Here is a 57,671-nt window from a genome sequence, read left to right on the forward strand (position 1 = left end):
CCCCGGCGGCGCCGACGGCCGGCCGCCGCCGCGCCGCGATGGCCCTCCGCCGCGCCGCGATCCGTCCAATTTCGGCCCACGCATCGTCGTGCTGGCGGCTGACGGCGTCACACCTCTGGCCGGCCGGCGCGAGACGTTGGACCGCCCCGGCCAGACCCGCGCCGTCAAGCTCAACGGCCAGACTTTGGCCGTGCTGCGCCTGGCCGAGCGGGCCGGCCCGGCCGAGGGCGTGGACGCAAGCTTCCTGCGCCGCCAGTACATTGGCTTGGGCGCCGTCGCCGTCGGCGTCATGGCGGTTGCCCTGGTGCTGGCGCGGCTGCTCGCGGTGCGCTGGGCGCGCCCGCTGGCCGAGGCCCAGGTGGCCGCGCGGCGTATCGCGGCGGGTGAGTTCGGCGTGCGCCTGCCCGTGCCGCGCGACGGCGGTGGGGCCAGCGAGATCGCGGGCCTGCAGGGCGACATCAACGGCATGGCCGAGGCGCTGCAGCGGCTGGAGACCAGCCGCCAGCGCTGGATCGCCGAGTTGTCCCACGAGCTGCGCACGCCACTGGCGGTGCTGCGCGGCGAGGTCGAGGCGCTGGTGGACGGCATCCGCCCGCTGGATCAGGCGGCGCTCGCCTCGCTGCAGGAGGAGATCAAGCGCCTGTCCCGCCTCGTCGAGGATTTCCATCTGCTGGCGACGTCGGAGCTGCGCTCCCTGCCTTGCGAGTTCGAGCCGGTGGCGCCGGCCGCGCTGCTGCAGGCCGCCATCGAGCGCATCGCGCCGCGGGCCAAGGCGCGCGGCCTGGTCATCGAGGCGCCTGTGCCCCCGGTGCTGCCCGCCGCGCATTGGGACGCCGTGCGCATCTCCCAGCTGCTGGCCAATCTGCTGGAGAACAGCCTGCGCTACACCGAGGCGCCGGGACTGCTGCAGATTTCGGCGCGCCCGCTGGGGGCGTCCCTCGAGATCCGCCTGGAGGACACGCCGCCGGGTGTGCCCGAGGCCGAGCTGGACCGGCTCTTCGACCCGCTCTACCGCGTCGACCCCTCACGCAGCCGCGCCTTCGGGGGCTCGGGCCTTGGGCTGGCCATCGCGCGCGCCATCGCGCAGGCCCATGGCGGTCGGCTGCGCGCCGAAGCCTCGTCGCTGGGCGGGCTGGCCATGGTGCTGACGCTGCCGCTCAAACCCGAGGGGAGGAATGCATGAGTGACCTCATCCTCATCGTCGAAGACGAGCCCAAGCTCGCGGCGCTGGTGCGCGACTATCTGCAGGCGGCGGGCTTTCGCAGCGAATGGCTGGCCGATGGCCGCCAGGCCCTGGAGCGGCTCAAGACCGGACCGATGCCGGCGGCCGTGCTGCTCGACGTCATGCTGCCGGGCCTCGACGGCCTGGAGGTCTGCCGCGCCGTGCGCGCCTTCAGCGACGTGCCCATCCTCATCAACAGCGCCCGCGTCGAGGAGCTGGACCGGCTGCTGGGCCTGGAACTGGGCGCGGACGACTATGTCTGCAAACCCTTCAGTCCGCGGGAGCTGGTCGCCCGGGTGAAGGCCCTGCTGCGCCGCGCCCAGGGGCGGCTCGCGCCCGCCACGTTGGTGCCGGCGGGCGGTGGCTTTGCGGTGGACGAGGGCGGCCAGCGCATCGTCTGGCGAGAGCAGGCGCTGGCGCTGACGCCGGTGGAGTTCCGCCTGCTGCGCCAGTTGCTGCAGCACCCTGGGCGGGTGTTCGAGCGGGCCCAGTTGCTGGACCTCATCCACGAGGACTTCCGCGACGTGTCCGACCGCGTCGTCGACAGCCACATCAAGAACATCCGCCGCAAGCTCGCGGCGCTGGGCCCGGCCCAGGAATGCATCACCTCGGTGTATGGCGTCGGCTACCGGCTGGATCTGGCCTGACGGCGCCTCGTTGCTTTTGGGCAACTCGCCAAGGGTGGTCCACCCGAGGCTGAAAGGAGGGGCACTGCCTGGGTGCGCGGCTGCTTCATCATGGGTCTTTCAAGCCCCATTCCGGGTAAACCAGACTGCGGTCGCAATTGAATCCGGTTCCAGATTCGGATATCGTTGACAGCGTTGTCTATTTGAATTGATCCGCAGATCGATGGGTCTCAGGCCTGAAAGCTGAGATCGCTACCAGGGCTCGTCCCGATGGTTGTGCATCCGCGCACGATTCGCAGTCCGGCGACCCCGGAAAGAGCCGTCTTTGCAGGTGTTGTTGATTGCGCACATGGCGCCATCAACTCTCGTAAACCCCAGCAGTCGTGGGGAGGCCAAAACGTACAGTACGCCGGCGCCTGCAAAGGGCATCCTCTTTTTTTGGGGGATGTTGGTAACGCTACCAGGCGCTGACATCAGCGGGCCATAAAGTCGTCATCAATCGGCTGCAAGAGCCGGCCTAAGCAAGTAAGGAGACAAATGAAACACCCCCAGATTTCCAAGGCCCGTCGGGCGCCCCAATTCGCGCAACGGCTCAAGCCGGTGGCATGGGCCTCGTCGATCGCGCTGCTGACCGGCGCAGCGGCTGTGCAAGCCCAGCAAACCGGTGCCACAGCCGCCCCTGCCGCGCAGTCCCTGGAGACCGTCGTCATCACGGGCATTCGCAAGTCGCTAGACAGCGCTGTCACGCTCAAACGCGATAACCGCGGTCTGGTCGACGGCATCGTTGCTGAAGACATCGGCAAGTTCCCTGACACCAACCTCGCCGAGTCGATGCAGCGTATCGCCGGCGTGTCCATCGACCGCAATATGAGCGGTGAAGGCTCGCAAGTCACCGTTCGCGGTGTCGGCCCCGCATTCAACATGGTGCTGCTGAACGGCCGGCAGATGCCGACCTCCAACGGTGCCGGTCGCGCCTTCGACTTTGCCAACCTGTCCTCCGACGCAGTTTCCGCGCTGGAGGTGTACAAGACCGCGCGTGCCTCGTCCCCGACGGGCGGCATCGGCGCCACCATCAACGTCAAGACGGCCCGCCCGCTGGATGTGCGCGAAACCATCGCCAGCATCGGCATCAAGGCCAACTATGACCAGTCGATCGGCCGCCTGCCGGGCGAGATTGCGGGCTCGAAGGTCACGCCAGAGGTCTCCGGCATCTACAGCACGACCTTCGGGGACCGCACGGTCGGCATCTCGATCAGCGGCAACTACTCGAAGCGCAACTCGGGCTCGAACAACGCGTTCACCGGCAACGGTTGGCAAACCGAGCCCGTCACCAGCGGTACGGCAGGCACCGCCTACGGGGGTGTTCCGGCCAGCAACCTGAGCAACTTCCCGACCAGCGGCAACTACGTCACGCACACGAATGACGTGCGTTACCGCGTGACCGATCTGGAGCGCGAGCGCTGGAACGGTCAGGCCGTCCTGCAGTTTGCCCCGACGAAGGACCTGAAGTTCACGCTGGACCACACGATTGCCATCAACGCGACCAAGCAGAACGCCGTTGAGAACTCCTCCTGGTTCGGCCCCTCGTTCTCGGGCCCGTTGAATGGCCAGCCGCCCACGACGTTCTCCGCGACGAGCAAGGTCTACGACCCGATCATCCAGACGGCCACGTGGGACGGCACGCACGACTACGCGATGTACGTTGCCCAGCAGGCGATCAAGACCAAGCTGAACTCCACCGGTTTCAATGCTGCATGGAAGGTCAGTGAAAAGCTGAACTTTGATTTAGACGCTCATAAGTCGACGTCCCGGACGAATCCGGACAGCCCTTATGGCGATACCAACGTCATTGACCTGGCACTGTTCAACCAGGGCAACACGACGATGTTCTACGACCAGAAGTTCCCGGTCATGCAGTCGCCCGGCTTGAAGTACGACGCCAACAAGACCACCGTCACGGGTTCTCAGTTCACGAACAACATTTCGTACCAGGACGTCGACCAGGTCCAGGTCAGCGGCACCTACAAGCTGAGCACCGATGACAAGCTGCTGGCGGGTCTTGGTTTCACCAAGCTGAAGAACCGCTCGGCCGGCTCGAACAACTTCCACGGCGACTGGGGTGGCATCGGCCCGCAAGGCTCGTTCAAAGACATGACCGTGGCCCAGTACAACATCGCCAGCTTCTACGGCCAGATTCCCGGCAGCGGCGACTCGCGCCAGTTCCCCACGTTCTACGTGCCGAACTTCGACCAACTGCGCGCGCAGGCCGTCAAGAACGCGCAGACGTATCGTCCGACGTCGCTCCCGCCGGGCAATCCGCTGAGCGCGGCAGAGGCAGACGCCTACTTCAAGCCGTATACCGACTTCACCAACGGCAACGATTGGCGCACCACCGAAAAGTCCACCGCGGCCTATGGCCAGTGGGACCACTCGTTCGACACGTCCATCCCGATGAACCTGTCGGTCGGTCTGCGCTATGAGCAGACGAAGATCACGTCCTCGTCACAAGTCACCTCCTACAACGGCACCACCTGGTATGCGGAAAACGAGGTGAGGCTCGATGGCGCAACCACGACCTTCGGTACCAAGGACGGCAAGTACAGCTATTGGCTGCCCAGCATTGACTGGGATGCCGACCTGACGTCCGACATCAAGGTGCGTGCGAGCTACGGCGTGAACATCGGTCGCCCGGACTTCGGCAGCATGCTGGGCGGTGTCGCTCTGAACGCGAACTCGGGCCGCTACAACATCCACGGCGCCGGTTCGACCGGTGACCCGGCACTGAAGCCGCTCAAGTCCAAGAACTTGGACCTGTCCGCCGAGTACTACTACGCCAAGTCGTCGTATGTGGCAGCGGGCGCCTTCTACAAGAAGGTGACCGACTTCTTCACCACGAAGACGGTTCAGCAAACGTTCGCCGGCCTGAACCAGCCTGCCAGCGGCACGTATTTCGACGCCGCCCGGGCGGCGGGTATTCCTGCTGACAGTCCCAAGCTGCTGCGCAACTACATCTTCCAGCACTACAACGGCCAGCCGGGCGTCACGGTCACCGATGCCAGCGACCCGACCTTCCTGAAGGGCAACATTGCGGGCACGATCCCCGGCGCCCAGCCGCTGATCTTTGACATCACGACGCCGTCGAATGCCGGTGGCGACAACATCAAGGGCCTGGAGTTCAACTTCCAGCACATGTTCGCCAGCAGTGGCTTCGGTGTTTCGGGCAACTACACCAAGGTCCGCAGCGGCTTGAAGTACCGCAACGACGCTTCAAGCACCGATGTGCAGTCGCCTCTGGTGGGTGTCAGCGATTCCGCCAACCTGGTGGGCTTCTTCGAAAACGAGGTGTGGTCGATTCGTGCCGCCTACAACTGGCGCGATTCGTTCCTCTTGGGTAACGACAACGGCAACAACCCGCGGTACACCGAGGCCTTTGGTCAGGTGGACGCGTCCATCGGCTACAAGATTGGCAAGAACCTGACCCTGCAGGCCGACTTGCTGAACTTGAACGATGGCTACATCCGCACCCATGGCCGCAGCAAGAACGAGATCATCTCCGCCATCCAGACGGGCCGCCGTTACCTGGTCGGTGCTCGCTATCGCTTCTGAGCGATGAGCACCGCCGCCCGGTAAACGCCCCTCGGGGCCGTTCGCCGGGCGACCCAGATTGGCCGAGGCGGGCGCGCAACGCCCACCTCGGCCAAATTTCCTTTCAGAATTCCTCGGCCTTTGCGGCGTGCCCGGCACCCGCACGGCCATACTTTGCGGGATGAGTTCCGAGGTGACGAGAGCCGTTCGACGTATCGTGGTGCTGGGGGGAGGCTCGGCCGGTTGGTTGACGGCTGCGACCCTGGCGGCGGAACTGGGCGGTGACGGCCCCGACGCGCTGCAGATCACGCTCATCGAATCCCCCGACGTGCCCTCCATCGGCGTGGGCGAAGGCACCTGGCCGACGATGCGCGCCACGCTGCACCGCATCGGCCTCAGCGAGGTCGACCTGGTTCGCGAATGCGACGCGTCGTTCAAGCAGGGCTCCCGTTTCGACGGCTGGCTGCATGGCGGCGCGGGTGACCGCTACTACCACCCCTTCACGCTGCCGCACCGGCACGGCGACGTCGATCTCGCCGGCGCCTGGTTGCAGGGCGGGCGTGAGCAGGGTTTTGCCGAAAGCGTCGGCGCTCAGCCGCATCTGTGCGACGCCCACCTCGCGCCCAAGCAGACGACGACGCCGGACTTCGATGGCGTCATGAACTATGGCTACCACTTCGACGCGGTCAAGCTCGGTCTGCTGCTGCGGCGACATGCGACGACCGTGCTCGGCGTGCGCCACGTCGTCGATCATTTCACTGAAGTGCGCTCGCACGAGAACGGCGACATCGCCGCGCTCGCCACCCGCGAGCATGGCGACCTGGCAGGCGATCTCTTCATCGATTGCTCGGGCCTGGCCTGCCTGCTGCTGGGCCAGCACTACGGCGTTGGCTTGCGCTCCGAACAAGGCGTGCTGTTCAACGACAGCGCGCTGGCCATCCAGGTGCCGCATGCCGACGCGCAGGCACCGCTGGCGTCAGCGACCATCGCCACCGCCCACGCTGAAGGCTGGACCTGGGACATCGGCCTGCCCACGCGACGGGGTATCGGCCTGGTCTATTCAAGCAGCCACACCGACGACGCGGCCGCGGAGCGTGCGCTGTCGGGCTATCTGGAGCGCTGTGGGCTGGCACAGGCCGGTGCCGCGCTGCGCCGGATCCGCTTCAGCCCGGGTTATCGCGAGCACTTCTGGCACCGCAACTGCGTCGCTGTCGGCCTGGCCGCCGGCTTCATCGAGCCACTGGAGGCGTCGGCGCTGGCGCTGGTCGAACTGTCGGCCGCTTTCATCCGCGACGAGATGCCGACCCACCGGGCCGACATGGACCTCGTCGCCCGGCGTTTCAACGATGCGTTTGCCTACCGCTGGGCCCGCATCATCGACTTCCTGAAGCTGCACTATGTGCTGAGCCGCCGCGACGACGCCGACTACTGGCGCGAGCACCGTGCGCTGGCCACGCAGCCCGACTCGCTGCGCGAGTTGTTGCAGCTCTGGCGACATCGCGCGCCGTCGCGCAACGACTTCTACCGCGTGGAGGAAGTCTTTCCCGCAGCCAGCTACCAGTACGTGCTCTACGGCATGCAATTCAAGCCCGCGTCCCGCGCGCTGCGCCCGGACCGGCTGTCCGCGGCCCAGTCCTGCATGAAGGACGTGACGACAATCACCCGGCGGTTGCTGGGCGGCCTGCCCCGCCACCGCGACCTCATCCAACACATCCGCGCGCACGGCATGCCGCTGGCCGCCTGACCCACCGACGAGACCCCATGCTGCAAATCCTCAACAACGTCCAGCACAAGGACCTGCGCGTCATTACCCAGCGTGGCGCGCAATGGGGCGACGACATCATGTCGGCGCCCGTGACCGTGGACGAATTCCGCAAGCTCCAGGCGCATTACCCCATCGTCTTCCAGCCGGATGACAAGGGCGGCTTCGCGCCGGCGGTGCTGTTCGGCCTGCAGGAGGGCGAGAACCTGTTCCTGAACGGCGAGGGCTGGGACGCTGACTACCTGCCGCTGTCCGTGCAACGTCTGCCTTTCTCCATCGGCATTGCCGAAGACGAAATGCGCATGATGGTCGACATGGACAGCAAGCGCATCAGCCACGGTGCCGAGGGCGAAGCCGTCTTCCTGCCGCAGGGTGGCACGACTGATCTGACCGAGAACGCGAACTCCGTGCTGCGCACGCTGCATGAGGGCCTAGAGGCCACGACCGACTTCATCCAGACGCTGATGAAGTACGAACTGCTCGAGTCCTTCGTGCTCGACGTGGAGCGCCCTGACGGCTCGCATGGTCAGCTGGCGGGCTACTACATCATCCAGGAGGAGCGCCTCGCCGCGTTGGACGCCAGCACCGTCGGCCTGCTGCACCAGGCCGACTACCTGCAGCCCATCTACATGGCCATCGCTTCGCTGTCCAACTTCACAAAGCTGATCAAGCGCCACCTCGCACGCGAGGTGTGAGCAGGATGTCGGAGCGCAGTGATGTGAGCGCCGAGGCGATCCCGGCAGACGTGCTCCAGTCCACCCAGCCCGTGCTGATGCGCGGCTTGGTCGAGCGCTGGCCGCTGGTGCAGGCCGCGCAGCGGTCCGACGCCGACTTTTGCGACTACCTGCGGCGCTTCGGCGCCAGCACACGCCTGGCCCTCTGGCGCGGTGCGCCGGAGATCGGCGGGCGCTTCTTCTACAACGACGAGTTCAGCGGCTTCAACTTCCAGCACGAGGTCCACACCTTTGGCGCGCTGCTGGACGAACTGCTTGCCGGCACGCCCGATGCGCTCTACCTCGGCTCGACGGAGATCGACAGGGCCTTTCCCGGCCTGCGCCAGCACAACGACCTGCCCGCCCTCGCCGGCCTGCAACCGCACGTCAGTCTGTGGCTCGGCAACCGCATGCAGGTGGCCACGCATTTCGACCTGCCGGACAACATGGCCTGTGTCGTCGCGGGCCGGCGCCGCTTCACGCTGTTCCCGCCCGAGCAGGTGGCCAACCTCTACATCGGCCCATTGGACCTGACGCCCGCCGGCCAGCCGATCAGCCTCGTCGATCACGCGCGTCCCGACCTCGACCGCTTTCCGCGTTACGCGCAAGCGCTGGAGCATGCGCAAACCTTCGAATTGCTGCCAGGCGATGCGCTCTTCATCCCCAGCCAGTGGTGGCATGGCGTGGAGTCGCTGGAACCCATCAGCGCGCTCGTCAACTTCTGGTGGCGGCAGTCCCCGGCCTTCATGGACGAGCCGATCAACACGCTGTTGATGGCCCTGCTATCGCTGCGCGACCTGCCGCCGGCCCAGCGCGATACCTGGCGCGCGCTGTTCAACCACTACGTCTTCGACGCCGATGAACAGACGGCCGCCCACATCCCGCCCGCTGCGCGCGGCATCCTCGCGCCGATGACCGACAACAGCGCGCGTCAGCTGCGCTCGATGCTGCAGAACCGACTCAAACGATGAGCTCTTCCACGACCATGACCACCGCTCCAAAACCCATCCGTCGCGTCGTCATCGCCGGCGGCGGCACTGCTGGCTGGATGGTGGCCGCGGGCCTGTCCAAATGCCTGGGCAAGCATTACGACATCCGCCTCGTCGAGTCCGAGGAGATCGGCACGGTCGGCGTCGGCGAGGCCACGATCCCGACGCTGCACATCCTGCACGAGATCCTGGACCTGGACGAGCGCGAGTTCATCCAGGCCACGCAGGCCACGTTCAAACTCGGCATCAGCTTCGAGAACTGGCGCAACGTCGGCGAGAACTACTTCCACTCCTTCGGCAAGACCGGCAAGGGTCACTGGACGGCCGGCTTCCACCATTTCTGGTTGGAAGGCCGCAAGCGTGGCCTGGCGAGCGACTACGGCGACTACTGCCTGGAGCTGCGCGCCGGGCTGGACAACCGCTTCGCGACGCTGCCCGACAACGGCATCAACTACGCCTATCACTTCGACGCGACGCTCTACGGCCAGTACCTGCGCCGCTTCTCCGAAGCGCTGGGCGTGCAGCGCATCGAAGGCAAGATCGCCAAGGTCCACACCGACGCTGCCAGCGGCGACATCACCGGCCTGCAACTCGATGGCGGCGCGCTGATCGAAGGCGACTTCTTCATCGACTGCACCGGCATGCGTGCGTTGCTCATCGGCGAGACGCTGGGCGTGCCCTACGAGAGCTGGTCGCACTGGCTGCCCTGCGACAGCGCGCTGGCTGTGCAGACCACGCTGGTCGGCGAGCCGGTGCCCTACACCCGCGCCATCGCCCACCCCTGGGGCTGGCAGTGGCGCATCCCGCTGCAGCACCGCGTCGGCAACGGCGTCGTGTTCAGCAGCAAGCACATCAGCGACGACGAAGCCAAGGCCGCGCTGCTCGCCAACGTGCAGGGCGAGGTGTTGCGCCCGCCGCGCGTCATCAAGTTCACACCGGGCCAGCGCCAGCAGGTCTGGAAGAAGAACTGCGTCGCCATTGGCCTGGCCAGCGGCTTCCTGGAGCCGATTGAATCCACCAGCATCCACCTGATCCAGAAGGGCCTGACCCGCCTCGTCGAACTCTTCCCGACCGACGGCGTCCGCCAGAGCGATATCGACGAGTACAACCGGCAGACGCAGGAGGCGATCGAGATCGTCCGCGACTTCATCATCCTGCACTACCACGTCAACAACCGCACGGACTCGGCCTTCTGGCGTGACTGTCGCGAGATGGATGTGCCGCCGCTGCTCAAGCACCGCATCCAGCATTTCCGCGACACCGCCCGCATCATGCTGAACCAGGGCGAGCTGTTCGCCGAGAACTCCTGGGTGCAGGTCATGATGGGGCAGGGCATCACGCCTGCCAGCCACCACCCCATCACTCGCAACATGGACAACCGCAACCTCGCGGAGTTCCTCGGCGACATCCGCAAGGATGTGGCGCGCACGCTGATGAAGTTGCCCAAGCACCAGCAGTTCATCGACGGCTTCTGCCCCGCACCCAAGCTCGACCTGGTCACGAACAAGCCTGTCGTCGGCCCCGAGCTGCGCATCAACCCCAACGCTCGTCTGGAGACGGTGCAGCTGTCCAACGGCGCGACGGTCTACGTGGTCGACGACTTCGCGCAAGACCCCGAGGCCCTCCTGGCGCTCGCCCAGGCCCAGGCCGGCCAGTTCGAGGCGCCCGCCGGCCATCCCTATCCCGGCCCGCAGCTGGCACTGCCGGACGGCATCGCCGGCGCACTGGGGGGCTATTTCGAACAGCACCTGCGCCCCCGGCTGGGTGCCGGCCCGGGGCTGGGCATGTTCGGCCGCTTCTCGCGTGTCACCCAGGACGCCACGACGCTGGACCCGCGCCAGCGCATCTGCCACCGCGACGACTCCGCCATCGGGCCGGGCGAGGTGATCTCGGCATCCGTGCACTACCTGTTCAAGGACGAGCAACTGGGGGGCACCGTGTTCTTCCGTTCGCTGATGTCCGACGCGGAGACGCGCCAGTTCATGCGCGACTCCAACACGCTGAACGGCAGCGCCTTCAGCGACAAGTACGGCATCGCGCCTGGCTACATGACCGAGAGCAACCGTTACTTCGAGGTCATCGGCCGGGTGCCGGCCAAGTGGAACCGTGCCATCTTCTACAGCGGCAGCATCTTCCATACCGGCGACATCAACTGGCCCGCTGCCAAGGCCGGCTACCAGACCGGCATGGGCCGCCTCACCATCAACGCCTTCTTCAAGAGCCGCCAGCCTGCCTAGCCGCCAGTTCGGCATCCAGCGCCAGGGAGCGCTGCGCGGCCGGGCGGGACCGCAGGCGCGCCGCGTAGGCCTCCACGGCCGGCGTCGCCGGCATCATCTTGAAGGCCAGCATGTCGGCGAGCGCATTGCCCCATAGAAAGTCGGCCACCGTCAGGCGCTCGCCCAGCCACCAGGTCCGGCCGTCCTCCAGTTGCTGTTGCACCAGGCGCACGACGCTGTCGAAGTCGCCATAGGGCGACCAGGACGGCTGGCAGTCCTCGCGCTTGAGGGCCCGGTCCGTCATCGCCGGTTCGAAGCAGGAGCCGTAGAACACCATCCAGCGCAGGAAGCTGCCGCGCAACGGGTCGCCCACCGGCGGCGCCAGGCCGCGCTCGGGATAGAGCTCGGCCAGGTAGAGGTAGACGGCGGCCTGTTCGGTGATGAGCACGCCCTCGTGCAGCAGGGCCGGCACCTTGCCCATGGCGTTGACGGCGAGGTAGGCGGGTTCGCGCTGCTGCTTCCTGGTCAGGTCGAGCACCTGCAGTTCGTGTTCGGCCTGCAGCTCCTCGACGAGGATGCGCACGCCGGCGGAGCGGCTGTTGGGGGCGTGGAAGAGGGTGACGAAGCGGCTCATGGCGATGTGGGATGGAGTGAAGGAGGCGCCGTTGTAGGCTGCGGCCCCTGCCGCCGTCTTGGAAAAACACGCATGACCGCCACCACCCCGTTGCGCGCCGTGACCAGCCGGGCCAAGGGCGTCGTCGACCCGGCCACCGCGCAGCGCAAGTTCCGCCTCGCCCGCTACGAGCCAGCGCCCGACCTCGCGCCCTTCCTGGACTACCACTGGATCGTCGAATGGGATCTGCGCGGCCAGCCCGACTTCGTGCAGCGCACCTTGCCCTACCCGGTCGTCAATATCGTCTTCGACGCCGAGCTGACGGCCATCTTCGGCGTCGTCAGCGGTTCCTATGAGCACCGGCTCACAGGCGCCAACCGCGGCCTGGGCCTGCGCTTTCGGCCCGGCGGCTTTCGCGGCCTGCTCGGGCGCCCGCTGCACACCCTCACCGACATCCACCTGCCGCTGTCGGCCGTGCTGCCCGTGGATGACGCCCAGGCCGAGCACGCCGTGCTGAGCCAGCCGGATGACGCCGGCATGATCGCCGCCGCTGAAGCCCTGCTGCGCCCGCTGCTCGGCGAGCCTGACCCCAAGGTGGACCGGCTCAACGCCATCCTGGCCCTGGCCCAGAACGACACCACGCTGACCCGCGTGGACGCACTGGCCGAGCACGCGGGTGTGGGCATGCGCACTCTGCAGGCCTGGTTCAGCGACTATGTCGGCGTCAGCCCCAAATGGGTCATCCGCCGCTACCGCCTGCACGAGGCGGCCGACCAGCTCGCCAGCGGCGCCGAGCTGGACCTGGCCGACCTCGCCCAGCGCCTGGGCTATTACGACCAGGCCCATCTGACCCGCGACTTCAGCCGCCTCGTCGGCAAGCCACCCCAGGCCTACCGCAGCCCGCCTCGATAATCGCCAGATGACCACTTCCATCACCATCGCCACGCGCGAAAGCCGGCTGGCGCTGTGGCAGGCCGAGCACGTGCAGGCCCGCCTCGTCGGCGAACTCGGCATCCAGGCCGCGCTGCTCGGCATGACGACGCGCGGCGACCAGATCCTCGATCGCACGCTGTCCAAGATCGGCGGCAAGGGCCTGTTCGTGAAGGAGCTGGAGACGGCCCTGGCCGAGGGCCGCGCCCAGTTGGCCGTGCATTCTTTGAAGGACGTGCCGATGGAGTTGCCCGAAGGCTTCACGCTGGCCGCCGTGCTTGAGCGCGAGGACCCGCGCGACGCCTTCGTCTCCAACGACTACGCCTCGCTGGCCGAGCTGCCCGAGGGCGCGGTGGTCGGCAGTTCCAGCCTGCGCCGCGTGACCCAGCTGCTCAGCCTGCGGCCCGACCTGCGCGTCGAGCCGCTGCGCGGCAACCTCGACACGCGGCTGCGCAAGCTCGACGAAGGCGGCTATCACGCCATCGTGCTGGCCGCGGCCGGCCTGAAGCGCCTGGGCCTGGCGAACCGTGTGCGCCGGCTGTTCGAGATCGACGAGATGCTGCCTTGCGCAGGGCAGGGCGCCCTCGGCCTGGAGATCCGTGCCGATGACACCGCGCTGAACGAGGCGCTGGCGAAGCTGATCCACCTGCCGACGCTGCTGGCCTGCGAAGCCGAGCGCGCCGTGTCGCGCGCGCTGGGCGGCAGCTGCAGCCTGCCGCTGGCGGCCCACGCCCACTGGCAGGGCGCGACGCTGCGCCTGGACGCGGCGCTGGGCCATGCCGAGACCCACACCGAGCCGCTGCTGCGTGCGAGCGTCGCCGGCGATGTGACGGCGGTGGAGGCCGCGCGTGCTCTGGGCCAGCAGGCCGCGGCGCGCCTGCGCGAGCTGGGTGCGGGCTCCTACCTGCCTGGATGACGACGCTCATCGTCACTCGCCCCAGGCCGCAGTGCGCGGCCTGGCTGGCGCGCTTGTCCGAACTGGGCGTTCAAGCGGTGGCCCTGCCCCTCATCGAGATCCTGCCGGCGCGCGATCCGGCACCGGTCGTCGAGGCCTGGGGCCGCCTGCCCGATGTGGACCTCGTCGTCTTCGTCAGCCCCAATGCCGTCGAGCAATTCTTCGGCCACGCGGACCGACTCTGGCCCGCCCACACGTTGGCTGCCTGCGTGGGTCCGGGCAGTGCCCAGGCGTTGATCGAGCGCGGCGTGCCGGACGACCAGATCGTCCAGCCGGCCGCCGACGCCGCCAGCCTGGACTCCGAACACCTCTGGCAACAACTGTCACCCCGGCGCGATTGGGCCGGCGCCCGCGTGCTGCTGCTGCGTGGTGACGGGGGCCGGGAATGGCTGGCCGAGAGGCTGACGGCCGAAGGCGCGCAGGTCGAGGCGGTGACGACTTACCACCGCGCTGGGCCTCGCTTCGACGCAGCCGAGCAGTCCTTGCTGGACGCCATCCGTGCAGAGCCCACAGCCTTTGTGTGGCTGTTCAGCAGCGCCGAGGCCGTCGGCCATCTTCACGGCGCGGGCCTGACCGGCCAGCGCGCCATCGCCACCCATGCCCGCATCGCCGAAGCGGCCCGGGCCGCCGGTTTCGACCCTGTGGTTTTGGCGCGACCGGCCCCTGAAGCGGTGACTCAGGCCCTGAAAGGCCTCTGACAGAATCCATCGCACTGTGAGTGAGCCGATTTCCGTTGTCGCCGCGGCCGAACCCGCCGCCCCGCCGTCCCCTGTCGCCCCTGCATTGCCGGCCTGGTTGCCCTGGTTGCTGGCCCTGCTGAGCGCCGCCGTGCTGCTTTGCGTGGCGCTCGCCTGGCAAAGCCTGTCACGCCAGCAGTCCCTGGAGCAGGAACTGGTGCGCCGCCAGGAAGCCAGCCAGGCCCAGGCCACCGAGGCGCGGCTGGCAGCCAAGCAGTCGGCCGAACTGGTGCGCGACACGGCCGCCAAGGTTTCCCTGCTGGATGCCCGCCTGGCCGAAGTGGCGCTGCAGCGCGGGCAGCTGGAGGAGCTGATCCAGTCCATGTCGCGCTCGCGCGACGAGAACGTCGTCGGCGACATCGAGGCCGCCATCCGCGTGGCTCTGCAGCAGACCCAGATCACCGGCAGCGCCGAACCCCTGGTGGCCACGCTGAAGCAGGCCGACGAACGCCTGCTGCGCTACAAGCAGCCGCGCATGGAGGGCGTGCGCCGCGCCGTCGCGCGCGACCTGGACCGCGTCAAGGCGGTCGCCGTCGTCGATGTGTCCACGCTGACCATCAAGCTCGACGAAGTGGTGCGCATGGCCGACGAGCTGCCGCTGGTGTCGGGCAACGAGGCCGCACCCAAGCAACGTGACGATCGCAACGGCGATGCCGCCAAGGAACGCGAGCGGGCGCTGAAGCTGCAACGCGAACAGGCCGCCGCCGCGGCCGACGGCAAGGTCTCGCTGTGGTGGTGGCAGGCTTCCCAGCAGCTTTCCAGCTGGACCGGTCTGGTCTGGGGCGAGGCCCGCACGCTGCTGCGCGTGACCCGCATCGATCACCCCGAGGCGGCGCTGATCTCGCCCGACCAGAGCTTCTTCCTGCGCGAGAACCTCAAGCTGCGATTGCTCAACGCGCGCCTGGCGCTGCTGAGCCGCCAGTTCGACACCGCCCAGTCCGATCTGCGTGACAGCCAGGAAATGCTGAGCCGCTACTTCGATACCCGCTCGCGCAAGGTGGCCGGCGTGGCCGAGCTGCTGCGCCAGGTGTCGGGCCAGGCGCGCCAGGTCAGCGTGCCCAGACCCGATGACACCTTGGCCGCACTGACCGCTGCAGCCGCGGGGCGCTGATCATGCGCTTGGTCATCTGGCTGGTCCTGCTTTTCGTCGTCGCCGTGGTTGCGGCGCTGACCCTGGGCAGCAATGACGGTCTTGCCAGCTTCTACTGGGCCGGCTGGCGCGTCGACATCTCTCTCAACCTCTTCCTGCTGCTGCTGGTCGCCAGCTGCTTTGCCCTCGTCACGGCCATCCAGGCCATCGAGGCGCTGACGACCCTGCCCAAGCGCGCCCGCGAATGGCGCCTGGCCCAGCGCGAGCGCAGCGCCCAGCTGGCCCTGCGCGAGGCCCTGGTCGAGCTCTTCGGCGCGCGCTTCAGCCGCGCCCAGAAGGCGGCGCAGAAGGCACTCAACATCCAGTCCGCGACGCCCGAGCTGGCGGCGGACCAGTCCTTCATGGCCCTGGCCCATCTGCTGGCCGCGGCGAGCGCCCACCGTCTGCAGGACCGCCGCCATCGCGACGAGCAACTGGCCCGCGCCCTCGACCTGGCCCACCGCACCGGCGGCGCGCGCGCGCAGGAAGACGGTGCCCGCCTGTTGGCCGCCGAATGGGCCCTGGATGACCGCGACGCCACGCGTGCGCTCAGCGTGCTCGGCGAGCTCGCCCCCGGCGTTGCCCGCCGCACCCAGGCCCTGCGCCTGCGTCTGCAGGCCTCGCGCCTGGCCCGGCAGCCGCTGGATGCGCTGCGCACCGCGCGCCTGCTCGCCAAGCACCAGGCCTTTTCCAAGGTGGCGGCCCAGGGCCTGCTGCGCTCGCTGGCCTTCGAAGCCCTCGATGGCGCGCGTGACGTCGACCAGCTCCGTTCGGTCTGGCAGCAACTCGACCCGGCGGATCGTCGCGACCCGCTGGTCGCCGCCCGCGCCGCCCAGTGCTCGGGCCAGTTGGGCGCGCCGGATGACGGCCGTGGCTGGCTGCGGCCCTTCTTCGACGACCTGGCCGAACTCCAGTCCGATGACCGCACCGCCCTCGCCAACGCCCTGGTGCCGGTGCTGGCCGGCTGCGGCCCCGACTGGCTGCAGCGCCTGGAGTCTGCCCAGTCGCGCTTTCCGCGCGAGCGAGCCCTGGCCTATGCGCTGGGCCATGCGCTGGCCGAGCGCCAACTCTGGGGCAAGGCGCGCCTGATGCTCGAGGCCGCCGCCGATGACGTGACGATGGCCGGCCCGGCACGCCGGCGCAGCTGGCTGGCGCTCGCCGCGCTGGCCGAACAGGAAGGCGACGAAAGCCGCCGCGCGCGCTGCTTCGAAGCCGCCGCGCGCCTGCCATGAGGCGCGCCACGGAAACTATTTCGAAAAAAATGCCGAAGTCTTGCCGGACCCCTGAAAATCTGGCTATACTGTGAGGCTTCAGCGGCTGTAGCTCAGTTGGATAGAGTACTTGGCTACGAACCAAGGGGTCGTGGGTTCGAATCCTGCCAGCCGCACCAAAAACAAGAAGAAATGGAAACGCCTCGGAGCTTGCTCCGAGGCGTTTTTCTTTGTGCCTCGCAATTACCGCTTGAAGCGCGGCGCCGCCGCGGGTTGCCAGTGGCCGTCCTCGGCTTGAACAAAGCTGCCGCGGGCCTGGGCATGCGGATGCAAGGGCGCTTCGGCCAGTGTCAGCACTGGCGCAAAGCAGACGTTCGTGCCCTCCAGCACCGCTGACCATTCGTCGCGCGTCTTGTCGCGGATGCGCGCCGCGACGCGCTCGCGCAGCGCTGGCCATTGCCTGCGGTCGTGCTGGGCCTTGGGGTCGACGTCGTCCAGGTCCAGGCGTTGCAGCAACTCGGCATAGAACTGCGGCTCCAACGCACCGAGAGACACGAAGCGGCCGTCGGCGCATTCGAAGCAGTCGTAGAAGGGCGAGCTGTGCAGGAAGAAGTTCTGCGCCGGCGTCTCGCTCCAGCGGCCCGCGGCGCGCAGCGAATGCAGCAGGCTGGACAGCAGGCCCACGCCGTCCACCATCGCCGCGTCGACGACCTGGCCGCGGCCGCTGCGCTGGGCCTCCCACAGCGCGACCATCAAGCCGAAGGCCAGGAACATCGCACCGCCGCTCATGTCGCCGATCAGCGTGGCGGGAATGCTGGGCGCCACGCCGTCACGCGTCGCAACCGACAGCACACCCGTCAGCGCCACGTAGTTGATGTCATGCCCCGCCGCCTGGGCCAGCGGGCCGGTCTGGCCCCAGCCGGTCACGCGGCCGTAGACCAGGCGCGGATGACCCGCCGCGAACACTTCCGGCCCGAGGCCCAGGCGCTCCATGACACCGGGGCGAAAGCCTTCGATCAGCGCATCGGCACTCTCGATCAGCGCACGTGCTTCGGCCAGGCCTTCGGCCGTCTTCAGGTCCAGGCAGACACGTCGCTTGCCGCGGTCCAGCGCCGTGCCCGTGTCCAGCACCGGGCCGCCCGGCCTGTCGATGACGATGACCTCGGCGCCGTGGTCGGCCAGCAGCATGCCGGCCAGCGGGCAGGGGCCGATGCCGGCCATTTCGATGACGGTGAGGCCGGCCAGTGGGCGATGGCTAGAGGAGGAGTCCATGGCGACAATGCTCGCATGAGCAAGGCCTTCACCAAGGAATCCGACGCGGCCGACGATGACGAGGACGGTCCCTCGCTGCCTGCCTTGCCAGCCGGCACGCGTAACTACCTGACGCCGGCCGGCTATGCGCGGCTGCGTGCGGAGTTCATGGAGTTGCTGGACGTGGAGCGGCCTCGCGTCGTGGAGGTCGTGTCCTGGGCGGCCAAGAACGGCGACCGCTCGGAGAACGGCGACTACCTCTACGGCAAGAAGCGGCTGCGCGAGATCGATCGCCGGCTGCGCTTCCTGACCAAGCGCCTGGACATCGCCGAAGTCGCCGACCCGAGCGTCCACTTCGGTTCCGAGCAGATCTTCTTCGGCGCGACGGTGACCTATGCCAACGCCAAGGGCGAGGAGAAGACCATCACGATCAAGGGCATCGACGAGTCCGACAGCCTGGCCGGCGAGGTCAGCTGGATCTCGCCGATTGCGCGCACGCTGCTGAAGGCACGCGTCGGCGACGAGCTCAACCTCGTCACGCCGGTGGGCGTCGAGAAGATCGAAGTCGTCGAGGTCAGCTACCCCGCGCCTTAGGCTTGAGCAGGTCGTCGACGCGGGCGCGCTCCTCCGCGGTCAGCTTGGTTGCAACGCTCGCGAGTGCCGCCTCGGCCTGCGGATGGCCGACTGTCTTGCACAGGCTGAGCCAGGCGTAGGCGGAGGGCAGGTCCCTGGGCCCGCCCTGGCCCTGGGCCAGCATGACGGCGAGGTTGAACATCGCCTCGGGCTGGCGGCGCTGGGCGGCCGCCTGGAAGAGCTGGCGGGCCGTCGCCAGGTTCTGCTCGACGACTTCGCCGCGGTAGAAGAAGGTTGCGAGCGCGTTCTGCGCATCGGCATGGCCCTTCAGTGCGGCGGCCTTGTAGAGCACGATGGCGCGCTCGGGCGCGGCTGGCACCCCTTCGCCCAGGTCGAGCATGCGCGCCGCGGCGTAGGTCGCCTCGACATGGCCGGCCTTCACCGCGGCGCTGTAGTAGGCGCCGGCGCGCGGCAGGTCCAGCGGCACGCCGTCCGGTTGTTTCGGCAGCTGATGCTGGTAGAGCTGGCCCAGCAGGTAGAGGGCAGGCACATGGCCCGCCTCGCCGGCGGCCTGCAGATAGGACAGCGCGCGCCTGGCATCGGGCGCCGTGCCGATGCCGCTGAGGTGGGCCTGGCCCAGCAGCGTGCCGGCGGGCTCGAAGCCATAGTCCAGTGCCTGCTTCCACCAGCGGTAGGCCTCGGCCGGGTTGCGCGCCGTGCCCTGGCCCGTCAGGTGGATGCGCGCCAGCAGCAATGAAGCCTCGACGCGGGTGTTGATGTTGTCGGGCTTCTGCGGGTCGAAGCGCAGGCGGTCGCCCACCGGGTCGTAGCGCGCGTCGATGACCTTGCGCAGCCATTCGATGGCCTTGGGCGTGCTGGCCGGCGTGCCCAGGCCCAGCAGGTGGATGCGGCCCAGCATCATGGCCGCCTCTTCGTAGCCGAGCTTGTTCCAGCCCTCTTCGAATTTGACACGAGCCTCGGTGAAGTTCCCGGCCTCGTAGGCGTCGAAGGCCTGGGTCAGCGACTTGTCCTTGCGCGCGATCCAGTTGCGGCCGGCGGCGAAGCGCCTGTCGGATTTGGAGCAAGCGGTGGAAGGCGCCATGGCGTCGGCGGTGCTGCCGGTGTCGCCGCTGCTGCCCTCCAGCGCGCTGCCGACGGTGGCCGTCTTGGCGTTGCCGTCGGGGCTGAGGTCGCTGAAGCGCTCGGCCTCGTTGGACGGGCTGTCCAGCAGGTTGAAGTCACGCATATAGGCCAGCGTGACCTCATCCTCGGCGGCCGAGTAGCCGCTCATGAATGCGCAGGACGACGCGAACTGGCGCGACAGCACCTTGCTCTTGGCGGCGGTGACGACCGAGGGGTCGACACCGCCGTTGCGCTGGCCCGTGACCTTGACGCCGTCCAGCGTGTTGGCGGGCGCGGCGTTCTGGGCCCAGGCCACCGGCATAGCCAGCGCCAGCAGCACCAGGCCGTGTACTGAGGGAGCGCGCATGCTCAGCGTGGGCTGCGGAGGGTCATGCCCACCATGTAGCGGCGGCCGTTGTAGCCGTCGCCATAGATGCTGGGAATGCCGTCGGCATAGTCCTGGTAGCCGCCGGTGCTGCTCTGGGTGCGCTCGCCGGTGAGGTTGCGCACGTCGGCGAACAGCTCCAGGCCGTTCTTGAAGCGATAAGAGACCTTGGCGTCGACGAAGGCGGTGCGGTTGCCGAAGATGGGCGCGCCCGGGTTGTAGGGCAGGCGCCAGCCGGTGGTGCCCACGGACGTGTAGTTGTTGACGCCGACGTTGGTCGACGTGTTCGGCGAGAAGGTGTAGTAGCGCGGGGCCACGACCTGCAGCGCCACGCGCGCCTGGAAGCCGCCGTCGTCGTACCAGAGCGAAGCGTTGTACGAGTACTTCGGCTCGTTGGCGACCGGCAGCACGTCACCGCTGATCAGGTCCAGCACCGGGGCCCCCTGGGTCGAGCGCACATAGCTGTAGTTGGCGTCCATGCCGGTGTAGCGCAGGAAGGACGGCAGGAAGGTGAAGGCCGTCTTCATGCCGAACTCGATGCCGCGGCGGGTCGCCGGCTGGGCGTTGTCCCACTGCGTGAAGCCGAACTCGATGTCCTTGAGCGGAATGCCGGACACGGGGTCGATGACGCTGCTGGTGGCGAACACCTTGGTGTTCTGGCGCACCGTGCCGATGGTGGGCGCGCCGATCAGGCCGCGCTGGCGGAAGATGCCGGCCGTGAACATGGTGTCGCGGTTGGCGTACCACTCGAGGGACAGGTTCTGGTTGACGTTGGTCTGCGGCTTGAGCTCGGGGTTGCCCATGGTGCCCGAGCAGCCCTGGTCGGCGGCGCTGCCGTCCGGGTCGTCCGGGTTGTCTTCGACGATCTCGCTGTAGGTGCAGGTGGTGCCCGAGGGCAGCAGCTTGGACACCGGCGGGCGGGCGATGGTCTTGCCGATGCTGTAGCGCAGCGCGACCTTTTCGGGCACCGGCCACAGGGCCAGGTTCAGCGAGGGCATGACGTCGGTGGACTTGCCCGAGATCGCTGTGTTCTGGCTGAAGGCGGTGGACACGAAGCCGGCCGCCGCCGTCGGGTTCAGCGGGTCGAAGCTGGACGTCTTGCGGATGGAGCGGAAGGTCATATAGCCCGTGCCGGCCACCTCGGTCTGCACGATGCGCACGCCGAAGTTGCCCGCCAGCTCCATGCCGAAGGGCAGGGCCCAGTCGGTGAAGGGCACGCGGTCCATCTCGAAGTCCGTCATCAGATAGGCGGCCTTGGACTTTTCGCTGAACTGGGTCACCGGCATGTCGTAGACCTTGCCGTCGCTGGCCGTGCAACTGCGGAAGCAATCCAGGCGCACCGGCACGCCGGCCAGCGCGAACAGCTTGTCGATGTCGATCTGGTTCCAGCCGTCGATCAGCGTCGACGGGCGGTCCTTGGAGCCGGCGTAGAACTGGCCGGCGGGGGCCAGCGTCATGGTCTGGCGGATCAGGTCTTCGTACTGCGCCCGCGTGATGGTGGTGGTACCCGCGGCCACACCGCCGATGCCGGTGTTGAGCTGGTTGTTGGGGGCATAGCCGTTGGCGGCGCAGGGCTGGCCGCCAGCGGCAAGCGAGCCGGGCGTGTTCTCGCAGCCGACGACGTTCCAGCGCGTGTTGACCTGGGGCATGTAGACGCCCGGCACGAAGCCGGCGGTGCCGTAGGTGCCGACCGGCTCCTTGATGGTGCCGCCCGCGCCGGCCCAGAAGTTGCCGCTGGTGTCGCGGTAGTTCAGGCCGCCCTTGATCGAGGTCAGGAAGGGGATCTTGTCGACCACGTTGTAGGCGAGGTCGAGCTTGCCGGTCTTCTCGGCGCTGTCGGTGTCGAAGGAGCGGATGACCTGCAGCAGCGTGTTGTTGGTGTACTGGGCCCGCTGCGCGGCGGTGTAGGCCGGCACCGAGAGCGGGTTGACGGCCGAGGCGGGGAAGGCCGCCGCGGCCACGGCCGGGTTCAGCTGCGCATAGGCCGGGAAGTTGAGCTGGTCGTTGGTGCTGCCGGCAGGCAGCGTGAAGGCCCACAGGCCGTTGGGCTGCAGCGCGTAGTTGCCGACGCCATAGAGGTAGCTGAACGCCGCGCGCCGGTCGTAGCGCAGGGCGGTCGACTTGGTCGTGCCGAGCAGGAACTGTGCGCTCAGGCGGCCGTCGCGGTATTCGCCGCCGCCCACCAAGGTCTTGGAGTCGGTGTCGATGCTGCTGAAGATGGTGTCGGTGCCGTAGGAGCCGTTGCCGGTGGAATAGCTCGTCACGTGGTGGGTCGAGTCCACCGTGTAGCCGGGCAGGATGTTGGTCGTGGCGCCCTGGATCAGCGGAGCGTTGTTGGCGCGGAAGGAGTAGGTGTTGGGCAGCACCGAGGCCGACAGCGTGTTGCCCGCGACGATGCCGCGCGTGTTGGCGGTGACGTTGTCGGTGAAGGCACCGTTGAACACCGGGCTGCTGCCCACGCCCAGGAAGCCGACGATGTCATCGACGTGGCGCTTGTTGGCGCTGAGCTTGGTGTAGAGGGTCAGCGCGTCGCTGACCTTGAAGTCGAGGCGGATGTCGCCGCCGGTGCGCCTGTCATCCTGGCTCTTGAAGTTGAAGCGGAAGCCCGCCGTCTGCGACGGCGTGTAGTCGTTCCACTGGTTCAGGCAGGTCAGCTGCTCGTTCTGGCGCTGGGTGTAGGCGGCCGTCCGGTTGGCGCTGACGATGGCGTTGGTCTGTGCCGTCGTCAGGTTGGGGAAGGTGGTGAAGCAGTCGGCCTTGCTCTGGGCCGCCGCCGACTTGGTCAGCAGCTCCATCGGCGTCGATGCGTTGAAGAAGCCGCCGGCCGTCAGCGGCGAGGCCAGCAGCGTGGCGGTGGCGGCCGGGTCGGTCTTGGACAGCGTGCTCGGGTTGAAGGTGAAGGTCTTCTCGGGCGAGTTGTCGAAGTCCCCCAGGCGCACCAGGCCCTGCTGGTTGTTGCTGCCGCCCTGGGTGACGCCGTGCTGCTCGTTCTGATAGCGCGACTTGTTCAGGTTGACGATGATGCCCAGCCGCTTGTCCAGGAACTTGTCGGCCAGCACCAGGTTGTAGTTGGGCGTGGTCTTCTTGTTCAGGTCGCTCTGCGTGCCGGCCGCGCGGAAGGAGTAGTAGGGCTTGTCGAAGTCCAGGCCGGTGCGGGTCGTGATGATGATGCCGCCGCCGAGCGAGCCTTCCGTCATCGCGGCCGTCGAGCCCTTGACGATGTCGACGCTCTTGATCAGGTCGGACGACAGCTCGCGGAACTCGGTGCCGCGGCCGTCGCCGCCGCCCAGCAGGTCGGTGCCGGCACCGGAGCGCACGCCCATGCCGTCCAGCTCGACCCGGGTCAGCTCGGCGCCGTTGCCGCGGATGGACACGTTCACGCCCTCGCCGAAGTCGCCGCGGTCCAGCGCCACGCCGGCGATGCGCGAGATGGCCTCGCCGATGTTGCGATCGGGGAAGGCGCCGACGTCCTCGGCCACGATGGAGTCCTGGGCCGTGGCCGCGTTCTTCTTGCGGTTGATGCTGGACTGCTGAGACTGGCGCGTGCCGACAACCAGCACGGTCTCGAGCTCCTGGGTCGGCGCGGCGGGCTTGCGCGCGGCCGGCTTGGCGTCGTCGGGCTTGGCGGCTGCGGCGTTGCCGCTTTCCTGGGCCATGGCGGCCTGTTGGGCCCACAGGGCCAGGGCCATGGAAACAGCGGTCGCCACCGCAGGCTTGCTGAATTTGTTCACTGTCTTCTCCGCGCTCCGGTGGGGTCCCGGGCTTGTTGTGGGTCAATCGCGTGGCCTACAAAAGTATGACTTTTTTACTTTTGCTGGCCGTGGCGCGACCTTAAGCAGCCGCCGTAACCGGGAGAAATTCGTTTTGGCCTGTTTGCTATCCCGAAAAGAAATACCGGGCCCAGAAACACTGGTTAACCCGGGGAAGCGAACAGAAACAGTCACGGCCGTGATTGGCCGCCAACGCTGTCAGCGACAGGGGCGCCCGCAAGCGCCCGGCGCGTTCAGGGCTTGACGCGCCAGACGCGCTGGACCGGCGCGGTGCGGCGCAGCACGCGCAGCACATCGGCGAGGTGCAGGCGGTCGCGCACGGCGATGAGCAGCGTCATCTCGGCTGTCTCGCGCAGTTGCGCCTCGTCGCTCATCGAGATGTGGGTGATGTCGGCCTCGGCCTGCGCCACGGCCTGGGCGACCTGGGCGAGCACGCCCTTGCCGTTGCGCATCAGCAGCGCGATGCCGGCCTCGAAGCTGCGCGTCAGCTCCTCCGCCCATTCGACCTGGATCCAGTGCTCGCTGTCGCGCTGGAACAGGCGGCGGCCGACGGCGCACTCGCAGGTGTGGACGATCAGGCCTTCGCCGCGGCCGAGGTAGCCGCGCACCTCGTCGCCGGGGATGGGGCGGCAGCAGCTGGCGAGCTGCACGGAGGCACCCTCGCTGCCGTCGATGGTGACGCTGCCCTGGTGGGAAGGCGCTTCGGTGAAGCGGCCCAGCGTCAGTGCCAGTGCATCGGGCTTCTGGCCCTGGTCGGCCATCAGGCGGGCCAGCTTCTTGGCGATGATGGTGGCGATCTTGCGGCCGGCGCCGATGTCGACCAGCAGCTGCTCGGTACTCGCGCTGCCTGCCCAGGCGGCCAGCTCATGCCAGATCGGCGCGGCCGCGTCATCCAGCTCCAGGCTGGGCAGGCCCAGGCCCTCGACGCGCATGGCCTGGGCCAGCATCTTCTCGCCCAGCTCGCGGGATTCCTCCTGCTCCAGGTCCTTCAGGTAATGGCGGATCTTGGAGCGGGCCCGGCCGGTGCGCACGAAGCTCAGCCAGGCCGGGTTGGGGCTGGCGCCGGGGGCGGTGATGATCTCGACGATGTCGCCGCTGCGCAGCTCGGCCCGCAGCGGCACGGCCTCGCCGTTGACCTGGGCCGCCACGCAGTGGTCGCCGACGTCGGAGTGGATGGCGTAGGCGAAGTCCACCGGCGTCGCGCCCTTGGGCAGGGCCATGATCTTGGACTTCGGCGTGAAGACGTAGATCGCGTCCGGGAACAGGTCGATCTTGACGTGCTCGAGGAACTCGTTGGCGTCGCGCGTCTCGTCCTGGATGTCGATGAGGCTTTGCAGCCAGCGCGCGTTGGCCTGCTGGGCCACCAGCGCCGAGGCCTGCTTGCCACGGCTCTTGTAGATCCAGTGCGCCGCCACGCCCTGTTCGGCGATCTGGTGCATGCCTTCGGTGCGCAGCTGGAACTCCAGCGGCGTGGCCAGCGGCCCCATCAACGTCGTGTGCAGGGACTGGTAGCCGTTGTCCTTGGGCGTGGCGATGTAGTCCTTGAAACGCCCGGCCTGCGGCTTGTAGAGCTGGTGCAGCACGCCCAGGGCCGTGTAGCACTGCAGCGGCTCCTCGGTCAGGATGCGAAAACCGAAGATGTCGCTGACCTGGGCGAAGGACAGGCCGCCCTTCTCGCGCATCTTCTTGTAGATGGAGTGGACGGTCTTCTCGCGGCCCTGCACCTCGACGCGCAGGCTGGCCTTGGCAAAGGCCGCGCGGATCTCGGCCTCGATGCGCGACACCAGGTCGCGCCGGTTGCCGCGCGCCTTGCCCACGGCCTTGCTGAGCGCCGCATAGCGCCAGGGGTGGAAATACTGGAAGGACAGGTCCTGCAGCTCGCGGAAGGTCTGGTTCAGGCCGAGGCGGTGCGCGATGGGCGCGTAGATGTCGAAGGTCTCGCGGGCGATGCGGCGCGCCTTGTGCGGCGCCATCGCGCCCATGGTGCGCATGTTGTGCAGGCGGTCGGCCAGCTTGATGAGGATGACGCGCAGGTCGCGCGCCATCGCCAGCAACATCTTGCGGAAGGACTCGGCCTGCGATTCCTCCTTGGTAGAGAACTGCAGCTTGTCCAGCTTGGTGAGGCCGTCGACGAGGTCGGCGGTCGTCGCGTCGAACTTCTCGATCAGCTCGGTCTTGGACACGCCGCAGTCCTCGACGACGTCATGCATCAACGCCGCCATCAGCGCCTGGGCGTCCAGCCGCCATTCGGCGCAGATGCCGGCGACGGCGATGGGGTGGGTGATGTAGGGCTCGCCGGTGGCGCGCTTCTGGCCCAGGTGGGCCTCGTCGGCGAACTTGTAGGCCTCGCGCACGCGCTTGACCTCCGCCTTGCTCAGATAGCCGAGTTTGGGGGCGAGAGCATCAAAGGAAGCGGCTTCCGCCTGCGTCGGCGGCGCCGGCTGGCGCAATCCAGGCAGCGTGAACCAGGCGGTGAGGGAACGTTGGGCCATATTGGCCCCGAATTTATACGAAGGTAAGAGGCCCCTCGTCCAAGGAGCCCCCTAGGTGACGGCGATGCATGCGGCATTGAGCCGCATGCACATCGCCCAAGCGGGCCGGCTAGAGAGCGGCCCGGCGCTCGGCCCGAAATGCAAACGGGCGCCCGAGGGCGCCCGTGTGGCAGTGAGGACGGTGCTTAGACCGGAACCTTGCGCAGCATCTCGATGCCGACTTCGCCAGCGGCGATTTCGCGCAGGGCGGTCACGCCGGGCTTGTTCTTGCTCTCGATGCGGGGGCTGTGGCCCTGGCTCAGCATGCGGGCGCGGTAGGTGGCGGCCAGCACGAGCTGGAAGCGGTTCGGGATCTTGGTCAGGCAGTCTTCGACGGTGATGCGGGCCATGGTGTTCCTTGAATGAAGCGGGATCAGGGCAGATCGAGCGCCTGAAAGACGGCAGAGCGGTTGCGCCGCTGAGCCAGGTATTTTAGCCGCTGCGCGTGGACGATGGATTTGAGGTCGAAAACGGCGGTGTCGAACACCGCGTTCACGACGACGAAATCGAAGTTCTGCGCCTGCGCCACCTCGAGACGCGCATTGGCCATGCGCTTGGCGATGACCTCGGGTTCGGTGTCGCCGCGGCGGTTCAGTCGCGACTGCAATTCGTCCCAGCTCGGCGGCAGGATGAAGATCAGCACGGCATAGGGAAACAGCTGCTTGATCTGCAGCGCGCCCTGGAAATCGATCTCGAGCACGACGTCGTCGCCATGCTGCATGCGCGCCTCGATGGCGGTACGCGAGGTGCCGTAGAGGTTGCCGTGGACCTCGGCCCATTCGAAGAATTCGCCGCGCTCGGCCATCCCCCGGAATTCCTCCGGCGTGATGAACCAGTACTCGCGGCCATGCTGTTCCTGGCCGCGCGGCGCGCGCGAGGTGTGGGAGATGGAGACGGCCAGCTTGGCATCCAGCTCCAGCAGCGCCTTCACAAGGCTGGATTTGCCCGCGCCGCTTGGAGCGGCGACGACGAAAAGATTGCCGGGATATTCCATGGATGTATTCGACGCTGGGGTGGGGCAAGGCTAAGTGCCTGTCGCCCGCGAAGTTTTTGCTACGACCCCACGATTGATCAAGCATGGACTTTAGCTTGCGGCCGTGCGCGACCCCCTCGGACGCGGTGGGCAGGTCCGGCATTTTTGGCATTCCAGCGCGCTTTTCGGGCCCCGATCCGGCAGTACTGTGGCGACTTGTCTGACGCGGCCGGAGGCTGGTCATCCTTATCTTGAGCCCGTCGTTAAGGCATGACGAGGTCCACACGATGCCACGCTATCAACGCTACGAGGTTCATCCCGACAACCCGCAAGCCCGGCTGCTGCAGGCAGCAGCCGACCGTTTACGGGCCGGTGCGGTGGCCGCGCTGCCGACGGCCGCCGGCTATCTGATGGCCTGCGGGCTCGATGACAAGGCCGCCGCCGCCCGACTGCTGCGGCGCGCCGACGAGCGCCAGCCCCTCATGCTGCTGTGCCGCGACCTCGCCCAGGCCGCCACCTATCTGCAAATCGACGATCGCGCCTTCCGGGCCATCCGGGATGCTGACGCCGGTTCCACCGCATTCCAGCTGCGCTGTACCCACCGCGTGCCGCGCCGGCTGGCCAGCGCAGCCGGCGGTGCTGGCCTGCTGTACTTCAGCGCCCATCCGGCCTGCCAGGGCCTGCTGGGCCATGTCGACGAAGCGCTGCTGGCCCTGCCGCCGCAGCCGGGGCTGGAGGTCGCGGATCTCGATGAGCTGTCCTCGGACGCCCGCGCCGTGCTGGATGTTGCGCTGGACGCCGGCACGATGGCCACGCTGCAGCGCCTGACCTGCGTGCGGCTGTTCGAGCCCTCGCGGCCGAGCCTGGCGCGCTGGCCTCTTGCTGCCGCCGGGCATGAGATGCAGCTGGCGGTTTGAGCTGAGGGGAGGCCCGCTGTGCGACAGTCGGCCGATCAGCCATGGATCAGCTTGCCAGCCCCGTCTTCGCGGGACGAGCGCCGGAGTTGGCGCAGCTCGACGATGCCTTCGACGCCTGCGTCGCTGGAACGTCGCGCGTCGTCCTGATCTCCGCCGAAGCCGGCGGCGGCAAGACACGGCTGCTGGCGGAATTCGCCCGCCGCATCGGCGATCGCGCCACGGTCATTTCAGGCGCCTGCACCGACCAGTCCGAATCCGGCCTGCCCTATGCGCCCTTCACGGCGGCCATTCGAAGCCTGGTGCGCGAGCGCAGCATCGGCGATGTTGTCGCCCTGATTGGAACCAGCAGCGCTGGTGACCTCGCCTGGCTGCTGCCCGAGTTCGGTGCGCCCCGGGCGTTGCCGGACGTGAGCATCGTGCGCTCCCGGCTCTTCGAGGTCGTGCGCCTTCTCACCGAGAAGTTGGCCCATGAGCGCCCCCTGGTCTGGGTGCTGGAGGATCTGCACTGGTCCGACGCCGGCACCCGCGACCTGCTGCGCTATCTCGCCACCAACATCACGGGCGTGCCCGTGCTGGTGCTGGGGTCGCATCGATCGGATGCCGTGCACCGCGACCATCCCCTGCGCACCGTGCTCGCCGAGCTGGGGCGGCTGCCGTCGGTCAAGGTCATGCGCCTGCCTCGATTGACGCGGTCCGAAGTGGCGGCACAGCTGGGCGGCATCCTGGGCCATGAGCCGGAAACCGCGACCCTGGGCGCCGTGTTCGCCCGCAGCGAAGGAAATCCGCTGTATGCGGAAGCGGTGGTGAGCGCGGAGGGCGGCGTTCGCGATCAGGTTTCCGAATCGCTCAACGAGCTGCTGCTGGTGGCGGTGCGCGCCCTGCCGGCGGGCACGCAGGCCGTCGTGCGCGCGGCCTCCCTGGGCGGCAGCGTGTTCCGGCCCGCCATCGTGGCGGCCGTGTCCGGGCTGTCCGAAGTCGACGTAGAGCAGTGCTTCCATCCGGCCCTGGCTGCCAACGTGCTCGTGAAGGAGGGTGACGGCTACGTGTTTCGACACCGCTTGATCCGGGAGGCCGTCGAGAGCGACATGCTGGTGGGCGAACGGCGCCGGCTTCACGGCGCCTACGCGCTGGCCATGGCCGCCCATCCCGCCCTGGCCCGCAACTGCTGGACGACGCTGGCGCTGGCGCGGCACTGGCACCAGGCCAGCGAGGACGAACAGGCCTTCACCGCGGCATGGGCCGGCGCTCGCGAGGCCGGCGAGGCGACGTCCTATGTCGAGCAGCTGGAGATGCTCGACCTGATGCTCGACGTCTGGCCACGCGTGCCCGATGCCCGGTCGCGGGTAGGCGTTTCGCATCTGGACATCGTGGAGCAGGCCGCGAACGCCGCCTGCTGGGCCGGCAAGACCGATCGGGGCATGCGGCTCACCGAGATCGGCCTCGCGCAGGCGGTCCAGGCCGGCGACCCCGAACGCGTGAGCGCGCTGCTGAGCATGCAGCGCGCGCCGCTGCGCCACCAGCAATTGCTGCCCGGGCAGCTGGAAGACCTGCAAGAGGCCCTGCGCCTCACGAAGAATCTGCGCCTGCGCATCGAGTGCCTCGCCCAGCAATGCCGCGCCTTGCTGCTGCGCGGGCGCCTGGACGCCGCAGACCAGGCGGCCCGCGAGCTTGCCGAGGCGGCCGCCCACACCGACGACGAGACGGGCCGGATGGATGCGCGCATCACCCGCGCCATGCTCGGCCTGTGCCGCGGCACCGACACCAGCGCCGAGCTGCAGGAAGCGGTCGATGCCTGCCGGCGCGGCGCCAGCCGCGGCGATGAGGCGTCGTCGGGCGAGGCGCGGGGCCACGCCAGCGAGCTGTCCGCCATGGCCTGCCCCTGGGGTTGGCTGGAAGTGCTGGCCATGAATGCGCAGGTCGAGGTCGAGCTCATGTTGGCGCGCAACGAACGGGCCGCGGAACGCGCGGCGCAGGCCGCCAAGCGCTGCCTGGAGGTCGGGCAGGCCGGCTATATCGGTCCCACGATCGCAAGCAACCGTGCCCGTGCGCTGCAGCGTTGCGGGCGATGGAGCGACGCGATCGCGGTGCTGGAACAGGCCCTCGACGCCGAACCGACGCCTTTCGGGCGCGCGCTGCTGGTTTTGGGGCAGGCGGAGATCGCACTGCTCCGCGGCGATCTTGAAGCCGCGCGGCGCGGCCTGTCGCAGCTGCGCCTGCTGCCGCAAGACCTGCTGGCCCGGCCGTTGTCGATCGAGCGCCTCGCCATCGACCTGCTGCTTGCCGAGGGCGATGCCGCTTCGGCCTGCCGCGCTGCGGCCGGCATCGTGGATCGCTGCCGGCACGCCGCGCCACAGGAAGGCTGGCCGCTGCTTGCCGTCGCGGCACGGGTTCATGTGGAGGCCGATGCAGATGCGGGCGCCTTGAAGAAGCTCACCGATGTGGCGCGCCAACTGCCGCGTCCGGGCCCGGCCGAGCTTGCCTATGCGGCACTCGTGGCGGCCGAATCCGGCCGGCTCGGTGAGCGGCCGGCCGCCGCGCCATGGCTCAGCGTGGCGCGGCTCTGGGAGGACCTGGGGCAGCCCTTGGAGCGGGCGTATGCGCTGGCGCGTGCGGCTGCGCTCGAACCGTCACGGGCGACGGCGGCCACCCATTTGCAGGAGGCAGAGCGTCTGGCTTCGGCATTGGGCGCGCAGCCGCTGCTGCAGCGCATCCGCGTGCTGGCTTTGCAGCGGCGCGTCGGCGCGGGCGGTGCATCCGAGGCCCCAGCGCCGTTTGCGCTGACCAGCCGTGAACTGGAAGTGCTCCGTCTCGTCGCCGAAGGCCAGACCAACCGTCAGATCGCTTCCGAGCTGGTCATCACGGCCAAGACGGCGAGTGTCCACGTCACCAACATCCTGGCCAAGCTCGACGTCCGCACCCGCGGCGCGGCAGGCGCTGTCGCGCACAGGCTGGGACTGACCAGCCGCCGATAGAAGCCCCGCCAGGCCTCAGCGCTCGGTGTGCCTCAGAACGAGGCCTGAAACTCGCTCCCAGACGGCCGGGAACACATGGGCGTGGCCCACATCGGCCAGCGGCACCAGCTCTGCGTCGGGGATCTCCCGCGCCAGCGCCTGGCCATGCTCGAGCGGGAACAGCGGATCCCTGTCGCCGTGGAGGATGAGGGCCGGTGCGCGAATGGCGCCGAGGCGTTGCCGCCAGGGCGCGCCGGCGTCGATCAGAAAGGGGTTGGTGAGCTGCGCCGCGAGGTCGAGGCTGCGCTTCTGGATGCATCTCGCCGTCTCGAGCACCCAGTGCTCGTCGAACATGCCGCCACCAGCAAAGGGCCGCTCGCCCTCCACCAGATAACGGGCCACCGCTTCGCCGTCGGTCCAATCCGGTTCCGCCGGACCGGCTTCGCCGCTGAAGATTCTGCGGATGGCCTCGTGCACGGGAGGAAGGTCGCCGGCTTCGTGTCCGGGACCGCCCGGCGTGCCCGACATCAGGACGAGGGTGGCCACCCGGTCGGGATGGTCGATGGCCAGCAGCTGGGCGATGCCGGCCCCCTGGGAGACGCCGAACACATGGGCCTTGCGCACGTCGAAGTGGTCGAGCAGGGCCAGCGCATCGGCCGCCAGGTCACGCAGGCCGTAGGTTGGCCGCCCCAGCTCCCAGCTCGTCGAGCGGCCGGTGTCGCGGCTGTCGTAGCGGATCACGAAGCGGTCGCCATCCGCCAGGCGCTGGCAGAAGCTGCGGTCCCAGGAAACCATGGAATTGCCGGCGCCCTGGATCATCAGGATCGCCGGGGCGTGGCGATCACCTAAGGTCTCGGTCGCCAGTTGGACCCCGGGCGCTACGGGAACGGTGAATTCATTGCAGGTGTCGCAGGTCATGTCAGTCGTCTCCGGTTTGCCTCAAGGGCTCGAGGTTTCGGCGGTGCTCGCGGGTTGGGCTGGCTCGCCCCGGGCGGTGGCCAGCAGGGAGCCGGCCAGGATGAACGCGAAGGCCAGCAGCGTAGTCAGCGACAAAGGCTCGGACAGCAGCAGCGCACCGGCGACCATGGCCACGACGGGGTTGATGTAGGTGAAGACGACTGCCCGGCTGATGCCGACCTCCCGGATCAGGCCAAAGAACCAGATGAAGGCCAGCGAAGTGCAGACGACCGCGAGCACACCGAGGGACGCGATGACCCGGCCGGACGGCAGCGCCGAAGGCCATGCAAGCACGGCGGCCGGCAGATACATCAGGGCGGCTGCGGCAAGGCAGACCGTCATCATGGGCAAGGCGGGCACCGACCGCAACCCGCGGCCGGCCACCACCGCGGCGGTGGCATAGGCCGCGGCGGCGCCCAAGACCTCGAACGTCGGCACCAGTTCGTCGCCCCACTGCAGCCCGGCGAGCAGGAAGACGCCGAAGAAGCCCAGGGCCAGGCCGCACCAGCGCCGCGAGGAAATCGCTTCCTTGTCACCGGTGAGCCGGCCGACGATGACGGCGAGGACCGGGATGGTCGCCATCAGCAGGCCCGCCGTCGAGCTGTGGATGCGGGTTTCGGCATGCGACAGCAGCCCCCACGGCAATGCGAACTCCAGAGTCGCGAACGCGAGCAAGGGCCGCCAGTGCCGCAGCAGCAGCGTCACCGGCAAGTCCCGCATCGCGAATGGCAGCAGCACCAGCGCCGCGATGCCGACGCGCGCGAACACCAGCACGGCCACGGGCAACTCGGCGACGATGATCTTGATGAGCAGATAGGGCACGCCCCAGATCAGGCTCAGCGCGACGAACAGCAACCAGCCGCGCGGACTCATAGCACCCTCCGGCAGAGGAAGGTCATCCACACGTCGTCGCGGGAGCTGGTGCGCCGCTCGCTGGCCTCGACGCAGAAGCCGGCCTTCTCGAGCCGGGTGGCGAAGGCGGCATGCGACCAGTAGGTCATCTGATAGCGACCGGTCGTCTCGCCGTCGCCTTCGCGCATCGAGACCAGGAAGGCGCCGCCCAGCCGCGTGGCGCGCCGGATCTTGTCCAGCACCAGGTCGGTGTGCGCGCGGTCGATGTGCATCAGCGTGCACAAGGCCATCACGCCGTCGTACGAGCCGGTGATGCGATCCGTCAGCACGTCGAGGAGTTCGCAGCGCCTGCCGCGGCTCGACTGGATGTCGAGGAAGGCCTGCGTCGCGTCGGTGCGGCGCACCCGGGCGCCCAGAGACTCGACAAAATCGGCGTCCCGGCCCGGGCCTGAGCCGATCTCGAGGATGCGGCCCTGGCCGCCCATCAGTTCCAGCATCCGCCGCAGCGGGGCGCGGACGGCCGGTGACGGGTTGTCGTCGCAGAGCTTGTCGTAGCCGGCCGCGCAGCTCTGGTACGACGAGATCGTGCTGCGGCTGGCGGCGCCGGCCCGCAACGGGATGGCTGCTGCAGTGGAGTTGGGTTTCAGCATGGGTCTCAGCGTGGCGCTAAGACGCGGCGGATAAATGAGGCATATGCCTTAGACGCGCAGCCCGGCAACGCCTTGTGCGAGTAGCCAGCCTCGCCGAAACCCTACTCGATGTTTTGGACCTGAACGCGCATCTGCTCGATGGCCGCCTTCATGTCGACGGCCAATTCAAGCGCAGTCTGAGGGCATAAAAAAAGCTCCTGGCACGAGCCAGGAGCTTGAAGGGCTTCGACGACTTGCTCGAAGACACCAGGAGAAAGACTCAGAAGCGGTAGTCGGCAGTCACCACATAGGCCCGGCCCAGCACGTCGGCCACGCTGGTCAGGTAGCCGCGGTAGGCGTTGTGGTTGGTCAGCGGCGGCTGGTCGTTGAACAGATTGCTGACGCCCAGCGACAGCTTGAGGTTCTTGAAGCCGGAATAGCGCACCAGGAAGTTGTACTGCTCATAGGGGCTGACGTTGCGGGCGCCCGAGGTGCCGGCCCCGGTGGCGGCGGCCAGGTTCTGGTCATAGACCTTGCTCTGGTAGCGCTGCGAGAGCTGCACCAGCCAGTTGTTGTCCTGCCAGGCGATCTGGGCGGTGTGGCGCCAGCGGTTGTTCAGGCCGCGCGTGGCGTTGGACAGGCCGGCATTGGGGTTGACCGGCACGACGTCGTTGAAGAAGCCCAGGGCCGAGACCCAGTCGCCGTTGTTGACGCCTTCGGAGCGGGCGTCCCAGCGGGTCAGGTAGGCGATGTCGACGCCTGCCGTGATGCGGCCCCAGGCGGCGCGCGGCGTGGCGTACTTCAGGCTGGCGTCCAGGCCGGCGCCGCGCAGCGAGCCGACGTTGGACGGCGTGTTGATGACCGCGTCCTTGAAGCCCGAGCTGCTGGTCACGCCCAGCGTGCCGTCCGCGTTGCGCAAAAACAGGCCGGGATAGGTGGCGGGGTTGGCCAGGATGTAGTCGATGGCGCGGTTGCCGATGACGCTGTCGATCTGCGTGCGCCAGTAGTCCAGCGTCATCGTCAGGTCCTTCACGGGCTCGAAGGCCGCGCCGAACGTCAGGCTGCGCGAGGTCTCGGGCTTGACGCCGGCGTTGTTGGGCACCTTGGTGATCTGCGTGTAGCCGGTCAGGCCGCAGACGACTTCAGGCGCGTACCCGGCCTTGGGCGTGGCGACGCCGTTCACGGTCGGGCACAGCAGCGGGTCGTTGAACACGGACAAGGAGGTGCGCTCGGTTTCCTTGGTGTAGATCTCGGGCAGGCTGGGGGCGCGGTAGCCGGTATTGGCCGAGGCGCGCAGCACCAGGCTGGACACCGGGGTCCAGCGCAGGCTGAGCTTGGGGTTGACCGTGGTTTCGCCCAGGTCGCTGTATTTGTCGCCGCGCACCGAGGCGTTCAGCGTCAGGTCGCGGCGGATGGGCACGTCCAGCTCGGCGAACAGCGAGGTGACGTCGCGGCTGATCTTGGTGCTGGTGGCGGTGTTGGCGCCGCTGGCGATGTTGTCGCCGCCCAGCAGGTCGATCTGGCCGTTCAGGGCCGTCGAGAGGTCGTTGCTGGCCAGGCCGATGGCCTTCCAGGTGTCGCGGCGCAGCTCGGCGCCCAGCGCCAGCATCATGTCGCCGCCGCCCAGCTTCATCAGGCTGCGCGAGAAGGTCGCGTCGAGGCTGGCGTTCTCGGCGCGGTGCAGGCGCAGGGTCTGGCCGTCCATCGCGGCGCCGTCCAGCAGGGCCATGCCGGCGGCGTCCTGCAGGCCGAAGGGGTTGAGCTTGGGGTCGAGGAAGAGGGTGCGCGCGGTCGTGCCCTGCACGTTGGCAATGCCGGTCACGCGCAGCCAGCCGGCGCCGGCCTGCGTCTCGCGCTGCGAGCGGCCGTAGTTGATGCCGGTGCGGTAGTCCCAGGCGCCGAGCGAGCCTTCGGTGGTCGCCACGACGCGGTCGTTGCGGTGGATGTCGTTGCGGATGCGCGGGCCGGCGTCGGCCACCGACCACAGCACGTCGATGGGGCGGCCCGCCAGGTTCAGCCCGGGCACGGCCGGCACCTTGCCGTTGCCGGGGTAGTAGGGGTGGGTGCTGGTCAGGCGCACCGTGGGCGCGGCCGGGTTGTTGTACTGGTCGACCTCGAACTCGCTGTGGTTGAACTCGACGGTCAGCAGGTGGTCGCCCGGCAGCTGCATCTTGCCCTGGGCGTAGAAGTTCAGGATGTCGTTCTTGTTGTTGAAGGTCGTGTACTGCGTGTTGGCGTCCAGGAAGCAGGTCTGGCGGCCGCCCGAGGTGCTGGGCACGGAGTAGGGCGGCAGGCAGCCGCTGGCATACATCGGGTTGTAGCGCACGGTCCGCAGCGCGGTGGTCGGGTTGGTCGGGTCGGTGAAGTTGCCCGGCGCGGCGTTGGCGCCCAGGCCTGGCGCGGTGCTGATGCCCAGCTGGGTCAGCGCCGAGCCGTCGGTCAGCTCGGGGCGCGCCGTGCGCGGCAGCACGTCGCGCTGCTGGATGTCCAGGGCCGCATACACGTTCCAGCCGTTCTTGCCCAGGTCGCCGATGCCGCCGATCAGGCCGAGGGCGCGCGTGGCGCCGCCGCCGGAGCGCGTCGGCTGCACGGTTTCGAGCTTGATGCCCACGCCCTGGTAGCTGCTGAGCGTGTAGAAGGCCTGCACGCCGCCCATGGCGTCGGAGCCATAGCTCGACGAGGCACCGTCGCGCAGGATGTCGACATGGCTCATGGCCATGCGCGGGATGACGTTGACGCTGACGTACTGGTTGGTCAACGGCTCCTTGGCCAGGCGGCGGCCGTTCAGCAGCGTCAGCGTGCGCATCGGGCCGAAGCCGCGCAGGCTGGTCATCGGGCCGGCCGTGCCGGCATAACTGCCCACGGAGTTGGCCTGGGGCAGCTCCAGCATCATGTCCTTGAGCTCGGTGTTCAGGCGCTGGTCGAGCTCGACGGCCTTCATCTTCGAGACCGGCAGCGCGCTCTCGTCCTTGACCGAGCGCCGGATGATGGAGCCGGTGATCTCGACGCGGTCGATGACCTGGTTCTCCTGGGTTTCCTGGGCCTGGACCCGCGATGCGGTCGAGGCCAGGCCGAGCAGGGCGAGGGCGAGGGCCGTGGGGCGGAAAGCCCGGGAATGGCGTTGGGAACTGAGGCGCACGTCTTGTCTCCGTAAGGATGTGGTGTCTTGAGGAGCGCCAGCGCGGAGCACAGGCTCAGCGGCTGGCGTTCTTCATGCGCTCACGGCTGTTGTTCAGGTGCATGAACATGGCCGCGCGAGCCGCTGCGGCATCGCCGCGATGGATGGCCTCGAGCACGGCGTGGTGCTCCTGGGCCGTGATGTCTTTGCCTTGACGCAATTCGGGCGAGGGCTCGCCGAAGCGGGCCGGCGTGGCCGCGCGGCTGCGCCGCGGTGCGGCGGCCGACTGGCGCGGGATGGTGCCGCTGCCCAGCGAGCGCAGCACATGGGCGAAGTACTCGTTGCCGGTGGCCTGGGCCAGCAGCTCGTGGAAGCGGAAGTCGGCCTCGGCCGTGGCCTCGCCGGTGCTGCGCTGGATGTCGAAGTCCTTCAGTGCACGTTCCATCGCGGCCAGTTGCTCCGGTGTGCGGCGCTGCGCGGCCAGCGCGGCGGCCTCGGGCTCCAGGCTCAGGCGCAGCTCCAGCATGGCGAGCTTCTGCTGCAGCTTCAGCTCGGACGGCGCCACGGCTTGCAGCAGCGGGCTGTCGACCTTGGGCGCCAGCACGAAGCTGCCGATGCCCTGCTGGGTGCGCAGCAGGCCGCCCGCCTGCAACCGCGAGAGCGCCTCGCGCACGACGCTGCGACTGACGCCGAACTCCTGCATCAGCAGCGGCTCGGTCGGCATGCGATCGCCCGGCTTGAGCGCGCCCCCGGTGATGCGCTCCGACAGCGCTTCGACGACGCGTTGCGACAGGCTGGCGGGACGGGCGGTGGAGGAGTTGGCGGTGCTCACGATGTGTGGAGTGCTGTTTCAAGTCATCAGACGACTGATGTCAGTATAGGACTGCAAAACAAGAAATGACTATCGGAAACCCTGAGAATGACTTGTTTATCGCCCTGGATGCTGCAATTTTGGCCGACTCGTATACACTGCAAGTCATCAGACGACTGATGAGAAAGACGGTGAAATGATCAAGATCGAAAGCGTCCGGGCTGTTGAATTCACCCACCCGACGCGCCGCTCGGTGGACGCCGCCGGCCACTCCCACCCCGGGCCTCTGGGTACGGCCCATCTGGCGCTGCTGAGCATCCGCAGCACCGATGGCGTCGAGGGCCATTGCTTTGCGCCGCCGCAGGTCGTGCGGCCCCATGTGTTGAACCAGTTCGTGCGCCGCGTGCTGGTGGGCGGCGACGCGATGCAGCGCGAGAAGCTGTGGTGCGAGCTGGAGCACTGGCAGCGCGGCAGCGCCGGCCAGTTGACCGACCGGGCCCTGGGTGCGGTGGACAGTGCGTTGTGGGACCTGATCGGCCGCACGCTCGGAACGCCGGTCTACCAATTGCTCGGCGGCTACCGCGACAAGGTGCCGGCCTATGGCAGCACCATGTGCGGCGACGAACTGGCGGGCGGGCTGTCGACACCCGAGGAATACGGCGACTTCGCGCTGAAGCTGGTGGCGCGCGGCTACAAGGCCATCAAGCTGCACACCTGGATGCCGCCCGTCTCCTTCGCGCCCAACCCGGGCATGGACATCAAGGCCTGCACCGCCGTGCGCGAGGCGGTCGGCCCCGACATCGAGCTGATGCTCGACGGTTATCACGAGTACAGCCGCACCGACGCGTTGCGCATCGGCCGTGCGCTCGAGGAACTGGGCTTCGCCTGGTTCGAGGAAATGATGAACGAGCAGAGCACGGCGTCCTACGCCTGGCTGGCCGGTCAGCTCGACGTGCCCATCCTCGGGCCCGAGAGCCTGTCGGGCAAGCACTACGCCCGGGCCGAATGGGTCAAGTCCGGCGCCAGCGACATCCTGCGTGCCGGCGTCACCGGCTGCGGCGGCATCGGCCCGACGATGAAGGTGGCCCACCTGGCCGAGTCCTTCGGCATGAACTGCGAGGTGCACGGCAACGGCGCGCCCAATCTGGCGGTGTGCGGGGCCATCCGCAACTGCCGCTGGTACGAGCGCGGCCTGCTGCACCCCTTCCTCGACTACGAAGAGGTGCCGGCCTATATGAACGCCCTCGTCGACCCCATGGATGCTGAGGGGTTCGTCTCGCTGCCGCAAGGCCCGGGCCTCGGCGAAGACATCAACTTCGACTACATCTCGAAGCACACCGTCGCCACCTACTGAACGCAGCCATGTTCCCGGCATCCTCTTGGCTGTTGCGTCGCCGTCAGCTGCCCGCGCTCTTCGCTGGGGCCTGGGGCGCGGCGCACGCTGATTCACCCGACGACCAGTTGCTGGTCGGCATGAGCATGAACAACCTGCTCTCGCTCGACCCCGCCGCCGCCACCGGCCTGGACGCGGCCACCGTGGCCTGCAACCTCTACGACAGCCTGCTCGAGGTCGACGCGGCCGACACCACCCGGCTGCGCCCCAGCCTGGCCGAGACCTGGCAGGTGGGCGAGGGCGGCCGGCGCATCACGCTGAAGCTGCGCGCCGGCCTGCGCTTTGCCAGCGGCCGGCCGCTGACGGCCGTGCACGCGGCCTGGTCGCTGCAGCGCGTGCTGACGCTCAACCTGGCCCTGGCCTCGGTCTGGAAGAGCTATGGCTACACGGCCGCCAACGCCGCCGCCCACATCCGCGCCGAAGACGCCCAGACCCTGGTGCTGGACCTGCCTCAGCCCACCGACCCGACGCTGGTGCTGATGACGCTGGCCACGTCTATGAGCGGCTATGTCATCGACCGCGAGGCCGTGCTCGCCCACGAGCAGAGCGGCGACCTCGGCCATGCCTGGCTGACCACGCACGCCGCCGGCTCCGGTGCCTTCGAGCTGGAGGAGTGGCGCCCCAAGGAGCTGCTGACGATGCGCCGCTCGGCCAACGACTGGCAGCCCGCGGCAAAACTGCGGCGCGTCGTGTTCCGCCACATGACGGAGTCGCAGACGCTGCGCCTGATGCTGATGCGCGGCGACCTCGACATCGCCGGCGGCATGTCGGCGCCCGATGTGCGCGCGCTGGCCAAACGGCCCGACCTCGTCGTCGAGGAAGTGCGCCGCTCGACGATGTACTACGTGGCCGTCAATGCCCGCCACCCGCGCTATGCCGACGAGCGCGTGCGCCGCGCGGTGCTGCGCTACCTGATCGACTTCCAGGGCGTCGCCGGCGGCGTGCTGCCCTTCTACGGCGAACTGCAGATGCGGCCCGTGCCGCCCGGCCTGCCGGCATCGCTGCCCCAGCCCGGCTACGCCTTCGACCCCGTGGCCGCGCGCCGCCTGCTGGCCCAGGCCGGCCTGGCCGACGGCTTCGACACGACCATCCGTGTCGTCGCCGAGGCGCCCTTCACCGGCATCGCCACCAGCCTGCAGGCCACGCTGGCCCAGGCCGGCATCCGCGCCAGCATCCTGCCGGGCACCGGCAACCAGGTTTACGGCTCCATGCGCGAGCGCAGCTTCGAGATCGTCGTCGGCCGCGGCGGCGGTGGCGCCGAGGCCCACCCGCACTCCAGCCTGCGCGCCCTGGTCTACAACCCCGACAACCGTGACAGCGCACGGCTCAGCAACTTTCAGGGTTGGCGCACTGGCTATGCCGACGCCGAGCTGAACCGCCTCATCGAGCAGGCCCTGCTGACGCCGGACGCCACCGCGCAGACCGCCCTCTACCGCCAGGCCCAGCAGCGCTTCGACGCGCAGGTCGGGGCCATCCAGCCCATCGCCCAGATGCTCGACACCCAGGTGCTGCGCCGTGCTGTGCACGGCTATCACGGCCACCCCAGCGGCGCGACGCGGCTGCGCGAGGTCTACAAGGAGAGCCACCCATGACGAAGCGGTGGATACGCGGTGGCACGAGCGCGGCGCTGGCCTTGCTCGGCCTGCTGCTGCTGACCTTCATGATCGGCCGCGTGATGCCGCTGGACCCGGTGCTGGCCATCGTCGGCCCCGACGCCGACCGCGCCACCTACGAGCAGGTCTACCGCCAGCTCGGCCTGGACCGGCCGTTGTGGACGCAGTTCGGCCGCTACCTGGGCGACCTGGTGCAGGGCGACCTCGGGCGCGCGCTGCTGACCGGCCGGCCCGTCACCGAGGACCTGGCGCGCGTGCTGCCCGCCACCGTCGAGCTGGCCACGCTGGCCATCCTGCTCGGCGCGCTGCTGGGCGTGCCGCTGGGCGTCTGGGCGGCCAGCAACCACAAGCGCTGGCCCGACCACGTCGCCCGCGTGCTCGGCCTGCTCGGCCACTCCACGCCGGTGTTCTGGTTCGGCATGATGGGCCTGCTGGTCTTCTACGCCTGGCTCGGCTGGGCCGGCGGCATCGGCCGCATCGGCCTGTCGTTTGAAGGCGCCATCCCGCGCGTCACCGGCCTGATGCTGGTCGACACGCTGCTGGCCGGCGACACGGCGGCCTGGCGCAGCGCGCTGCGCCACCTGCTGCTGCCCGCCTGCGTGCTGGGCCTGCACTCCATGGCCTACCTCAGTCGCATGACGCGCAGCTTCATGCTCGCCCAGCTCAGCCAGGAATACATCACCACGGCGCGCGTCAAGGGCCTGAGCCGCCGCCAGGTCGTCTGGGGGCATGCCTTCCTGAACATCCGCGTGCAGCTGCTGACCATCCTGGCGCTGGCCTACGGCGGCCTGCTGGAGGGCGCCGTCCTCGTCGAGACCGTGTTCGGCTGGCCGGGCTTCGGCAGCTATCTGACCGGCAGCCTGCTGCTGGGCGACATGAACGCGGTGATGGGCTCGGTGCTCGTCATCGGCCTGCTTTTCGTCGCCCTGAACCTGACCGCCGACGCGCTCTACCGCGTGTTTGACCCGAGAGCCCGCTCATGACCGCTACCGCCGTTCCCATGGGGGCCTGGCAGGCCTGGCGCCGCGAGACCAGCGCCAGCGCACGCAAGCTGCTGGCCAATCCGCTGACCGCCATCGGCGTCGCCGTCATCGCGCTGCTGGTGCTGGTGGCACTGTTCGCGCCGTGGATCGTCACGCACGACCCGCTGCGCCAGGACCTCGCCGCCGCGCTGCTGCCGCCCAGCCCGGCGCACTGGTTCGGCACCGACGAGTTCGGCCGCGACGTCTTCAGCCGCCTCGTGCACGGCACCCGCATCACGCTGTTCATCGTCGCGCTGGTCACCGTCGTCGTCGGCCCGCTGGGGATGGGCATCGGCGTGGTCTCCGGCTATTTCGGCGGGCGGGTCGACATGGTCTGCATGCGTGTGGCCGACGTCTTCCTGTCCTTCCCCAGCCTGGTGCTGGCGCTGGCCTTTGTCGCGGCACTGGGCCCGGGCCTAGACCACGCCGTGCTGGCCATCGCGCTGACCGCCTGGCCGCCCATTGCCCGCCTGGCCCGCGCCGAGGCCATGACGCTGCGCAACGCCGACTTCATCGTCGCCGCCCAGCTGCAGGGCGCCTCGCATCTGCGCGTGCTGTGCCGGCATCTGGCGCCGCTGTGCATGCCCTCGGTGCTGGTGCGGCTGACGATGAACATGGCCTCGGTCGTGCTGACGGCGGCCGGCCTGGGCTTCCTGGGCCTGGGCGCCCAGCCGCCGTTGCCGGAATGGGGTTCGATGATCTCCGAAGGCCGCCGCTACATGCTGGACAGCTGGTGGACCGTGGCCGCCCCGGGCGCCGCCATCCTGGCCGTCAGCATGGCCTTCAACCTGCTGGGCGACGGCCTCAACGACGCGCTCGACCCGCGCCAAGCGTCATGACGACTGAACAACAACCGCTGCTCCAGGTCCAGGGCCTGCAAGTGGCCTACGGCAGCCCGGCAGCGCCCGTGCCGGTGGTGCACGGCGTGTCCTTCAGCCTCGGCCGCGAGAAGCTCGCCGTCGTCGGCGAGTCCGGCTCCGGCAAGACCACCGTCGGCCGCGCGCTGTTGAAGCTGCTGCCGCGCCAGGCCCGCATCAGCGCCGAGCGCCTGCAATTCGACGGCATCGACCTGCTGCAGGCCGGCGAGCGTGACATGGCCGCCCTGCGCGGCCGCCGCCTGTCCATGATCATGCAGGACCCGAAATACTCGCTGAACCCGGTCATGAGCATCGGCCGCCAGATCGGCGAGGCCGTGCAGCGTGGCGCCAAGCTGTCACGCGCCGAGTGCGACGAGCAGGTCGAGGCGCTGCTGGCGCGGGTGCGCATCCGCGAGCCGCGGCGCGTGGCGGCCCAGTACCCGCACGAGGTCTCGGGCGGCATGGGCCAGCGCATCATGATCGCGATGATGCTGGCCCAGCGCCCGCAATTGCTGATCGCCGACGAGCCGACCTCGGCGCTGGACGTGTCGGTGCGCCAGGAGGTGCTGGGCCTGCTGGACGAACTGGTGGCCGAGCAGGGCCTGGCGCTGCTCTTCATCAGCCACGACCTCAACCTGGTGCGGCGCTTCTGCGACCGCGTGCTGGTCATGTACGCCGGCCGCGTCGTCGAGACGCTGGCGGCGGCCGACCTGGCCCATGCCACCCATCCCTACACGCAGGGCCTGATGGCGGCCCTGCCCAGCCTGCAGCAGCGTCGCGCCGTGCTGCCGGTGCTGCAACGCGACGCGGCCTGGAGCGCGGCATGACGGCGATGTTGTCGGTCCGGGACCTGCAGCTGTCCTTCGGCGAGGGCAAGGAGGCGCGCGTGGTGCTGCACGGCGTGAGCTTCGACGTGGCACGCGGCCAGGCCTTCGGCCTGGTCGGCGAATCGGGCTCGGGCAAGACCACCGTGCTGCGCTGCCTGGCCGGGCAATACCACCACTGGCGCGGCGAGGTGGCCATAGCCGGTCAGGCCTACCGGGGTGAGCGCAGCCGGGCTCACGCCAGCCGCGCGCAGATGGTCTTCCAGGATCCCTACGGTTCCCTGCACCCGCGCCACACGGTGCGCACGGCCCTGGCGGAGCCGCTTCATGTGCACGGGCTGGATCGCGTCGACGAGCGCATCGACGAGGTTCTGCAGCAGGTCGGCCTGCCGCTCGCCTTTCGATTCCGCTACCCCCACCAGATCTCGGGTGGCCAGCGCCAGCGCGTCGCCATTGCCCGCGCCCTCATCCTGAGGCCGCCGCTGCTGCTGCTGGACGAGCCGACCTCGGCCCTCGATGTGTCGGTGCAGGCCGAAGTCCTGAACCTGCTCGCCGACCTGCGGGTGCAGCACGGCCTGACCTATCTGCTGGTCAGCCACGACCTGGGCGTCGTCGCCCATCTGTGCGATCGCCTGGCCGTCATGCAGCAGGGCCGCATCGTCGAGACGCTGAGCCGCGAAACCCTCTGCGAGGGCGGGGCCGAGCATGCCTACACGCGGGCCCTGGTCATGGCCGCCGAGGGCTGACCCTGTTCGATGTTTTGGACCTGAACGTCGATATCGGCGCTAAATGCAATCCTCGGTGACTGTTCGCAATTCGTTCGCCGGCAAGTTCCACACCGCGCCGCGGTCGCTTAGGCGCTCGCCTCCGTTCGAGTTGCGCGGTGTTTGACGGGCCCAGACCCGACTACACGCGCGTCCGCATCCCCACGTCCCTTGCGGTTGAGGAGGGTTCACCGTCCACTTCTCAGCTCTACTATCTCTTCTCGACGCGGTCAGCCATTCCGTTCGCTGGCGACCGTGAATCCTGGCGCCCCGCTTCCTTGATGGCGAAGTCCGCAGCTTCAACCCCTTGGTTCCTCTCTACGAGCTGCATCACGCGTTCCTTGTCGATGGTCCATTCCTTGAACGGCGTGTCTGGCGGTTGGCTGAGGCGCATCTCCGCAAGAATGGCGCCACGGCTAACGCCACTTTCGAGCCGGCTTTGCCACAGCCTCGCCCATTGGGCAACGGGCTCGTCCGGCATGCTCTGCGCCAGTGAAACCAGCAATTGATGTGCCGCGTCCGCCTGTCCGGCAAAGGCATAGGCCAGCGCCGCGGCGCGGGCGAGCGCGTCGACTTCGCGTGTGGCCTGCCAAGCTGTTGTGACTCCCTCAAGCGCCGCGCCGCCCGGGTCATCGGTTGCGGCCACTTCAGCTCTGAAGGCAGCCAAGGCGGCTTCGGCCGATTGAGGGGACAAGACCCGGGCGCGTTGAAGCTCACTCAGTGCAGCGTGAAGATGGGAGCGCCTGGCGTCGCCCTCGCTCCGCTGGGCAAGGCGGAAGTTCGCCACGCCAAGCAGGTACCGCGCCTCGAAGTTGGCGTCGTCAGCCTGCAGGACGGCATTCAACTGAATCAACGCATCGTGCGGGTCCCCCCAATCGATCTGTGCCCGGCTCAAGGTGAGGCGGGCAAGATCGTCGGTCGGGAATTTGGCCGCCAGGAGGGCGACCTTTTTCAGCAGTGACTCCCCGACCTGCGGGCTCGGACACGACTTCAAAGCGGCATTGGCCAACACGAACTCACCCGCTGCCAGGGGCAGGCTGCGGATGCTCACCCGGGCGTCAGGCAGGGACGGGAGTGCCACCCGGACGGCTTGAAAGCCGCGCAGACCATATCGCCACATCGTTTTACCGATGTCGCTCGTCTTCACGTCGAAGGCGCGTTCGAATGCCGTCGACGCGGACTCCCCATGGCCGGCGATCATGAGGAATCGGTTCAGACGCTTTCGGTTGTCTTCCGACGAGAACATGAAATGAGTCAACAACCAGGATTTCGACTCGAATTCGAGGCGCACACCAGCGTCGCCTGCGTAGTTGCGGGCGTTGGCGATGTGGTGCTGCAGCACGTCGTCGTACTCCAGGCTGTACTGGTGACCGTCGTCGATGAATTTCAGGTACCTGGCAATGCTCTTTGGCACACGGCCAATCACCATTTGCTGTTCTGAAAAGCGCACCGCCGAGAAGTACTGCGCGAAGCCCTCGATGAACGTGGTGGGCGTGCGGATGTCGGTGTGTCGGTATAGGAAGTGCCGCGCGTACGCCTCGAAGGCATAGGACAGGCTTTCGTTCAGCGGGGCCTTCTCGAGCTGCGCATCACTGGTCCTGGATATTCGTTCCAGATCGGCCCCGAACCCCTGAACGCCAGACGGGCAACTGCTGTACAGGCCGATTGCATTGGCTGGCAGGCTGCCGTCGACTTCACGCAGCGCTGCGGCCTGGCTGTAGTACAGCGTGAGCTTCGGCCCCTCCTGCTGAATCTGACGAATGGGCAGCGTGTAGATGCGCAGCAGATGATCCAGCTTTTCCAGGTTCTTCAGCAACGCGATGACGTCCTCTTCCCTGGCGTCGGAATAGACGACGAGGTGCGGGCTTTCAGCTCGGAACCATTTGGAGACGTCACCCTTGCGGGCGGCCACCGTCACGCGTTCCAGAGTCTGCGGGGCGGCTTGCTGGGCGCTTGTTGAAGCGCACACCAAAAAGAGGGCGGCGGCGAGTGCGTTCGCCCAGGACCAGTTGCGCATGAAGTTCTTTCCAGATGGTGATTCGGGTGGCTGCCGGCACGGGCTACATCGGCTTGAAGCGCGGCTGGAAGCTCTGGCTCACGGGCAGCGTTGTACGCCCGTCCTTGAGCCGTACTTCCATGCCGCCGAGGCTTCGGTCGACACGCGCGACGTGAGTGAGGTTGATGACGACGGCGCGGTGGATCTGCCAGAACTGCTCCGGGTCGAGTTGCAGCAGCAACTCGCGCAAGGACAGTCGCAGCAGGTATTCGCCTTCCGCAGTGACGGCGCAGGTGTATTTGTTGTCGCTGCGGAAATGGCTCACATCAGCCACCATCACGAGGTGCAGGCGTTCGCCCTGGGAGGCCTGCAGCCAGCGCAGCGGTGCGCCGGGCACGGCCGGCGCTGCGGTTGGCAAGGACGGCGGCGTCCACTGCTGCAACCAGCGCGCGAGTTCGGCCGGCGGCAATTGCAGTCGCTGCTGCAGGCGCTGCACTGTCTCGCGCAGGCGCTCGGTGGCCAGCGGCTTGAGCAGATAGTCCACCGCGCCCTGGTCAAAAGCGGTGACCGCATGCGCGTCGTAGGCGGTGACGAAGACGACGTGGCACAGGCCCTTGATGCGCCGCGCCAGTTGCAGGCCGTCCAGCCCGGGCAGGCGGATGTCGACGAAGACGATGTCGGGCCGCAGCTCCAGCAACAGCGCCAGGCCGCTCTCGCCGTCTTCGGCCTCTGCCAACACCTGCAACTGCGGCCACAGCTCGGCCAGCCCCTCGCGCAGGCGCTGGCGCGGCAGGGCTTCGTCTTCGATCAGCAGGGCAGTGGGGTGCTTCATCGGGTTTCGGAGCTGTCCCAGGCCAGTTCGATGCGCGCGCAGACGCCGCCTGCGGGGCGCTGTTGAACACTCAGGCGTGCGGCCTCGCCATACAGCCCGGCCAAACGATCGCGAACATTGGCCAGGCCCAGCCCTTGGCCCTGCGCGGGCAACGCCGCGGCCGCTTGCAGCCCGACGCCGTCGTCGCGCACTTCAAGCACCAAGCGTTCGCCCTCGCGTCGCGCCTCCAGATCGATGCGTCCGCCCTGCGGCTTGGGCTCGATGCCGTGGCGTACCGCGTTTTCAACGAGCGTCAGCACCATCAGCGGCGGCAGCTTGTGGTCGTTGCAGTCTGGGTGCGCTTGAAGGCCGAAGTGCAGGCGTGCGCCCAACCGCGTGGCCATCACGGTGAGGTAGGCGCTTGCCAGCTCGAACTCGCGTTCCAGCGTGCTCATGGGTTGGCGCAGCGAGGGCAAGGCCAGGCGCAGGTAGTCGTGCAGTTCGCCGAGAAAGCGCTCGGCCGTGGCCGGCTGGCTGCGGATGAGCTGCTGCAGGCTGGCCAGCGCATTGAACAGGAAGTGCGGCTCGACCTGGGCCTGCAGCGCCTTGAGTTCGGTCAGGCTGACCTGGCGCGACAGCTCGGCCATCGCCGCCGTGTGCTCGGCGTGCGCCAGGCGCAATGCCAGGGCCTGCTCCTCGCGCCAGCGCCACCAGCGGGTCGGCAGATGCATCAGCAGCGCGAAGGCGAAGGCGGGTAGCCAAGGCTGCCATAGCGCGAGCGGGCTGCGCCATTGCACCAGGCCGATGCCGGGCAGCAGCAGCGTCCCCGCCGCCGCGCCCAGGGCGGCGGCCAGCGGCACCGCCAGGGGCCACCAGCGCCAGTTGAGCGTGAACCACGCGGCGCTGTAGGCCAGCCAGAGCTGGGCGGCCAGAGGCAGCCAGCGCGCCTGAGGCCAGGCCCAGTGCAGCAGTGCCCAGGCCGCCCAGAACAGCAGGGCAGGGAGGAGGGCGCGGCGCAGCACCTCAGTCCAGCGCGGCATTCTTCAGCGGCGCGGGTGGCAACTTTGCCGTTTCTGCCAGCGCCTGCGCGTAGACGCGCCGCGCCCGCTCCAGGTCGATGCCGATGGGTGTCGTCGTCGGTGCCACTTCAGGGCCGACAACCTCGAAGCGCAGGCCACGCGCCCAGACCTGGCCTTCGCCCACCAGGCCCAGGCCCAGCCCGAGGTGCGTGGCGTCTGCGGGCACGTCCATCACGACGTTCACGTCATGCCAGCCGCCATCCGCCGGTACGCCGCCGCCCATGGGTAGCGGCTTCACTTCGTCGCTCGAGACATTCATGTCGCCGCTCAAATCGCCGAAGCCGTCGCGGAGGTAGAGGCCGGCCCAGCCGCGGACGGCTTCGGCCCTCAGCTCACCGCTGAAGCGAACCCGCTTGCCGGCATAGCCCAGCACCGCTTGATGAGCCGAGGCTGCGCTGATGGGCCCCGGCGTTTTCGGGTAGACCGAACGGATCGTCAGCGTCGGCGCGCCGCCTGCGGCTGGATCGATGCCTACTTCGTAGCCGTTCAGCGCCGCCGCAGCCGTCTTGGTGTCAGTGGGATGGGACATCTGGTGGGCAAACCAACCCTGGGGCATGCGGAGATTGGCGGCGTTGACGCTGAGCACGACGGCGGCCAGCGGCGCGAGCAGGAGGATGCGGAAGTTCATGTCGGTAGTCCTGGGTGACGTCGCTGGGCTTATTGCAGGGACAGGTTTTGGGGAGGCATAGGCGGCCGGTCTTGCGGCAATGCCCTCAACATCTGCTGCACCTTCTGGTGCAGCTCCCGTGCGGCGATGGCTGCCTCGACGCCAAAGCGCTGTGTGCTCAACGGCACGTCCCGGCCCACCACCTCCAGCCGCAGGCTTCTTGCCCAGACCTGGCCGCTGCCGGCCAGGGCCAGGCCGACGCTGACCGAACCGGGGCCATCGGCGGGGATGTCGGCCACCACGCTGACGTCGCACCAGTCCGGGCAACCGGCCGCGCCCAGCGGCGGCGTCTTGTCGAAGTCCGGGTCGACGTGGGCCATGTAGAGCAACTTGAAGCCCGTGGCCACGACCAGGCCGCCCCAGCCATCAAGGCCTGCGGCCTTGACCTGGCCGGTGAAGCGCACGCGCTGCCCGGCATAACCGACGACGAACTGGCCGATGCTGCCGATGTCGCTGCTGGATCCCTTGCCAATGGACTTGACTGTCAGCGCGCGCTGGCCGCTGGCTTCGGTCTCGGGGGCGACGCCGGCTTCATGCGTCATGCCGTCGGGCCACCGATAGCCGGCGCCCGACACCCAGCCGTCGGGCTGGCGCAGGGTTTCGGCGCCGCTGGCGCTCAAAGCCAGCGCCGCCAGTGGCACGGTAAGGAGGGCTCGATAGTCCATCTGTTTGTCCTTGGAGTTGAAGAGGCAGACGCAGTGTGGGCGGGTGCTGCGAAGCCCGCTCGGGCGATGCGATGAGCCAGCGTCGGCGCCGACGAGGCAGTTCCGGCAGCGACAAACGACTTCGGGAAGCGTCTCGTGCGTCAGGCCCTCGGCATCGCGCAGAGCCGGTCCAGGAAGTCCGCGTGCGTGGGCATGGATGACACCGTGCGCGAGATCGCGCCGTGCACCGATTGGAGGTGGCGGCGGATCAGCTGCGGGTCCACCAGGTCGACGTACGGGTCGTACCGCTCGGGGTAGACGCCCAGGCCCAGCAGGATCGACGCCCACGACGGCTCGGCAAAGCCTTCCGGTTCGATCACGGCGACGCGGCCGGTCTTGCGGAACAGGTCGATCTGGTGGGCAAGATCGTCGGGAATGGGCATGTCGGCACAGTAGCGCCAGAACTCGCTGTCGCGCCGCTCACCCAGCTTGTAGTGAAGGATGATGAAGTCGCGCACGGACTCGTAGCGATAGGCCATCTGCCGGTTGAACTCGTCCGCCAGCGCCGGCTGGAACGACAGGTCCGGCAGCATGGCCGTCAGGCGGCTGACACCGTCCATGATGAGATGCAGGCTGGTGGATTCCAGCGGTTCCAGGAAGCCTGACGACAGGCCGATGGCCACCACGTTCTTGACCCAGCTCTGCTTGCGTCGCCCGGTGACGAAGCGCTGCTGCCGAGGCTCGTCGAGGGCCTTGCCGTCCAGGTGGTCCAGCAGCGTGCGCTGCGCCTCGTCGTCGCCCAGGTAACCGCTGCAATAGACCAGCCCGTTGCCCGTGCGGTGCTGCAGCGGGATGCGCCATTGCCAGCCGGCGGTGCGGGCGGTCGACCGCGTGTAGGGCGTCATCGGGCCAGCGCGCTCGCACGGCACGGCCAGGGCGCGGTCACAGGGCAGCCAGCGGCTCCAGTCCTCGTAGGGCGACTTCATCGCCCCGTCGATCAGCAGGGCGCGAAAGCCGGAGCAGTCGATGAAGAGATCGCCTTCCACCCGGCGCCCGTCGTTCAGGCGCAGCGCCGTCACAAAACCGTCTTCGGGGCGCGTCTCGACCTGCGTGATGGTGCCTTCGATGCGCTTGGCGCCGTGCCGGAGGGCGTACTCGCGCAGGTAGGCACCGTACAGCGACGCATCGAAGTGGAAGGCGTAGTTGAAGGCATTGGAAGCAGCTGGCTCGCCCGGCGTCGGCGGCATGAAGCGCATCTGCCGGGCCATCACCGTCGCGGTCGACCATTGCTCGTAGGACGGCAATTTGTCGCCCATTGCCTGCAGACGCAGCCAGTAGGCCCACAGCGGCCGGTTGTGGATGGCCGGGCCGAAGCCGCCGAAGCCGTGGAAGAAGCGATTGCCGAGGCGGCCCCAGTCCTGGAACTCGATGCCGAGCTTGAAGGTGGCGCGCGTGCGCCGGACGAAGTCGGCCTCGTCGATGCCCAGCATCTGGTTGTAGAACTGGACCGTCGGCAGCGTCGCTTCGCCGACACCCACGGTGCCGATGTCCGCCGATTCCACCAGCGTCACCTCGCAGTGTTGGTCGGGTTGGTCGGGTTGGTCAGGCCGGCACAGCATCCGCGCCAGCGGTGCGGCGGTGATCCAGCCGGCGCTGCCGCCGCCCACGATGACGATCCTCTGCAGTGGACGATTTCGCACCAACAGTCTCCAAAAAAAATACAGATCTGGTCAGTCCAGGAGTTTGCCCTATGTCTCTTTGGTCTTACCAGTTGTACTCTAGTCGCACGGCATCGGAATGCATTCCTGACACACACGGCGCGGTTACCCGTGCGCTCGCCAGCCCTGAAACGCAGTGATCACAGACGTAACGGGGCGGTTTTCTCACCGACCAATAGTTGGTGCAACGGACGAACAAAAGCCGCTGTCAGTGAAGCAAGGCGAGCCCGATCACAAGGGCGCAGGGGCGTTGCAGATGAAGGTCTGCGCCCGGCTGCCTCAGTCAATTCAGAACAGGAGACAAAACGTGACGAAAAAGTTGATTCCGCAAGCTCGGAAGTTGACCGTTGTAGCAGCGTGCGCATTTTTGGCCGCCTGCGGGGGCGGAGGGGGTGATGGGGGTGGAGGATCGGAGGGCCGCTTCCAGGTCATCAACTTCAAGTACCCGGGCGGCAATACGTTGTTGAATGGGCCGACGACCTTGACGGCCACCGCGACTTCGGGACTGCCGGTCAGCTTCCGCAGCGGCACGGCCACCACCTGCACGGTTGCGGACAACAAGGTCACGCTGCTGGCTGCGGGGGAGTGTCTGGTCATCGCGAGCCAGCCCGGCGGGGCCGGTGCGGATGGCACCAAATGGGCAGCTGCCGACGACACGAGCCAGCTGTTCAATGTGTTGAAGCATGCGCAGGTGTTGACATTCACGCCGCCGGACTACGTCCTTAGCGCAGCCACGAAGTCGATCTCGCTCAGCGCGACCTCGGACGCAGGTCTGCCGGCCACCTTCTCCAGCGACACGCCCACCATCTGCTCCATCAGTGGCAGCACGCTCCAGTTCCTGGCCAAGGGCAGTTGCGCGGTGTCGGCAAAGCAAGCTGGCAATGAGAGCTACAAGGAGACGACGACGCAGCGCTTCATTGCCGTCGATCCGCTGGTTGTTGCTGACGGCTTCGCGCCGGGAGGCGGTCGCGGAACCATGAACAACTTGCTCACCAAGCAGGGTGGCAACGTCATGGTCAATCCCTGGGACAGCGCGCTGAACGCAGGTTGGGAGTGGTGCGATGCCAGCGGCGGCGACTGGTGCTACAGCAAGGTCTCCAGCGACGGCTCCACGCTCGATTCCGCCCTGCATATCCCGGACACGCTGTTCACCGGCGGCTGGCAATACGGCTTCAACCGCATCGACATCTTTGCGCCTGGCCTGAGCGGCTTCAATGGGTCGGGCGACACGGTGGGTGGGCTGCAGGTGACCACCGAGAAGGCGCTGGGCTTCACCATGGGCTTGAATGCCGATCTCTACTCGTCGAGCAAGCCCATCGTCGTGCACCTGGACCTGGGCAAGCGCAACAACGGCTGCAACGTCACCCTGAGCACCTTGGTGTGGGCCCCGTTGTCGGGGTTGATCAGCTACGCCGTGCCGCTGAGCAACTTCGCGGTGACCGAGGCGTGTGGCCTGTCAGGCGTGACCGTGGCGTCGCTGGACAACGACGTGCGCAAGCTGCCGAACCCTTATGACAGCAACGGCACTCCCGTCAACGACGCTGACTTCAAGGCCGCGCTGGACAAGATGGCCACCTCGCGCGCCTCGGCGGCGACGCTGCTGCAGTCCTCCAACATCGTCCGCACGCGCTTCTGGTTGATGGACGCGAACGTGGATAGGAAAACAGGCGGCATCTTCGCCTCCGACCTGACCATCAAGGGCGCCATCACCATCCAGTAACCCAGCCCGCGAGCGGCGTTGCGTGTCAGCGACCGGCCCCGTGTTGATCGGGGCGGTGACACCAGCATCGCAACGGGCTGTCCCGGCATCCGATGCCGGGGCAAGCGGTAGCGCCGAAGTCGGCCGACTGCCGCCGGACACATCGAAGGAATACGGAGACACCATGAAAAAACAGTTCCGCACCACGGCCATCCATCGCGGCATGGTCCACATGATGCTGCTGACCGTCGGCAGTGCCGCGCTGGCGCAGTCGACCACTGACAAGCCGCCAGCCAACCTGGAAACCGTCGTCATCACCGGCCAGCGCGCAGCGCTGCAAACGGCACAGAAGATCAAGCAGAACGCTGAGGAAATCGTCGACTCGGTCGTCGCGGAAGAGGCCGGCAAGCTGCCGGACAAATCCATCACGGAAGTGCTGCAGCGCGTCGTCGGTGTCGTCATCGACCGCAACAAGTCGCGTGGCGACCCGGAGCACTTTTCCGTCGAAGGCTCGGGCATCAGCGTGCGCGGCCTGAGTTGGGGTTCTTCGCTGCTGAACGGCCGCGAGTCGTTTTCGGCCGGCTGGCCGGGCCGCGAGCTGAGCTGGGGCGATGTGCCGCCCGAGCTGATGGCCGGCGTCGATGTCTACAAGAACCCCTCCAGCGAGATCATCGAAGGCGGCGTCAGCGGCACGGTGAACCTGCGCACGGCCTTGCCCTTTGACTACAAAGGAACCAAGGCCTACTTGTCGGTGGGCAACAACTACACGCAGCGCTCGGGCAAGAATTCGCCCAGCATGTCGGGGCTGTACACCACCCAGTGGAATACGGACATCGGCCGCGTCGGCCTTCTGCTGGACCTGTCCTATAACCACTCCAGCTTCCAGAACGAGAGCATCCAGCTGGATGCCTACTACCCCCGCACCGACCTGATCGCTGGCCAGGTGGCCTGGGCACCGAAATCGGCTTCCTACCGCAACAACACCGGCGACAACGAACGCGCCGGCTTCTATGGCGCGCTGCAGTGGAAGCAGGGCGGCATGGACTCGTCGCTGACCTATTTCGTGTCGGGCGCACGCGAGACGGGCAGCGAGCAGGGCTTCTACACCGGTGTGGAGAACGCATACAAGTCGACGATCAAGAATGCGACGTACGACGCCAACAACGTGCTGACGTCTGGCACCTACACCTATCTGACCGGCGCCGGCGCAAACACCTCCGTCCTCGGCGGCCTGGGCCTGCAGATCACGCGCGGCTGGAATCAGAACAAATCGCAGACACGTGAGCTGGCGTGGAACTTCAAATGGGCCATCAACGACCATTGGCTGGTGCAGAACGACCTGCAATGGGTTCATGCGAAGAACGATTCCATCGGCCGCAACCTGCAGCTCGGCACCTTCGTGCCGAGCATGAGCATCGACGTGCCGGGAAAGAGCCCGGTGCGCATCGGCTTCGACCAGACCAGCACGGATTACCTGGCCGACCCGAAAAACTATTACTGGAATCTGGTCATGCCGGGTGCGAGCAAGGCCGATGCCGACCTCTACGCCTGGAAGGCCGACGCGCGTTACCGTTTCGACGACCCCATCCTGCGTGACATCCGTGTCGGCGTGAGAGCCACCTACCGCGTCGCACGCCACTACGACGCCACCGGCAACGGCTGGACGTCCATTGCCGAACCCTGGGCGATCAAGCCGAACGTGAAGCCCGGCCAGACGCCCCCAGACGATGGCTCATGGCAGCCGCGCGCAAGCTTCGCCTACCTGAACGACCCACGCTACCAGTCCGTGCCGGTCGAAACGTTCAACTTCGGCAACTTCTATGGGGGCAAGGCGGGCCAGCTGCCGAACATCGTCATGCCGACGATCGGTGCCGTGCGCGACTACCCGAACACGTACGCGACACTGGCCAACGATTACCGCTACCAGCAATGCCTGGACGGCAAGAAGCTGTACCCGGGCGTGACGTGCAATCCCGCGGACTACAAGAACTTCCAGGAGCTGGTCTACAACGATGACCCGTCCAAGACCAGCACGCACAGCGAACAAACCGATGCGGTCTACGCCACGCTGCGCTTCGGCTTCGACGATTTGAAGTTCCCGATCGAAGGCAATGCCGGTTTGCGCGTCGTGCTGACCCGTGACGTCTCGCACGGCTACACGATTTTCGAGTCGAAATACAGCGCGACGACGCCGCCCGACCTGCCGCGCTTCGACCAACTCACCCAACCCATCGACGTGCAGAACGAGTTCGTCAAGGTGTTGCCGTCGCTCAACCTGAAGATGAACTTCACCGACAGGTTGCAGGCGCGCCTGGCGATGGCCCAGAGCATGAACCGACCCGGTTTCAACCAGCTGGGCGAGTACATCAAGCTGCAGCAGAACTACGACGTCGACAAAAAGACGGTCACCTACACCGGAAACAACACCGGCAACGTCAAGCTCAAGCCCATCACGGCCAACAGCTATGACCTGGCGCTGGAGTGGTACCCGCGTGACGGCCAGTCCATCACGGCCACGGCGTTCCATAAGGACGTCAAGGACGTCATCATGAACAGCGTCTACACCCGTGCCTACAACAGTACGGGCGGCAATCCGCAGACCTTTGCCATCACGGGTCCTGCCAACGTGGGCAAGGCCAACGTCAGCGGCCTGGAAGTCGCAGGCATGACCTACCTGGACAAGCTCCCGTTCCTGGACGGCGTGCTGCCGGAGTGGGCCAAGGGCATCGGCGTGTCGGCCAACTACACCTATATCGACGCCAAGCAGAGCCTGTACAAGCAGATCGACAACCCCTATTGCGATGCCGGGAACGCGGCGACAAATGGCGGCTTGCATCTGTTCGGCTGCGACACCAACGGCTTGCCGTTCAAGGATTTGCCGCTGCCCTACATGGCCAAGAACGCGTACAACTTCGTCCTGATGTACGACCACGGCCCGCTGTCGGCGCGCCTGGCCTACAACTGGCACAGCCGGGTCTTGCAGGCGATTGACGCCAATGGAACACGCGGCACCGACGGCACCAGCGCGGACCCGGCGCGCGTCGGTGCCCAGGATGTGGGCTGGGGCTTGCCGACCTGGCAGGAGGCATTCGGCCAGTGGGACGCCGGCATGAACTACAGGTTCAGCGACACGCTCAGCATGTCGCTCAACGTGACCAACCTGAACAACGTCATCGTCCGCCAGACGCAGCAGCAGCACATCGGGACGATGGGGCGTGCGTGGTTCTACCCTGGCCGCAGCTACTCGCTGAGCGCACGCTACGAGTTCTGAGGCGGTCCCTGACGCGGCATCACCTGCATGCCGCCCGGACGGGCTGTCCGGGCGGCATGCCCATTTGCGCGGGTCGGCGCCGTGCGTGGCCAGAGATGGAAATGATGGACGTCGGGGCAGGTCGTTCAATGCGCCCAAGAACTTGGCAGGGTCTCTATGACGCAGAAAGTTGATCGCATCGTCGTCGTGGGCGGTGGCAGCGCCGGCTGGATGGTGGCCTCGGCGCTGGTCACCGGATTGAAGGGCCGCGCCATCGTCGAGGTGGTCGAGTCCGAGGACATCGGCATCATCGGCGTCGGTGAAGCCACCTTCCCGTCCATCCGCAACTACAACCAGCTGATCGGCATCGACGAGCGCGATTTCCTGCGCGCCACCAACGGCACCTACAAGCTGGGCATCCGCTTCTGCGACTGGCTGGACGTTGGCAAGGACTACTTCCACACCTTCGGCCATTTCGGCAACCTGTTCGGTTCGCAGACGCTGTGGGCGCAGCACCGGCGCATGGGTCTGGCCGAGCCGCTGGGCGTGCAGTGCGTGCCCACGGTGATGGCGATGAAGGGCCGTTTCGTGCTGCCCAGCGAGCAGGCGCAGTTCAAGTACGCCTACCACTTCGACGCCGTCCAGTACGCCGCCTTCCTGCGCAAGCTGGCCGTGCAGCGCGGTGCCCGCCACACGCTGGGACGCATCACCGACGTGTCACGCCGCGCCGATGGCGGCGTGGCCGCCGTGCAGCTGGAGGATGGCCGGCGCATCGAGGGCGACCTGTTCGTCGACTGCTCGGGCTTTCGTTCCCTGCTGTTGGGCCAGGCGCTGGAGGAGCCCTTCGTCGACTTCAGCCACTGGCTGCCCGTCGACGGCGCCTGGGCCTGCCCCACCGAACGGGTCGGCGAGGAACTGGCGCCGTACACCCAGGCCACGGCGCTGGAAGGGGGTTGGGCGTGGCGTATCCCGCTGCAGAGCCGCACCGGTCATGGCCACGTGTTCGCGAGCCGCTTCATCGACGCCGACCGTGCGCGCGAACAACTGCTGGCGCGGCTCGACGGCAAGCCGCTTGGCGAGCCGCGGCTGCTGCGCTTCACGACCGGCCACCGCGAGCGCTTCTGGGTGCACAACGTTGTCGCCATCGGCCTGTCCTCCGGCTTCCTGGAGCCGCTGGAGTCCACCAGCATCTACCTGATCCAGGACGGCATCAGCCGCCTCATGACCCTGCTGACGGCCGGCTGGCCGGTGGACGAGAACGACCGGGCTTTGTTCAACGACGGTGCGGCACGCCGCTTCGCGCGCATCCGCGACTTCATCATCCTGCACTACTGCCTGACCCGCCGCCGCGACAGTGAGCTGTGGCGTCATGTGGCGACGATGGAGCTGCCCGAGACCCTGGCCTTCCGGATGGAGCTGTGGCGTCGCTACGGCGTGCTGCATGAATACGACGAGGAAGGCTTCGACGCCACCAGCTGGCTGGCCATCCACGCCGGCATGGAGCACTGGCCGGAGCGCAACGATCCGGTCTTCGCGGAGATCCCGCCGGAGCGGGCGTTGGCGGCGCTGAATCAGCGTCGCAAAGCCATCGAAGCCTCGGTGGCGCGCATGCCGCAGCACCATTGCACGCTGCTCGAGATGCTGGGCTGATGTCAGCCCGAACTGATCAACCTGAAAGGTGAGGCGCCATGTGGCAGGGGTCGAAATCGCCCGTAGTTTTCCCAGCGGATGGCCGTTTCGCCGTCCCGCATCCTTCCGAATCGAGGCTTCCATGATTGCGCGCGTGCTTGCGCTCCTGGCGCTTGT

Annotated in this window: 43 protein-coding genes and 1 tRNA gene (1 of these 44 running past the window's edge); 26 read left to right on the forward strand and 18 right to left on the reverse strand. The window is 67.8% G+C overall.

From position 1 onward, the window contains the following. The 7 genes from AC1DW3_RS24100 to AC1DW3_RS24130 form a co-directional block, all read left to right on the forward strand. Nucleotides 1–1,183, forward strand: a 1,183-nt coding sequence (locus tag AC1DW3_RS24100; RefSeq protein WP_477935659.1) for an ATP-binding protein, incomplete at its 5' end; no start/stop codon positions are given. Further along, nucleotides 1,180–1,869: a response regulator gene (locus AC1DW3_RS24105; protein WP_477935660.1), complete on the forward strand. Its 690-nt coding sequence runs from the start codon at nt 1,180–1,182 to the stop codon at nt 1,867–1,869. The genes AC1DW3_RS24100 and AC1DW3_RS24105, both read left to right, overlap by 4 nt. A gap of 516 nt (nt 1,870–2,385) precedes the next feature. Further along, entirely contained in the window at nt 2,386–5,454 is a 3,069-nt protein-coding gene (locus AC1DW3_RS24110; RefSeq protein ID WP_477935661.1) for a TonB-dependent receptor, read from the forward strand. 160 nt (nt 5,455–5,614) lie between these two features. Further along, nucleotides 5,615–7,177, forward strand: a complete 1,563-nt coding sequence (locus AC1DW3_RS24115) for a tryptophan halogenase family protein (protein ID WP_477935663.1) — start codon at nt 5,615–5,617, stop codon at nt 7,175–7,177. Between the two features lie 17 nt (nt 7,178–7,194). Further along, on the forward strand, nt 7,195–7,890 hold the full coding sequence (locus tag AC1DW3_RS24120) for a SapC family protein (RefSeq protein ID WP_477935665.1): 696 nt from the start codon (nt 7,195–7,197) through the stop codon (nt 7,888–7,890). 5 nt (nt 7,891–7,895) lie between these two features. Further along, complete coding sequence (locus tag AC1DW3_RS24125; RefSeq protein WP_477935667.1) at nt 7,896–8,879, forward strand: cupin-like domain-containing protein; 984 nt, start codon at nt 7,896–7,898, stop codon at nt 8,877–8,879. After that, complete coding sequence (locus tag AC1DW3_RS24130) at nt 8,876–11,134, forward strand: DUF6445 family protein (protein WP_477935669.1); 2,259 nt, start codon at nt 8,876–8,878, stop codon at nt 11,132–11,134. Before AC1DW3_RS24125 ends, AC1DW3_RS24130 begins: the two co-directional genes overlap by 4 nt. Here AC1DW3_RS24130 and AC1DW3_RS24135 read toward each other — a convergent pair. Beyond that, a complete protein-coding gene (locus AC1DW3_RS24135) occupies nt 11,112–11,753 on the reverse strand; it encodes a glutathione S-transferase family protein (RefSeq protein ID WP_477935739.1) in 642 nt (213 codons plus the stop codon). The genes AC1DW3_RS24130 and AC1DW3_RS24135 overlap by 23 nt on opposite strands. Before the next feature lie 66 nt (nt 11,754–11,819). Between AC1DW3_RS24135 and AC1DW3_RS24140 the strand changes: the two genes are divergently transcribed. The 6 genes from AC1DW3_RS24140 (at nt 11,820) to AC1DW3_RS24165 (ending at nt 16,867) form a co-directional block, all read left to right on the forward strand. After that, nucleotides 11,820–12,638, forward strand: a complete 819-nt coding sequence (locus tag AC1DW3_RS24140; protein WP_477935671.1) for a DUF6597 domain-containing transcriptional factor — start codon at nt 11,820–11,822, stop codon at nt 12,636–12,638. A 7-nt stretch (nt 12,639–12,645) separates the two neighbouring features. Further along, nucleotides 12,646–13,572, forward strand: a complete 927-nt coding sequence (gene hemC, locus AC1DW3_RS24145; protein WP_477935673.1) for a hydroxymethylbilane synthase — start codon at nt 12,646–12,648, stop codon at nt 13,570–13,572. Then, entirely contained in the window at nt 13,569–14,309 is a 741-nt protein-coding gene (locus AC1DW3_RS24150; RefSeq protein WP_477935675.1) for a uroporphyrinogen-III synthase, read from the forward strand. The genes hemC and AC1DW3_RS24150 overlap by 4 nt, the downstream gene beginning before the upstream one ends. A gap of 16 nt (nt 14,310–14,325) precedes the next feature. Further along, nucleotides 14,326–15,459, forward strand: coding sequence for a uroporphyrinogen-III C-methyltransferase (locus AC1DW3_RS24155; RefSeq protein ID WP_477935677.1), 1,134 nt, complete (start codon nt 14,326–14,328; stop codon nt 15,457–15,459). 2 nt (nt 15,460–15,461) lie between these two features. After that, nucleotides 15,462–16,709, forward strand: a complete 1,248-nt coding sequence (locus AC1DW3_RS24160; protein ID WP_477935679.1) for a heme biosynthesis HemY N-terminal domain-containing protein — start codon at nt 15,462–15,464, stop codon at nt 16,707–16,709. Between the two features lie 81 nt (nt 16,710–16,790). Further along, nucleotides 16,791–16,867: transfer RNA gene (locus tag AC1DW3_RS24165), tRNA-Arg, on the forward strand. 64 nt (nt 16,868–16,931) lie between these two features. On the opposite strand, the gene AC1DW3_RS24170 is transcribed toward AC1DW3_RS24165, so the two are convergent. Next, nucleotides 16,932–17,960, reverse strand: coding sequence for a CaiB/BaiF CoA transferase family protein (locus AC1DW3_RS24170; RefSeq protein ID WP_477935681.1), 1,029 nt, complete (start codon nt 17,958–17,960; stop codon nt 16,932–16,934). A gap of 15 nt (nt 17,961–17,975) precedes the next feature. Here AC1DW3_RS24170 and greB point away from each other — a divergent pair, with 15 nt between their 5' ends. After that, nucleotides 17,976–18,533, forward strand: coding sequence for a transcription elongation factor GreB (gene greB / locus AC1DW3_RS24175; RefSeq protein WP_477935683.1), 558 nt, complete (start codon nt 17,976–17,978; stop codon nt 18,531–18,533). On the opposite strand, the gene AC1DW3_RS24180 is transcribed toward greB, so the two are convergent. From AC1DW3_RS24180 to gmk, 5 genes are all read right to left on the reverse strand, one after another. After that, nucleotides 18,514–20,001, reverse strand: coding sequence for an SEL1-like repeat protein (locus AC1DW3_RS24180; RefSeq protein WP_477935685.1), 1,488 nt, complete (start codon nt 19,999–20,001; stop codon nt 18,514–18,516). The genes greB and AC1DW3_RS24180 overlap by 20 nt on opposite strands. A 2-nt stretch (nt 20,002–20,003) precedes the next feature. Next, entirely contained in the window at nt 20,004–23,750 is a 3,747-nt protein-coding gene (locus tag AC1DW3_RS24185; protein WP_477935687.1) for a TonB-dependent receptor, read from the reverse strand. 272 nt (nt 23,751–24,022) lie between these two features. Then, entirely contained in the window at nt 24,023–26,281 is a 2,259-nt protein-coding gene (locus AC1DW3_RS24190) for a RelA/SpoT family protein (protein ID WP_477935689.1), read from the reverse strand. 185 nt (nt 26,282–26,466) lie between these two features. Beyond that, entirely contained in the window at nt 26,467–26,670 is a 204-nt protein-coding gene (gene rpoZ, locus AC1DW3_RS24195) for a DNA-directed RNA polymerase subunit omega (RefSeq protein WP_025563690.1), read from the reverse strand. A 23-nt stretch (nt 26,671–26,693) separates the two neighbouring features. Next, the gene (gmk, locus tag AC1DW3_RS24200; protein WP_477935691.1) at nt 26,694–27,314 is read right to left on the reverse strand and encodes a guanylate kinase; all 621 of its coding nucleotides are present in this window, start codon (nt 27,312–27,314) and stop codon (nt 26,694–26,696) included. 266 nt (nt 27,315–27,580) lie between these two features. Between gmk and AC1DW3_RS24205 the strand changes: the two genes are divergently transcribed. Together AC1DW3_RS24205 and AC1DW3_RS24210 are read left to right on the forward strand one after the other, a co-directional pair. Beyond that, a complete protein-coding gene (locus tag AC1DW3_RS24205; protein ID WP_477935693.1) occupies nt 27,581–28,210 on the forward strand; it encodes a Sua5/YciO/YrdC/YwlC family protein in 630 nt (209 codons plus the stop codon). A 41-nt stretch (nt 28,211–28,251) separates the two neighbouring features. Continuing rightward, on the forward strand, nt 28,252–31,182 hold the full coding sequence (locus AC1DW3_RS24210; RefSeq protein ID WP_477935695.1) for a helix-turn-helix transcriptional regulator: 2,931 nt from the start codon (nt 28,252–28,254) through the stop codon (nt 31,180–31,182). Between the two features lie 15 nt (nt 31,183–31,197). On the opposite strand, the gene AC1DW3_RS24215 is transcribed toward AC1DW3_RS24210, so the two are convergent. The 5 genes from AC1DW3_RS24215 to AC1DW3_RS24235 all read right to left on the reverse strand — a co-directional run bounded on the left by AC1DW3_RS24215 (nt 31,198) and on the right by AC1DW3_RS24235 (nt 37,549). Further along, entirely contained in the window at nt 31,198–32,079 is an 882-nt protein-coding gene (locus tag AC1DW3_RS24215; protein WP_477935697.1) for an alpha/beta fold hydrolase, read from the reverse strand. Between the two features lie 21 nt (nt 32,080–32,100). Beyond that, a complete protein-coding gene (locus tag AC1DW3_RS24220; protein WP_477935699.1) occupies nt 32,101–32,991 on the reverse strand; it encodes a DMT family transporter in 891 nt (296 codons plus the stop codon). Next, nucleotides 32,988–33,620, reverse strand: coding sequence for a methyltransferase domain-containing protein (locus tag AC1DW3_RS24225; protein ID WP_477935701.1), 633 nt, complete (start codon nt 33,618–33,620; stop codon nt 32,988–32,990). Before AC1DW3_RS24225 ends, AC1DW3_RS24220 begins: the two co-directional genes overlap by 4 nt. A 259-nt stretch (nt 33,621–33,879) precedes the next feature. Further along, on the reverse strand, nt 33,880–36,738 hold the full coding sequence (locus tag AC1DW3_RS24230) for a TonB-dependent receptor domain-containing protein (RefSeq protein WP_477935703.1): 2,859 nt from the start codon (nt 36,736–36,738) through the stop codon (nt 33,880–33,882). Nucleotides 36,739–36,793: 55 nt separating this feature from the next. Beyond that, nucleotides 36,794–37,549: a FadR/GntR family transcriptional regulator gene (locus AC1DW3_RS24235; protein ID WP_477935705.1), complete on the reverse strand. Its 756-nt coding sequence runs from the start codon at nt 37,547–37,549 to the stop codon at nt 36,794–36,796. 175 nt (nt 37,550–37,724) lie between these two features. Here AC1DW3_RS24235 and AC1DW3_RS24240 point away from each other — a divergent pair, with 175 nt between their 5' ends. From AC1DW3_RS24240 to AC1DW3_RS24265, 6 genes are read left to right on the forward strand one after another with little or no spacing between them, the layout of a single operon-like run. Next, the gene (locus AC1DW3_RS24240; RefSeq protein WP_477935707.1) at nt 37,725–38,882 is read left to right on the forward strand and encodes a mandelate racemase family protein; all 1,158 of its coding nucleotides are present in this window, start codon (nt 37,725–37,727) and stop codon (nt 38,880–38,882) included. An 8-nt stretch (nt 38,883–38,890) separates the two neighbouring features. Further along, nucleotides 38,891–40,513: an ABC transporter substrate-binding protein gene (locus tag AC1DW3_RS24245; protein ID WP_477935709.1), complete on the forward strand. Its 1,623-nt coding sequence runs from the start codon at nt 38,891–38,893 to the stop codon at nt 40,511–40,513. Beyond that, complete coding sequence (locus AC1DW3_RS24250) at nt 40,510–41,517, forward strand: ABC transporter permease (RefSeq protein WP_477935711.1); 1,008 nt, start codon at nt 40,510–40,512, stop codon at nt 41,515–41,517. The genes AC1DW3_RS24245 and AC1DW3_RS24250 overlap by 4 nt, the downstream gene beginning before the upstream one ends. Further along, on the forward strand, nt 41,514–42,395 hold the full coding sequence (locus AC1DW3_RS24255) for an ABC transporter permease (RefSeq protein WP_477935713.1): 882 nt from the start codon (nt 41,514–41,516) through the stop codon (nt 42,393–42,395). Before AC1DW3_RS24250 ends, AC1DW3_RS24255 begins: the two co-directional genes overlap by 4 nt. Beyond that, entirely contained in the window at nt 42,392–43,240 is an 849-nt protein-coding gene (locus AC1DW3_RS24260; protein WP_477935715.1) for an ABC transporter ATP-binding protein, read from the forward strand. Before AC1DW3_RS24255 ends, AC1DW3_RS24260 begins: the two co-directional genes overlap by 4 nt. Next, nucleotides 43,237–43,983 (forward strand): ABC transporter ATP-binding protein, encoded by a 747-nt coding sequence (locus tag AC1DW3_RS24265; RefSeq protein WP_477935717.1) that lies wholly within the window; start codon nt 43,237–43,239, stop codon nt 43,981–43,983. Before AC1DW3_RS24260 ends, AC1DW3_RS24265 begins: the two co-directional genes overlap by 4 nt. A 229-nt stretch (nt 43,984–44,212) precedes the next feature. On the opposite strand, the gene AC1DW3_RS24270 is transcribed toward AC1DW3_RS24265, so the two are convergent. From AC1DW3_RS24270 to AC1DW3_RS24295, 6 genes are all read right to left on the reverse strand, one after another. After that, on the reverse strand, nt 44,213–46,018 hold the full coding sequence (locus AC1DW3_RS24270) for a hypothetical protein (protein WP_477935719.1): 1,806 nt from the start codon (nt 46,016–46,018) through the stop codon (nt 44,213–44,215). 43 nt (nt 46,019–46,061) lie between these two features. Beyond that, nucleotides 46,062–46,829 (reverse strand): LytR/AlgR family response regulator transcription factor, encoded by a 768-nt coding sequence (locus tag AC1DW3_RS24275; protein ID WP_477935721.1) that lies wholly within the window; start codon nt 46,827–46,829, stop codon nt 46,062–46,064. After that, the gene (locus tag AC1DW3_RS24280; protein WP_477935723.1) at nt 46,826–47,848 is read right to left on the reverse strand and encodes a sensor histidine kinase; all 1,023 of its coding nucleotides are present in this window, start codon (nt 47,846–47,848) and stop codon (nt 46,826–46,828) included. The genes AC1DW3_RS24275 and AC1DW3_RS24280 overlap by 4 nt, the downstream gene beginning before the upstream one ends. Further along, a complete protein-coding gene (locus AC1DW3_RS24285) occupies nt 47,832–48,515 on the reverse strand; it encodes a hypothetical protein (RefSeq protein WP_477935725.1) in 684 nt (227 codons plus the stop codon). Before AC1DW3_RS24285 ends, AC1DW3_RS24280 begins: the two co-directional genes overlap by 17 nt. Nucleotides 48,516–48,544: 29 nt before the next feature. Continuing rightward, nucleotides 48,545–49,219 carry a hypothetical protein gene (locus tag AC1DW3_RS24290; protein ID WP_477935727.1) on the reverse strand — a complete coding sequence of 225 codons (675 nt, stop codon included), beginning with the start codon at nt 49,217–49,219 and terminating at the stop codon, nt 48,545–48,547. 140 nt (nt 49,220–49,359) lie between these two features. Further along, a complete protein-coding gene (locus AC1DW3_RS24295; protein WP_477935729.1) occupies nt 49,360–50,898 on the reverse strand; it encodes a tryptophan halogenase family protein in 1,539 nt (512 codons plus the stop codon). Between the two features lie 325 nt (nt 50,899–51,223). Between AC1DW3_RS24295 and AC1DW3_RS24300 the strand changes: the two genes are divergently transcribed. From AC1DW3_RS24300 to AC1DW3_RS24315, 4 genes are all read left to right on the forward strand, one after another. Further along, nucleotides 51,224–52,636, forward strand: coding sequence for a hypothetical protein (locus tag AC1DW3_RS24300; RefSeq protein ID WP_477935731.1), 1,413 nt, complete (start codon nt 51,224–51,226; stop codon nt 52,634–52,636). Nucleotides 52,637–52,799: 163 nt separating this feature from the next. Then, entirely contained in the window at nt 52,800–55,886 is a 3,087-nt protein-coding gene (locus AC1DW3_RS24305) for a TonB-dependent receptor (RefSeq protein WP_477935733.1), read from the forward strand. Nucleotides 55,887–56,042: 156 nt separating this feature from the next. After that, nucleotides 56,043–57,515 carry a tryptophan halogenase family protein gene (locus AC1DW3_RS24310; protein WP_477935735.1) on the forward strand — a complete coding sequence of 491 codons (1,473 nt, stop codon included), beginning with the start codon at nt 56,043–56,045 and terminating at the stop codon, nt 57,513–57,515. Between the two features lie 121 nt (nt 57,516–57,636). Continuing rightward, on the forward strand, nt 57,637–57,671 hold part of the coding region annotated (locus AC1DW3_RS24315; protein ID WP_477935737.1) for a family 43 glycosylhydrolase (this coding region is incomplete at its 3' end). Its footprint extends 380 nt past the window's final position; 35 of 415 annotated nt are visible.

The organism is Roseateles sp. P2_H4 (genome assembly GCF_056403315.1).

Bases quoted from the DNA above. Each gene is read 5' to 3' on its own strand.
- greB (WP_477935683.1), top strand. From the start codon at position 17,976: ATGAGCAAGGCCTTCACCAAGGAATCCGACGCGGCCGACGATGACGAG.
- AC1DW3_RS24265 (WP_477935717.1), top strand. From the start codon at position 43,237: ATGACGGCGATGTTGTCGGTCCGGGACCTGCAGCTGTCCTTCGGCGAG.
- rpoZ (WP_025563690.1), bottom strand. From the start codon at position 26,670: ATGGCCCGCATCACCGTCGAAGACTGCCTGACCAAGATCCCGAACCGC.
- AC1DW3_RS24255 (WP_477935713.1), top strand. From the start codon at position 41,514: ATGACCGCTACCGCCGTTCCCATGGGGGCCTGGCAGGCCTGGCGCCGC.
- AC1DW3_RS24220 (WP_477935699.1), bottom strand. From the start codon at position 32,991: ATGAGTCCGCGCGGCTGGTTGCTGTTCGTCGCGCTGAGCCTGATCTGG.
- AC1DW3_RS24250 (WP_477935711.1), top strand. From the start codon at position 40,510: ATGACGAAGCGGTGGATACGCGGTGGCACGAGCGCGGCGCTGGCCTTG.
- AC1DW3_RS24240 (WP_477935707.1), top strand. From the start codon at position 37,725: ATGATCAAGATCGAAAGCGTCCGGGCTGTTGAATTCACCCACCCGACG.
- AC1DW3_RS24245 (WP_477935709.1), top strand. From the start codon at position 38,891: ATGTTCCCGGCATCCTCTTGGCTGTTGCGTCGCCGTCAGCTGCCCGCG.
- AC1DW3_RS24115 (WP_477935663.1), top strand. From the start codon at position 5,615: ATGAGTTCCGAGGTGACGAGAGCCGTTCGACGTATCGTGGTGCTGGGG.
- AC1DW3_RS24180 (WP_477935685.1), bottom strand. From the start codon at position 20,001: ATGCGCGCTCCCTCAGTACACGGCCTGGTGCTGCTGGCGCTGGCTATG.
- AC1DW3_RS24275 (WP_477935721.1), bottom strand. From the start codon at position 46,829: ATGAAGCACCCCACTGCCCTGCTGATCGAAGACGAAGCCCTGCCGCGC.
- AC1DW3_RS24160 (WP_477935679.1), top strand. From the start codon at position 15,462: ATGCGCTTGGTCATCTGGCTGGTCCTGCTTTTCGTCGTCGCCGTGGTT.
- AC1DW3_RS24305 (WP_477935733.1), top strand. From the start codon at position 52,800: ATGAAAAAACAGTTCCGCACCACGGCCATCCATCGCGGCATGGTCCAC.
- gmk (WP_477935691.1), bottom strand. From the start codon at position 27,314: ATGGAATATCCCGGCAATCTTTTCGTCGTCGCCGCTCCAAGCGGCGCG.
- AC1DW3_RS24105 (WP_477935660.1), top strand. From the start codon at position 1,180: ATGAGTGACCTCATCCTCATCGTCGAAGACGAGCCCAAGCTCGCGGCG.
- hemC (WP_477935673.1), top strand. From the start codon at position 12,646: ATGACCACTTCCATCACCATCGCCACGCGCGAAAGCCGGCTGGCGCTG.
- AC1DW3_RS24280 (WP_477935723.1), bottom strand. From the start codon at position 47,848: ATGCCGCGCTGGACTGAGGTGCTGCGCCGCGCCCTCCTCCCTGCCCTG.
- AC1DW3_RS24285 (WP_477935725.1), bottom strand. From the start codon at position 48,515: ATGAACTTCCGCATCCTCCTGCTCGCGCCGCTGGCCGCCGTCGTGCTC.
- AC1DW3_RS24270 (WP_477935719.1), bottom strand. From the start codon at position 46,018: ATGCGCAACTGGTCCTGGGCGAACGCACTCGCCGCCGCCCTCTTTTTG.
- AC1DW3_RS24130 (WP_477935669.1), top strand. From the start codon at position 8,876: ATGAGCTCTTCCACGACCATGACCACCGCTCCAAAACCCATCCGTCGC.
- AC1DW3_RS24190 (WP_477935689.1), bottom strand. From the start codon at position 26,281: ATGGCCCAACGTTCCCTCACCGCCTGGTTCACGCTGCCTGGATTGCGC.
- AC1DW3_RS24290 (WP_477935727.1), bottom strand. From the start codon at position 49,219: ATGGACTATCGAGCCCTCCTTACCGTGCCACTGGCGGCGCTGGCTTTG.
- AC1DW3_RS24225 (WP_477935701.1), bottom strand. From the start codon at position 33,620: ATGCTGAAACCCAACTCCACTGCAGCAGCCATCCCGTTGCGGGCCGGC.
- AC1DW3_RS24215 (WP_477935697.1), bottom strand. From the start codon at position 32,079: ATGACCTGCGACACCTGCAATGAATTCACCGTTCCCGTAGCGCCCGGG.
- AC1DW3_RS24150 (WP_477935675.1), top strand. From the start codon at position 13,569: ATGACGACGCTCATCGTCACTCGCCCCAGGCCGCAGTGCGCGGCCTGG.
- AC1DW3_RS24260 (WP_477935715.1), top strand. From the start codon at position 42,392: ATGACGACTGAACAACAACCGCTGCTCCAGGTCCAGGGCCTGCAAGTG.
- AC1DW3_RS24125 (WP_477935667.1), top strand. From the start codon at position 7,896: ATGTCGGAGCGCAGTGATGTGAGCGCCGAGGCGATCCCGGCAGACGTG.
- AC1DW3_RS24205 (WP_477935693.1), top strand. From the start codon at position 27,581: ATGCCACGCTATCAACGCTACGAGGTTCATCCCGACAACCCGCAAGCC.
- AC1DW3_RS24310 (WP_477935735.1), top strand. From the start codon at position 56,043: ATGACGCAGAAAGTTGATCGCATCGTCGTCGTGGGCGGTGGCAGCGCC.
- AC1DW3_RS24170 (WP_477935681.1), bottom strand. From the start codon at position 17,960: ATGGACTCCTCCTCTAGCCATCGCCCACTGGCCGGCCTCACCGTCATC.
- AC1DW3_RS24210 (WP_477935695.1), top strand. From the start codon at position 28,252: ATGGATCAGCTTGCCAGCCCCGTCTTCGCGGGACGAGCGCCGGAGTTG.
- AC1DW3_RS24140 (WP_477935671.1), top strand. From the start codon at position 11,820: ATGACCGCCACCACCCCGTTGCGCGCCGTGACCAGCCGGGCCAAGGGC.
- AC1DW3_RS24110 (WP_477935661.1), top strand. From the start codon at position 2,386: ATGAAACACCCCCAGATTTCCAAGGCCCGTCGGGCGCCCCAATTCGCG.
- AC1DW3_RS24120 (WP_477935665.1), top strand. From the start codon at position 7,195: ATGCTGCAAATCCTCAACAACGTCCAGCACAAGGACCTGCGCGTCATT.